Origin of the sequence: Acinetobacter sp. YH12064 (assembly GCF_013419735.1) — a bacterium.
GTDB classification, from domain to species: Bacteria; Pseudomonadota; Gammaproteobacteria; order Pseudomonadales; family Moraxellaceae; genus Acinetobacter; species Acinetobacter amyesii.
The window spans coordinates 1-57,671 of the sequence record NZ_VOZP01000002.1; the positions used below are offsets into that span (position 1 = coordinate 1).

57 protein-coding genes, 6 tRNA genes, 1 other RNA gene, 1 pseudogene and 1 riboswitch (1 of these 66 running past the window's edge) are annotated in these 57,671 nt (G+C 40.5%); of the genes and pseudogenes, 39 read left to right on the forward strand and 26 right to left on the reverse strand.

All coding sequences use genetic code 11. From position 1 onward, the window contains the following. Positions 1 to 980, reverse strand: a 980-nt coding sequence (locus FTU13_RS01630; RefSeq protein WP_218955867.1) for an MBL fold metallo-hydrolase, incomplete at its 3' end; no start/stop codon positions are given. A 261-nt stretch (positions 981 to 1,241) separates the two neighbouring features. Between FTU13_RS01630 and FTU13_RS01635 the strand changes: the two genes are divergently transcribed. After that, positions 1,242 to 1,616 (forward strand): diacylglycerol kinase, encoded by a 375-nt coding sequence (locus FTU13_RS01635; RefSeq protein ID WP_078192151.1) that lies wholly within the window; start codon positions 1,242 to 1,244, stop codon positions 1,614 to 1,616. Positions 1,617 to 1,755: 139 nt separating this feature from the next. Here the strand turns inward: FTU13_RS01635 and FTU13_RS01640 are convergent, their stop codons facing one another. Next, on the reverse strand, positions 1,756 to 3,360 hold the full coding sequence (locus tag FTU13_RS01640) for an isocitrate lyase (RefSeq protein WP_078192152.1): 1,605 nt from the start codon (positions 3,358 to 3,360) through the stop codon (positions 1,756 to 1,758). 684 nt (positions 3,361 to 4,044) lie between these two features. On the opposite strand from FTU13_RS01640, the gene FTU13_RS01645 reads away from it, so the two are divergent. The 4 genes from FTU13_RS01645 to FTU13_RS01660 all read left to right on the forward strand — a co-directional run bounded on the left by FTU13_RS01645 (position 4,045) and on the right by FTU13_RS01660 (position 8,436). Continuing rightward, the gene (locus FTU13_RS01645) at positions 4,045 to 5,037 is read left to right on the forward strand and encodes a LysR family transcriptional regulator (RefSeq protein ID WP_078191331.1); all 993 of its coding nucleotides are present in this window, start codon (positions 4,045 to 4,047) and stop codon (positions 5,035 to 5,037) included. Positions 5,038 to 5,166: 129 nt separating this feature from the next. Then, entirely contained in the window at positions 5,167 to 6,495 is a 1,329-nt protein-coding gene (locus FTU13_RS01650) for a hemolysin family protein (RefSeq protein WP_180023248.1), read from the forward strand. A gap of 54 nt (positions 6,496 to 6,549) precedes the next feature. Beyond that, the gene (locus FTU13_RS01655) at positions 6,550 to 6,828 is read left to right on the forward strand and encodes a hypothetical protein (RefSeq protein WP_180126338.1); all 279 of its coding nucleotides are present in this window, start codon (positions 6,550 to 6,552) and stop codon (positions 6,826 to 6,828) included. Between the two features lie 267 nt (positions 6,829 to 7,095). Then, entirely contained in the window at positions 7,096 to 8,436 is a 1,341-nt protein-coding gene (locus FTU13_RS01660) for a CitMHS family transporter (RefSeq protein WP_180126335.1), read from the forward strand. A gap of 98 nt (positions 8,437 to 8,534) precedes the next feature. On the opposite strand, the gene FTU13_RS01665 is transcribed toward FTU13_RS01660, so the two are convergent. Continuing rightward, the gene (locus FTU13_RS01665) at positions 8,535 to 9,041 is read right to left on the reverse strand and encodes a hypothetical protein (RefSeq protein ID WP_078191335.1); all 507 of its coding nucleotides are present in this window, start codon (positions 9,039 to 9,041) and stop codon (positions 8,535 to 8,537) included. A 195-nt stretch (positions 9,042 to 9,236) separates the two neighbouring features. Here FTU13_RS01665 and FTU13_RS01670 point away from each other — a divergent pair, with 195 nt between their 5' ends. The 3 genes from FTU13_RS01670 (at position 9,237) to FTU13_RS01680 (ending at position 10,983) form a co-directional block, all read left to right on the forward strand. Next, the gene (locus tag FTU13_RS01670) at positions 9,237 to 9,971 is read left to right on the forward strand and encodes a hypothetical protein (RefSeq protein WP_180126333.1); all 735 of its coding nucleotides are present in this window, start codon (positions 9,237 to 9,239) and stop codon (positions 9,969 to 9,971) included. Between the two features lie 169 nt (positions 9,972 to 10,140). Continuing rightward, positions 10,141 to 10,226, forward strand: a tRNA-Leu gene (locus FTU13_RS01675). Positions 10,227 to 10,314: 88 nt separating this feature from the next. Further along, entirely contained in the window at positions 10,315 to 10,983 is a 669-nt protein-coding gene (locus FTU13_RS01680; protein WP_180126331.1) for a hypothetical protein, read from the forward strand. A 60-nt stretch (positions 10,984 to 11,043) separates the two neighbouring features. Here the strand turns inward: FTU13_RS01680 and FTU13_RS01685 are convergent, their stop codons facing one another. The 4 genes from FTU13_RS01685 to rlmE all read right to left on the reverse strand — a co-directional run bounded on the left by FTU13_RS01685 (position 11,044) and on the right by rlmE (position 15,098). Beyond that, positions 11,044 to 11,358 carry a DUF5713 family protein gene (locus FTU13_RS01685; protein WP_078191338.1) on the reverse strand — a complete coding sequence of 105 codons (315 nt, stop codon included), beginning with the start codon at positions 11,356 to 11,358 and terminating at the stop codon, positions 11,044 to 11,046. 87 nt (positions 11,359 to 11,445) lie between these two features. After that, entirely contained in the window at positions 11,446 to 12,300 is an 855-nt protein-coding gene (gene folP, locus FTU13_RS01690; RefSeq protein ID WP_218955104.1) for a dihydropteroate synthase, read from the reverse strand. Between the two features lie 112 nt (positions 12,301 to 12,412). Beyond that, a complete protein-coding gene (ftsH, locus tag FTU13_RS01695) occupies positions 12,413 to 14,311 on the reverse strand; it encodes an ATP-dependent zinc metalloprotease FtsH (RefSeq protein WP_078191443.1) in 1,899 nt (632 codons plus the stop codon). A gap of 136 nt (positions 14,312 to 14,447) precedes the next feature. Beyond that, positions 14,448 to 15,098, reverse strand: coding sequence for a 23S rRNA (uridine(2552)-2'-O)-methyltransferase RlmE (rlmE, locus tag FTU13_RS01700; protein ID WP_078192159.1), 651 nt, complete (start codon positions 15,096 to 15,098; stop codon positions 14,448 to 14,450). 195 nt (positions 15,099 to 15,293) lie between these two features. On the opposite strand from rlmE, the gene FTU13_RS01705 reads away from it, so the two are divergent. Beyond that, a complete protein-coding gene (locus FTU13_RS01705; protein ID WP_078191340.1) occupies positions 15,294 to 15,617 on the forward strand; it encodes a YhbY family RNA-binding protein in 324 nt (107 codons plus the stop codon). A 6-nt stretch (positions 15,618 to 15,623) separates the two neighbouring features. Further along, complete coding sequence (locus FTU13_RS01710) at positions 15,624 to 16,163, forward strand: DOMON-like domain-containing protein (RefSeq protein WP_180083791.1); 540 nt, start codon at positions 15,624 to 15,626, stop codon at positions 16,161 to 16,163. Between the two features lie 239 nt (positions 16,164 to 16,402). Here FTU13_RS01710 and FTU13_RS01715 read toward each other — a convergent pair whose 3' ends face one another. Beyond that, on the reverse strand, positions 16,403 to 16,888 hold the full coding sequence (locus FTU13_RS01715) for a hypothetical protein (RefSeq protein ID WP_180126329.1): 486 nt from the start codon (positions 16,886 to 16,888) through the stop codon (positions 16,403 to 16,405). Positions 16,889 to 17,197: 309 nt separating this feature from the next. Here FTU13_RS01715 and carA point away from each other — a divergent pair, with 309 nt between their 5' ends. The 5 genes from carA to FTU13_RS01740 all read left to right on the forward strand — a co-directional run bounded on the left by carA (position 17,198) and on the right by FTU13_RS01740 (position 23,963). After that, on the forward strand, positions 17,198 to 18,340 hold the full coding sequence (gene carA, locus FTU13_RS01720; protein WP_078192162.1) for a glutamine-hydrolyzing carbamoyl-phosphate synthase small subunit: 1,143 nt from the start codon (positions 17,198 to 17,200) through the stop codon (positions 18,338 to 18,340). 13 nt (positions 18,341 to 18,353) lie between these two features. Continuing rightward, complete coding sequence (gene carB / locus FTU13_RS01725; RefSeq protein ID WP_180126327.1) at positions 18,354 to 21,584, forward strand: carbamoyl-phosphate synthase large subunit; 3,231 nt, start codon at positions 18,354 to 18,356, stop codon at positions 21,582 to 21,584. A gap of 107 nt (positions 21,585 to 21,691) precedes the next feature. After that, positions 21,692 to 22,168 (forward strand): transcription elongation factor GreA, encoded by a 477-nt coding sequence (greA, locus tag FTU13_RS01730; protein WP_078192164.1) that lies wholly within the window; start codon positions 21,692 to 21,694, stop codon positions 22,166 to 22,168. Between the two features lie 191 nt (positions 22,169 to 22,359). Further along, the gene (locus FTU13_RS01735; RefSeq protein ID WP_180126325.1) at positions 22,360 to 23,232 is read left to right on the forward strand and encodes a class I SAM-dependent methyltransferase; all 873 of its coding nucleotides are present in this window, start codon (positions 22,360 to 22,362) and stop codon (positions 23,230 to 23,232) included. A 74-nt stretch (positions 23,233 to 23,306) separates the two neighbouring features. Continuing rightward, the gene (locus FTU13_RS01740; RefSeq protein ID WP_180126323.1) at positions 23,307 to 23,963 is read left to right on the forward strand and encodes a CatB-related O-acetyltransferase; all 657 of its coding nucleotides are present in this window, start codon (positions 23,307 to 23,309) and stop codon (positions 23,961 to 23,963) included. Between the two features lie 19 nt (positions 23,964 to 23,982). Here FTU13_RS01740 and FTU13_RS01745 read toward each other — a convergent pair whose 3' ends face one another. The 3 genes from FTU13_RS01745 to FTU13_RS01755 form a co-directional block, all read right to left on the reverse strand. Beyond that, the gene (locus tag FTU13_RS01745) at positions 23,983 to 25,473 is read right to left on the reverse strand and encodes an NAD(P)/FAD-dependent oxidoreductase (RefSeq protein ID WP_180126356.1); all 1,491 of its coding nucleotides are present in this window, start codon (positions 25,471 to 25,473) and stop codon (positions 23,983 to 23,985) included. A 65-nt stretch (positions 25,474 to 25,538) separates the two neighbouring features. Continuing rightward, complete coding sequence (locus FTU13_RS01750; protein ID WP_373423826.1) at positions 25,539 to 26,963, reverse strand: hypothetical protein; 1,425 nt, start codon at positions 26,961 to 26,963, stop codon at positions 25,539 to 25,541. 38 nt (positions 26,964 to 27,001) lie between these two features. Then, positions 27,002 to 27,622, reverse strand: a complete 621-nt coding sequence (locus FTU13_RS01755; RefSeq protein WP_180126319.1) for a TetR/AcrR family transcriptional regulator — start codon at positions 27,620 to 27,622, stop codon at positions 27,002 to 27,004. Between the two features lie 191 nt (positions 27,623 to 27,813). Between FTU13_RS01755 and FTU13_RS17410 the strand changes: the two are divergent. After that, positions 27,814 to 27,882 (forward strand): annotated as a pseudogene (locus FTU13_RS17410) (antibiotic acetyltransferase); the annotation flags it as partial. Between the two features lie 242 nt (positions 27,883 to 28,124). Then, positions 28,125 to 28,529: a hypothetical protein gene (locus FTU13_RS01760; protein WP_180126317.1), complete on the forward strand. Its 405-nt coding sequence runs from the start codon at positions 28,125 to 28,127 to the stop codon at positions 28,527 to 28,529. Between the two features lie 433 nt (positions 28,530 to 28,962). Here the strand turns inward: FTU13_RS01760 and FTU13_RS01765 are convergent. From FTU13_RS01765 to coaD, 4 genes are all read right to left on the reverse strand, one after another. Then, positions 28,963 to 29,039 (reverse strand) — tRNA-Met (locus FTU13_RS01765). A 73-nt stretch (positions 29,040 to 29,112) separates the two neighbouring features. Continuing rightward, positions 29,113 to 29,492, reverse strand: an RNA gene (gene rnpB / locus FTU13_RS01770) — RNase P RNA component class A. 26 nt (positions 29,493 to 29,518) lie between these two features. Then, positions 29,519 to 29,782 (reverse strand): YfhL family 4Fe-4S dicluster ferredoxin, encoded by a 264-nt coding sequence (locus FTU13_RS01775; protein WP_078191349.1) that lies wholly within the window; start codon positions 29,780 to 29,782, stop codon positions 29,519 to 29,521. Between the two features lies 1 nt (position 29,783). Then, positions 29,784 to 30,275, reverse strand: coding sequence for a pantetheine-phosphate adenylyltransferase (gene coaD, locus FTU13_RS01780; protein WP_078191350.1), 492 nt, complete (start codon positions 30,273 to 30,275; stop codon positions 29,784 to 29,786). Positions 30,276 to 30,412: 137 nt separating this feature from the next. Between coaD and smpB the strand changes: the two genes are divergently transcribed. Then, the gene (gene smpB, locus FTU13_RS01785) at positions 30,413 to 30,886 is read left to right on the forward strand and encodes an SsrA-binding protein SmpB (protein WP_078191351.1); all 474 of its coding nucleotides are present in this window, start codon (positions 30,413 to 30,415) and stop codon (positions 30,884 to 30,886) included. 54 nt (positions 30,887 to 30,940) lie between these two features. On the opposite strand, the gene FTU13_RS01790 is transcribed toward smpB, so the two are convergent. From FTU13_RS01790 to rluD, 4 genes are all read right to left on the reverse strand, one after another. After that, positions 30,941 to 32,290, reverse strand: a complete 1,350-nt coding sequence (locus FTU13_RS01790; protein WP_078192170.1) for a hypothetical protein — start codon at positions 32,288 to 32,290, stop codon at positions 30,941 to 30,943. 229 nt (positions 32,291 to 32,519) lie between these two features. Next, the gene (locus tag FTU13_RS01795) at positions 32,520 to 33,071 is read right to left on the reverse strand and encodes a flavodoxin family protein (RefSeq protein ID WP_078192171.1); all 552 of its coding nucleotides are present in this window, start codon (positions 33,069 to 33,071) and stop codon (positions 32,520 to 32,522) included. 40 nt (positions 33,072 to 33,111) lie between these two features. Continuing rightward, a complete protein-coding gene (gene pgeF / locus FTU13_RS01800) occupies positions 33,112 to 33,852 on the reverse strand; it encodes a peptidoglycan editing factor PgeF (RefSeq protein ID WP_180126315.1) in 741 nt (246 codons plus the stop codon). Positions 33,853 to 33,897: 45 nt separating this feature from the next. Further along, a complete protein-coding gene (gene rluD / locus FTU13_RS01805) occupies positions 33,898 to 34,950 on the reverse strand; it encodes a 23S rRNA pseudouridine(1911/1915/1917) synthase RluD (protein WP_078191355.1) in 1,053 nt (350 codons plus the stop codon). A 71-nt stretch (positions 34,951 to 35,021) separates the two neighbouring features. Between rluD and FTU13_RS01810 the strand changes: the two genes are divergently transcribed. Then, entirely contained in the window at positions 35,022 to 35,993 is a 972-nt protein-coding gene (locus FTU13_RS01810) for an outer membrane protein assembly factor BamD (RefSeq protein WP_078192174.1), read from the forward strand. A gap of 233 nt (positions 35,994 to 36,226) precedes the next feature. After that, a complete protein-coding gene (locus FTU13_RS01815; protein ID WP_180126313.1) occupies positions 36,227 to 38,155 on the forward strand; it encodes a DNA primase in 1,929 nt (642 codons plus the stop codon). Positions 38,156 to 38,209: 54 nt separating this feature from the next. On the opposite strand, the gene hemA is transcribed toward FTU13_RS01815, so the two are convergent. Next, on the reverse strand, positions 38,210 to 39,493 hold the full coding sequence (hemA, locus tag FTU13_RS01820) for a glutamyl-tRNA reductase (RefSeq protein ID WP_180023232.1): 1,284 nt from the start codon (positions 39,491 to 39,493) through the stop codon (positions 38,210 to 38,212). Between the two features lie 78 nt (positions 39,494 to 39,571). Between hemA and FTU13_RS01825 the strand changes: the two genes are divergently transcribed. The 11 genes from FTU13_RS01825 to panD all read left to right on the forward strand — a co-directional run bounded on the left by FTU13_RS01825 (position 39,572) and on the right by panD (position 45,713). Continuing rightward, positions 39,572 to 41,284 carry a hypothetical protein gene (locus FTU13_RS01825; RefSeq protein WP_180005451.1) on the forward strand — a complete coding sequence of 571 codons (1,713 nt, stop codon included), beginning with the start codon at positions 39,572 to 39,574 and terminating at the stop codon, positions 41,282 to 41,284. 9 nt (positions 41,285 to 41,293) lie between these two features. Next, the gene (lolB, locus tag FTU13_RS01830; RefSeq protein WP_180126312.1) at positions 41,294 to 41,872 is read left to right on the forward strand and encodes a lipoprotein insertase outer membrane protein LolB; all 579 of its coding nucleotides are present in this window, start codon (positions 41,294 to 41,296) and stop codon (positions 41,870 to 41,872) included. 28 nt (positions 41,873 to 41,900) lie between these two features. Continuing rightward, positions 41,901 to 42,740 carry a 4-(cytidine 5'-diphospho)-2-C-methyl-D-erythritol kinase gene (ispE, locus tag FTU13_RS01835; RefSeq protein ID WP_111885317.1) on the forward strand — a complete coding sequence of 280 codons (840 nt, stop codon included), beginning with the start codon at positions 41,901 to 41,903 and terminating at the stop codon, positions 42,738 to 42,740. 3 nt (positions 42,741 to 42,743) lie between these two features. Beyond that, positions 42,744 to 42,818 (forward strand) — tRNA-Gln (locus FTU13_RS01840). 38 nt (positions 42,819 to 42,856) lie between these two features. Next, positions 42,857 to 42,931 (forward strand) — tRNA-Gln (locus FTU13_RS01845). Between the two features lie 28 nt (positions 42,932 to 42,959). Further along, positions 42,960 to 43,034: transfer RNA gene (locus FTU13_RS01850), tRNA-Gln, on the forward strand. Positions 43,035 to 43,125: 91 nt separating this feature from the next. Next, positions 43,126 to 43,200, forward strand: a tRNA-Gln gene (locus FTU13_RS01855). Positions 43,201 to 43,237: 37 nt separating this feature from the next. Continuing rightward, positions 43,238 to 44,191, forward strand: a complete 954-nt coding sequence (locus FTU13_RS01860) for a ribose-phosphate pyrophosphokinase (RefSeq protein WP_078191360.1) — start codon at positions 43,238 to 43,240, stop codon at positions 44,189 to 44,191. Between the two features lie 98 nt (positions 44,192 to 44,289). Continuing rightward, the gene (rplY, locus tag FTU13_RS01865) at positions 44,290 to 44,586 is read left to right on the forward strand and encodes a 50S ribosomal protein L25 (protein WP_078192179.1); all 297 of its coding nucleotides are present in this window, start codon (positions 44,290 to 44,292) and stop codon (positions 44,584 to 44,586) included. 20 nt (positions 44,587 to 44,606) lie between these two features. Beyond that, a complete protein-coding gene (gene pth / locus FTU13_RS01870) occupies positions 44,607 to 45,182 on the forward strand; it encodes an aminoacyl-tRNA hydrolase (protein ID WP_168378106.1) in 576 nt (191 codons plus the stop codon). Between the two features lie 150 nt (positions 45,183 to 45,332). Then, positions 45,333 to 45,713 carry an aspartate 1-decarboxylase gene (gene panD / locus FTU13_RS01875; protein WP_078192181.1) on the forward strand — a complete coding sequence of 127 codons (381 nt, stop codon included), beginning with the start codon at positions 45,333 to 45,335 and terminating at the stop codon, positions 45,711 to 45,713. Between the two features lie 122 nt (positions 45,714 to 45,835). On the opposite strand, the gene FTU13_RS01880 is transcribed toward panD, so the two are convergent. Then, positions 45,836 to 46,456: a GDYXXLXY domain-containing protein gene (locus FTU13_RS01880; protein WP_180126310.1), complete on the reverse strand. Its 621-nt coding sequence runs from the start codon at positions 46,454 to 46,456 to the stop codon at positions 45,836 to 45,838. After that, a complete protein-coding gene (locus FTU13_RS01885; RefSeq protein ID WP_180126308.1) occupies positions 46,456 to 48,297 on the reverse strand; it encodes a DUF2157 domain-containing protein in 1,842 nt (613 codons plus the stop codon). Before FTU13_RS01885 ends, FTU13_RS01880 begins: the two co-directional genes overlap by 1 nt. Before the next feature lie 170 nt (positions 48,298 to 48,467). Next, a riboswitch (FMN riboswitch) is annotated at positions 48,468 to 48,621 on the forward strand. Between the two features lie 103 nt (positions 48,622 to 48,724). Between FTU13_RS01885 and ribB the strand changes: the two genes are divergently transcribed. After that, on the forward strand, positions 48,725 to 49,384 hold the full coding sequence (ribB, locus tag FTU13_RS01890) for a 3,4-dihydroxy-2-butanone-4-phosphate synthase (RefSeq protein WP_078191365.1): 660 nt from the start codon (positions 48,725 to 48,727) through the stop codon (positions 49,382 to 49,384). A gap of 86 nt (positions 49,385 to 49,470) precedes the next feature. Here ribB and FTU13_RS01895 read toward each other — a convergent pair whose 3' ends face one another. Together FTU13_RS01895 and FTU13_RS01900 are read right to left on the reverse strand one after the other, a co-directional pair. Continuing rightward, on the reverse strand, positions 49,471 to 50,082 hold the full coding sequence (locus FTU13_RS01895) for a LysE family translocator (protein ID WP_180161091.1): 612 nt from the start codon (positions 50,080 to 50,082) through the stop codon (positions 49,471 to 49,473). A 62-nt stretch (positions 50,083 to 50,144) separates the two neighbouring features. After that, complete coding sequence (locus FTU13_RS01900) at positions 50,145 to 50,633, reverse strand: DUF1289 domain-containing protein (RefSeq protein ID WP_078192401.1); 489 nt, start codon at positions 50,631 to 50,633, stop codon at positions 50,145 to 50,147. Positions 50,634 to 50,821: 188 nt separating this feature from the next. Here FTU13_RS01900 and FTU13_RS01905 point away from each other — a divergent pair, with 188 nt between their 5' ends. From FTU13_RS01905 to FTU13_RS01925, 5 genes are all read left to right on the forward strand, one after another. Continuing rightward, complete coding sequence (locus FTU13_RS01905) at positions 50,822 to 51,754, forward strand: rhodanese-related sulfurtransferase (protein ID WP_180093757.1); 933 nt, start codon at positions 50,822 to 50,824, stop codon at positions 51,752 to 51,754. A gap of 194 nt (positions 51,755 to 51,948) precedes the next feature. Next, positions 51,949 to 52,245 (forward strand): hypothetical protein, encoded by a 297-nt coding sequence (locus tag FTU13_RS01910; protein WP_078192186.1) that lies wholly within the window; start codon positions 51,949 to 51,951, stop codon positions 52,243 to 52,245. 366 nt (positions 52,246 to 52,611) lie between these two features. Continuing rightward, on the forward strand, positions 52,612 to 53,223 hold the full coding sequence (locus FTU13_RS01915; RefSeq protein WP_180126303.1) for a DedA family protein: 612 nt from the start codon (positions 52,612 to 52,614) through the stop codon (positions 53,221 to 53,223). A gap of 20 nt (positions 53,224 to 53,243) precedes the next feature. After that, entirely contained in the window at positions 53,244 to 53,654 is a 411-nt protein-coding gene (locus FTU13_RS01920) for an ABZJ_00895 family protein (RefSeq protein ID WP_180011536.1), read from the forward strand. Between the two features lie 123 nt (positions 53,655 to 53,777). Continuing rightward, a complete protein-coding gene (locus tag FTU13_RS01925) occupies positions 53,778 to 54,194 on the forward strand; it encodes an ABZJ_00895 family protein (RefSeq protein WP_180126301.1) in 417 nt (138 codons plus the stop codon). A gap of 80 nt (positions 54,195 to 54,274) precedes the next feature. On the opposite strand, the gene FTU13_RS01930 is transcribed toward FTU13_RS01925, so the two are convergent. Then, positions 54,275 to 54,799 (reverse strand): YecA family protein, encoded by a 525-nt coding sequence (locus tag FTU13_RS01930; RefSeq protein WP_180126300.1) that lies wholly within the window; start codon positions 54,797 to 54,799, stop codon positions 54,275 to 54,277. A gap of 67 nt (positions 54,800 to 54,866) precedes the next feature. Then, positions 54,867 to 55,076 carry a PA3496 family putative envelope integrity protein gene (locus tag FTU13_RS01935; protein WP_078191373.1) on the reverse strand — a complete coding sequence of 70 codons (210 nt, stop codon included), beginning with the start codon at positions 55,074 to 55,076 and terminating at the stop codon, positions 54,867 to 54,869. A 399-nt stretch (positions 55,077 to 55,475) separates the two neighbouring features. Here FTU13_RS01935 and rpoD point away from each other — a divergent pair, with 399 nt between their 5' ends. Further along, positions 55,476 to 57,365: an RNA polymerase sigma factor RpoD gene (rpoD, locus tag FTU13_RS01940; RefSeq protein ID WP_078192191.1), complete on the forward strand. Its 1,890-nt coding sequence runs from the start codon at positions 55,476 to 55,478 to the stop codon at positions 57,363 to 57,365. Between the two features lie 127 nt (positions 57,366 to 57,492). Next, on the forward strand, positions 57,493 to 57,671 hold the 5' portion of the coding sequence (locus tag FTU13_RS01945) for a YbeD family protein (protein WP_078191448.1). 109 nt of this gene lie beyond the right edge of the window; only the first 179 of its 288 coding nucleotides appear in the window; it begins with the start codon at positions 57,493 to 57,495; its stop codon lies beyond the right edge, outside the window.

Consider the following 57,671-nt stretch of genomic DNA (forward strand, 5'->3'; position numbering starts at 1 on the left):
GGAGCTAAATTTAGCGGGTTCCAACGGAACTGACCATCATTCATTTCACTAATTTTACCAATACCCGGAAATGGTAAATGTGCAAATGCAACGAAGGTTTGCTCTTGAGCAAAACGTTTAAAAATTGCTAAACGAGTTTCACTGGCTTTGACCGGATCGACATCAAAATCAACAGATAACTTGGGTTGTTCAAACTGTAAATGATACGAATGAACCACATCCCCGAGGATAGCAAAACTTTTAGCTTGCGACTTTAAGATAAAAGAATAATGCCCTGGTGTATGCCCAACACTCGGTAGTACTTCTAAGCCATTAATCACCGAACCAACGCTAAAGGTCTTAAAACTTCGCATAGTTTGATAAGGCGCAATCGCAGCTTTAATTTTTGCAACGGTCGCTAAATAACCTTCACGTTTTTCAGCAGCCAAAGTGTCGACGGTATTTTCACTTAACCAATACTGACTTTCTTGCTCATTGACGTAGACCGTTGCATTTGGAAACACGGCCTTGCCTTGTTTCGCAATGCCACATGCATGATCTGGATGTAAATGGGTTAAGAAAACACTGCGTACACGATTAAGCTTATAGCCGGCCGCTTCAATATTTTGTGCAATAGAACCTAAGTTTGGTCCAAAACAACTGGCTGCACCACTATCAACAAGACTGATGCCGCCTTGTCCATCATCAATCAGATAGGCATTGACACTGGTTTGTATGCCTTTGCTCTGATCAACCGCAAGCTTTTGGAATAAAGCACTGACTTCTTCTGGAGTTAAATTTTGTTTAAACAAATCAGGACTTAATTCGAGTGTCCCATCTTTTAAAGCAATGACTTTATATGCACCCACTTGGAAAGGATAAAATCCCATGGGCTGTGTCACATTCGTTTTGATTTCCGTTTGAATAACTGCCGGCTCTGCACTGACAAACTGGCTGGTTAAAAGTGTTGCTGCAAGCACAGCAAAACTAAAATTTTTCATTGTTGACCTATATCACTTTTATTATTTCATACAATGAAGCAAAGGCTTCAAAATTAAAAATTTTAAACGCCTTTATTGTGCCTGAAATTCAGGCAAATTTTAAGTCTCATACTGGATAAACATAGCACTAACTTGATACAGGCACATGTAAATCATCCTAAACTTTTAAGCCTAATAAAATAAAAGCTGAATGCAAGAAAACTTTAAGCTTGGCATGCTATATTTTCGCCAGTTTTTAAATCTATACGTCTGTACAGTACTATGAGTGAAATTTCCCCGTTTAAAGGTAAATCTGGACTTAAACGAATTTTTAATGCAACGCAATATTCCCTCGACGGATTCAAAGCTGCTTATCAAAATGAAGCTGCATTTCGACAAATTGTCTGGATGAATATTGTGCTTATTCCCACCAGTTGCTTACTCGATGTGAGTCGTGTTGAACATGTCCTTATGGTAGTGGTGTGTTTATTTGCCTTAATTGTTGAGTTATTCAATTCTGCTATTGAAGCCGTGGTCGACCGGGTATCTTTAGACAAGCATCCACTTTCTAAAATTGCCAAAGATATGGGAAGTGCAGCTCAATTTGTCGCTTTAGCAATTATTTTTTTTACTTGGTTAATTATCCTTTTGCCTTAAATAAAGGGGGTCTCATTATATTTGCAGGGTTATGCCCTGCTTTTTTATATCGACACACTTCAATAAATGGATTTAAGAAGATTTTAAAGCCATAAAAAAACCCAGCTTTCGCTGGGCTTTTTTCGAATCAGTTCAATGCTTAGTGAGCAGCGAATTGGTTCATTGTGTTTTTCGCATCGTCACCCGCTTTAAGCGCGTTGTCACCAGCGAAGATTTCTTTGTGGTCGTCACCGATGTCAGAACCCGCCATTGCTTGGTGTTTCACACAAGCGATACCGCCACGGATTTCTTTACGTTGTACGCCAGCAACATAAGCCAACATACCTTCAGAACCGAAGTAACCTTGAGCAAGTTCATGCGTAGAAAGTGCAGCTGTGTGGTAAGTCGGAAGTGTAATTAAGTGATGGAACACACCCGCTTCACGAGAAGCATCTGCTTGGAATGTACGAACTTTTTCGTCAGCTTCAGCAGCCAATTCAGAGTTATCGTACTCAGCGCTCATTAATTTAGCGCGGTCGTATGCAGATACGTCTTTACCTTCAGCAACCCAACGATCGTACGCTTGTTGACGGAAGTTTAATGTCCAGTTGAATGATGGAGAGTTGTTATAAACAAGTTTCGCATTTGGAACAACTTCACGTACACGGTTAACCATGTGAGCAATTTCTTCAACGTTTGGAGTCGCAGTTTCGATCCAAAGAAGGTCAGCACCATTTTGAAGGCTAGATACACAGTCAAGTACAACGCGGTCGATTTGCGTGTCTGGACGGAACTGGTACAAGCCAGAAGCAAGACGTTTTGGACGGTGAAGTTTCCCGTTACGCTTGATTAGGATTTCGTCTTCTTGAGCTTCTGAAATGTCAATTTCAGTTGTGTCTAAGTAGCTGATGTATTGAGAAGCGATGTCGCCTGGCTCTTTAACCACTGGGATTTTTTGAGTCAAGTCAGCGCCTTCAGAGTCAGTACGAGCAACGATGATACCGTCATCAAGACCCATTTCTAAGAATGCATAGCGAAGAGCGTGGATTTTCGCGATGAAGTCTTCGTGTGGAACTGTAACTTTACCAGCTTGGTGACCACATTGTTTAGCGTCAGATACTTGGTTTTCGATTTGTAGTGCACAAGCACCCGCTTCGATCATTTTCTTAGCTAGTAAGTAAGTCGCTTCTTCGTTACCGAAACCAGCGTCGATGTCCGCAATAATTGGCACAACGTGAGTTTGGAAGTTGTCGATTTGAGCAGTGATTTCTGCAGCTTTAGCAGTATCACCTGCTTCGTTTGCTTTTTTAAGCGCACGGAATAAGTCGTTTAATTCTTTCGCATCAGCTTGGCGAAGGAAAGTGTAGATTTCTTCGATCAATGCAGGAACTGAAGTTTTTTCGTGCATAGATTGGTCAGGAAGTGGACCAAATTCTGAACGAAGAGCTGCAACCATCCAACCAGAAAGGTAGATATAACGACGTTCAGTTGTACCGAAGTATTTTTTGTTCGCAATCATTTTTTGTTGTGCGATAAAACCGTGCCAGCAACCTAATGATTGAGTGTATTTGCTAGAATCAGCATCATAAGCAGCCATATCACGACGCATAATTGCAGCTGTATATTTCGCAATGTCTAAACCAGTTTTGAAACGGTTTTGCATTTGCATACGTGCAGCATCTTCTGGGCTAATATCGCGCCAAGTGCTTCCGAATTTTGCTTTTAATTCACGGATTGCATCAATCGCTGTTAAGTATGTAGACATGATATGTTCCTGTAATAATATTAGGATTTTTCTGCAACGTAAGGCTAAAATCATACCCTCGAATGATTGTTCAGATTTAGAACACTTCGTTGCGATAGACACAGAGTAGATTGACTAAAAAAATTAATCCAATATTCTGCATTAATTTTCAGTATTTATTTAAAAAATATGTAGATTAAAGTCGTATTATAACAATTAACCAATATTCAGAAGTATTTGTATTTAAATAATTTTATCAATAAATTTGGCTGATTTTTTTGTCTATTTTACAAACACTCTGATGAATTATTCTTCATTAGACTTAAGTCGACTGAGCATTCACTTTTAAAAAAAACAGCATTTTTTACGCCTTTTTTGCCCAAATTTACCGAGCTAAATACTTGGTTATTCTGTCTTCAAATGATCATGCAAATGAGATATTTCATCTAATTTTTTTGTTTTATGAACATCGCATCACATAAACAAAATTGCTCCGTATTTTTATTTCATTCACTTTAAAAATATCGGTCTAAACAGGTAATAAGTATTTAAGAAGTATGTGCTACGACTTCAGCAAATTTGTCTTAAAACTGCTGAATTTTAGTACAAAAGTACACGTCATTTTTTCATCCATTTTTTACACAAGCCTTAGTAGTTATGGCATAATCAGATAAATTTCATGATTTTATTGTCGGTATTTATTTTATGAATCTGGAGCGGGTCGATCTCAATCTATTAATTTATCTTGATGTACTTCTTCGTGAAAAAAATGTGACTCGTGCTGCCGAGCAACTGGGTGTAACTCAGCCTGCGATGAGTAATATTTTACGTCGTCTACGCAACTTATTTAATGATCCACTTCTTATTCGTTCTTCAGAAGGTATGACACCTACAGAACGTGCGCTTGAATTACAGCCACGTATCCGTGATGCACTTTCTGACCTTTCGATGATTTTGGAACCCCGTACCGAGTTCCGCCCTTACACCTCAAATCGTGTCTTCCGCATCATGACTTCAGATTATGCTGAAGCAACACTGGTGCCGCGCCTAGTAAAAGCTTTGCGCTCAGAAGCACCCAATGTGGTTCTCGATTTTTTAACGCCTAGTGATGTGTCTTATCGAGATATGGAACAAGGTAAAGTCGACTTGGCGATTAACCGCTTTAATGAAATTCCGCAAAGTTTCCACCAAGTTTTGGTCTGGCGTGACAGTTTTTCATGCCTTTTAAATGCCAAGCATCCTGCTGCAAATAATTTAAACCTGAAAAGCTATCTGGATGCACAACACATTTGGGTGTCTAAAACAGGTATGGGTGTCGGTTTTGGTGTCAACCCAGAAAAACAAGCGGGTCTAGGTTGGATTGATCAAGCCTTAGAACGTATTGGCCAAAAACGTAAAATTTCAGTTTTCACCCGTCATTATCAAATGCCGGGCTTATTGGCATCGAATGTTGACTTGGTTGCAACTCTGCCAAGCCGCATTGCTCGACTTCAAGCCAAAAGTCAAAACCTGTTACTTCGTGATCCACCATTCTATATTCCTGAATTTGAATTAAAAATGGCTTGGTGTCCATTACTTCATCATCACCCTGCTCATCGCTGGTTACGTCAACTTATCTTGTATGTTGCACGTCAAATGATTGAAGAAGAAAACCGCGAATACTTAATGAATAACTCTCAGTTTTCACAGTATCAGTAATTAATTCTTTAATTCCTTATTAATTCAAACGTATACTGTCACTATATAGGTAGTAGTTAAGACTACTACCTTGCCCATTTTTGTGTTAGAAATACAGAAAAATAGAATGAATCACAAACAGGTGTATTCGTGAGCCTTTTCCAAAATATTGTCATTATTATTCTCCTGATCGTCGGTGCGGGTTTTCTTTCACTAACAGAAATTGCCCTTGCGGGTGCACGAAAAGTAAAACTTAAAATTTTGGCTGAATCTGGAGATTCACGTGCACAACGTGTGCTTGACTTACAAGCCAACTCAGCAGACTTTTTCGCCGCATCACAAATTGGCTTAAATGCCGTGGCAATTCTTGGCGGTATTTTGGGTGAAGGTGCTTTTCGTCCTTATTTCATTAGCTTAGTCACTCGTTTTTATCAGGGCCCGTGGACTGAAACTATCGGTTTCACTCTGTCGTTTACTTTAGTCACATCCTTATTCATTCTATTTGCTGATTTGATGCCAAAACGTTTGGCGATGATTGCACCTGAAAAAATTGCCGTTGCTGTTGTAGACCCGATTCAAATCTTTATTAAGGTGTGTAAGCCAATGGCGTGGGTGATTAATGCCATTGCCAATTTGTTGTTTCGTTTATTCAAAGTGAATACAACACGTGATGACAATATTACCTTTGACGACATTTCAGCCGTGATGGATGCCGGTGCTCAAGCTGGTGTACTTCAAAAGCAAGAACACCACTTTATTGAAAACGTATTTGAGCTGGAAGAACGTAACGTCCCTTCAAGTATGACTACACGTGAAAACGTGGTGTACTTTACCCTAAAAGAATCAGAAGCCAGTATTCGTCAAAAACTCGCTGAATTTCCATATTCGAAGTTTTTGGTCTGTAGTGAAAATATTGATGACGTGATTGGCTATGTAGATGCCAAAGATATTTTGGTTCGTATCCTCAACAATCAGTCACTTTTACAACTCAACGAAAATACTATTCGTAATGTTCTCACGATTCCAGATACCTTAACACTGTCTGAATTACTCGATCGTTTCCGTTCAACCAAAGAAAAATTTGCCGTTGTAATTAACGAATATGCATTGGTTGTTGGCGTTATTACCCTCTCCGACATCATGATTACCGTGATGGGCGACTGGGTAACACCGATTGAAGCAGAACAACAAATTATTAAACGTGATGCAGATTCTTGGCTTATCGATGGCAGTACACCAATTGAAGATTTAAAGCATGCCCTCGCTTTAGATGAAATGCCCGATGAAGAAAACTATGAAACCCTTGCGGGCTTTATGATGTTTAAACTGCGTAAAATTCCACGTCCAGCTGACTTTGTTACTTATCATGGCTACAAATTTGAAGTTGTTGATGTAGACCACTTTAAAATTGACCAATTATTAGTGACCCGCTTACAACAGACTGAAACTGAACTTGATACACCAGAAGAATCGGATTAATTCGATTCTTCTTTTTTCTAAAACAATAAAATATAAATACGATGGAATACGAAGATGTCTTTTTCACTTAAAGCGATTTTGACTTGCTTTAGTTTTTATACTGGGGCTTATCTAATCTATTATTTTTTCAAAGCTCATCCACAACCTTTATTTCTATTGGTCGGTGTTGCACTGATCGTCACTGCTTGGTTTTTAACGCCTTATCCTTATGAACGTGGCAGACAACAATATGACGAAACCATGCGTTTTGGTCTGTTTTTTTATAATCCCTTAATTTTTTGGTTCCGATTTTTTAGTTGGCCGATTCGGACCCTACTGTCTATTTTTGCTTAAGTGCAATTATTGTGATCAAACTGGATCTACACCGCACTTACAGTTCTCTACAGATGTTGAATATATGTAAACAGACCACTTTTTTTGAATAAAAATTAAAATAAATCGAAAAACCGGCCTTCCTTAATATCTTCATTATTAATGACTATTTTTCATCAAAATAGTGATGTATTTCACATTTTCTCACCTTTGTTTTGACTGATGAAATTTCTCTTTATGCTCTGCCCTTGGATTTAAAAACAGCTTTATATTTCAAAGGAATGAACCATGTTAACCGTACTCGGTTTGGGCATGATCTTGTGTTTTATGTATTTGATCATGTCGAAACGCTTAAGCCCACTTGTCGCACTGACTTTAATTCCCCTACTTTTTGCCTTGATTGCGTGGTTACTTGGTTTTTATTTTGACAGCTTGTCACACATACAAATAAATGAAATTGGCGACATGATGATTGAAGGTGTAAAAAAACTTGCACCGACTGGCATCATGCTGCTTTTTGCGATTCTGTATTTTGCCATCATGATTGATACAGGTTTGTTCGACCCTTCGGTGAAATTTATTTTAAAAATGGTCAAAGGTGATCCCTTAAAAGTCGTTCTTGGAACCATTACCCTGACGTTAATTGTCTCTTTGGATGGAGATGGTTCTACAACATATATGATCTGTGTTGCGGCCATGCTGCCACTCTATATGCGCTTAGGTATGAGCCCACTGATTATGGCATGTTTGATTATGCTCTCTAGCGGCATTATGAACCTTACGCCATGGGGTGGGCCTACAGCCCGCGCCGCCAGCGCACTTCATGTCGACCCAAGTGATGTTTTTGTTCCGATGGTTTTACCGATGTTATTTGCCATCGGCTGGTTGTATTTCTTAGGAACGATGTATGGTCGCATGGAAAGAAAGCGTCTAGGAATTGTCCAATTGGATATCAGCCATGGTGAAAACATTCAAATCTCAGATAATCCAGAAGCCAACCGCGCAGATCTACGTTGGTTTAATGCACTGTTAACCGTCGTTCTGATGATTTTTCTGGTTTTTAGTATTTTACCTATGCCTATTTTATTCATGGTGGCTTTATGTATTGCGCTAGTCGTCAACTACAAAAATGTCGACTTGCAGAAAAAGTTAATCGCACATCATGCAGGTAGTGCTTTAAACGTGGTCGGCATTATTTTTGCTGCAGGTATTTTTACCGGAATTTTAGCTGGAACAGGCATGGTAGAAGCCATGTCCAAACAACTTGTGGCAATTATCCCTGAAAGTATGGGTCCCTATTTAGCACCGATTACCGCTGTCATCAGTATGCCGATGACTTTCTTTATGTCGAATGATGCTTTCTATTTTGGGGTTTTACCAATTCTTTCCGATGCAGCAGCTCATTATGGAATTGCACCTGTAGAAATGGCACGTGCCTCCATCGTAGGGCAACCTGTACACCTACTCTCTCCACTTGTCCCTTCGACCTATTTACTCTGTGGACTTGCGGGTATCGAGTTTGGACAACATCAGAAATTTACCATTATCTGGGCTGTAATCACGTGTTTTGTCATGTTAGCAGCAGGTCTGATCTTTGGAATGTTTCCATTTTATTCGAGCTTAACTTAAAAAGTTAAAGATAAAAAAAGCACCATCAGGTGCTTTTTTTATGCTTAACAATAAATGAACTAGCCAGTGTTTTACACTCACAGGTTCATTTGTAGTGATTAATGCTTTGAAATTAATGCTTCTAGAACTGCTTCATAATGAATACGAATGTCATCTTCTAAAATTTTATAGACATTGTCGAATTGCACCATTGGCCAGCCTTCTTTCCAAAATGGGAAAATATTATGCAGGTCATGAGTCACCGTTGCGTCTTCACGTACAATCGCTTGTGCAACTTGCGACAATACTTGTGCAGTTTCAGCACCATCAATCGCTAAATAATCGATACCACGAACTTTCAAAATACGGATACGATCTTTTTTGTAGCGGATTTTTTTACTTTGGCCTTCATTTAAGCCTAAAGCCAAAGTCACAGCTTCAACAAATTTATCTTCAAATGCTTGATTTAATTTCACCAAAGCTTGTTTGTGTGCTTCTTGACGACCAGCTTTTCCCCCACTACGAATCACTTCATTTGCTTCAGTATTTAAAACATCTGATTTCATCGACTGAAGAATGTCTAGAATTTCGATATCGCTTAATGTTTCAGGAGAGTGATCAGTCATAAACTGCCTATAAAAACTTAATATTCAATAAGTATGTATTTTCGCATAAAAGCAGCATGAAAACTGCGACCTTCGCTATAGAAATTGCGTTTTCTCTTATAATGTTCAGATATACAACATGATTTAGAAAAAAATTATGTCAAAAATATCGAAATCAACTATATTACTTTCACGCTTTAATACTAACGTCACAATATGGCTCAAAAGAAACAGGCTGCACTTTACCTTCAACAACTGAAACAGCAATATCCAGCAGCCTTTAAACATAATTATTTATTTTATAGCCAACTGAAAACTCAAGGCATTTTAGACGAACTCAAAGAACTCATTCCTTGGGTTTTGGCGGCGATGATTTTTATTTCTTTGAGCATGAGTATTGGTCATGCAGTGCAACTGTATTTTCCAGAAATGAGTGAGTTTCGAGCTCATGGTATTGCTGTATTAAGTATTATGCTGTTTTTCATGCTGGTTGTGCCTTTAGTTATCAAGCAAATCAAACACAGTTCGATGTCACTGTATCAAAGTTTGAAGAATACGCCGTTCAGACTTGCGATCGTGATTTTATTACAGTTACTCAATATCGCCTTTTTACAAAGTACCTTCGTTCAATCTGTATTGTTCTTTTTCGCCATGAGTTTCGGCTTTGTGCGTTTTTATAAAGAAAATCTATTCAAAGGTGGAAGTAACACGCAAGAATACTATTTTCTACAAGAGACACGTCGTATTGCTTACTGGTCGTATAAACAAATGCTTAAAGCAAAATTACGTTTGACACTCAGTAATCCAAATCAAGTAAATCATAAACAGTTATCTGAGCGCTTTACCCAGTTCCAAAATTTGCACATACAAATGCTACAACAGGAAAATCAGCTATGTAAAAAGCTAAAGCACCAAAATGTTGAACATTATCTTGATGAGTTAATGAAATAAGTCGACTTTGGTGTAGTGAAAAAAACTTTAATTCACTGCTCAAAATGTCAGTCAATACATCAATATTTTTGAATATTTTCAACTTATATGCATGAATTGATTGATTTTAAAACAAACACCATCAAATACACTTGCCAAGCTCCATTTCGTCCTCTATTATTGCGCACATGCCCGAGTGGTGAAATCGGTAGACACAGGGGATTTAAAATCCCCCGCCCACAAAGCGTGCCAGTTCGAGTCTGGCCTCGGGCACCATTCTTATACTTCTAAGATTGGTGCAATAAAAGATCCAGCAATTTGCTGGTTTTTTTATGCCTAAAATTTATAAATCTATTATTATTCAATGCCAATACCTTCAGATTTTAATCTCCCTGCACTACAACTTAAGCATCCCGATGCCTTTTATCAACGGCTGCTGTTTGCGCATTTTAAAATCATCAATCTCACACCCACTGCACCCATTTTAATCTTTAGCTTTTGCCTGATACTTTTAATCTCTCTTGGCAGCGCTGTACTTGGCCAGATGCTATCAACGGCACTTTCAATACACGACGCCAAAATGGCGTTCAATTTTGGTGTATTGATTATTCTTCCTTTGATCTATTGCTATGTCTGGTATGCACATTATCAAGCACGTTTTAGCAGTAAGTCCGCAGTTCCGCGTCTGCAAATACAACTGTATCTCCTTGGCGGATTCACACTTCTCCTTGCTATAAACTTTAAGTATCTACAAACAGATGTATTAAACCTCATCAGTCTCTGTGGACTTTTTTTCAGTCTGTTTTTATGTGTATTTACTGAATTATTTTATAAACCTGAAAGCAGCGCCATTGAACGAGTAAAACTACAAAAGCTTCGCCAACTGGCATTTTGGTCTTATCAACAATCTTTAAAACAAAAAGAGCATCAAATGTATTTCTACGCCCTACACTTACAAGCCATACAAGAAGAACAGAAACTATCAGCATCGATCAAATCATCGTTTAAAGATTTTATAGACAAAGCTAAATAATTTTTTAAATCCCTAGACACAAAAAAGCCCTGTCACTACAGGGCTTTTTTTAAAGTTCAATTACCATTCTCGGTTAGCAACTAACTCTTCCATTTCAATATCCATATGGCCTTCGTCTTGCAGCACCATCATCATGGCTTCTGCAATATAATCTGCAGCCGTATCATCCAAAGACGAATCTAAATCTTCAAATTGAGGTTTCATCTTATTGAGCTGTGCAACCGTTTCATTGGCAAAATGGTAGATATCAGTTGAACTTAAATCTGCTTTTGCAATTTTCTTCGCAAATTGAACAACCAATAACTTCACCTCTGCAACCAACACATCTGGGTAATATTCATCATCAAACATGGGTAGCAGTAAATCTGCAAACATACGAAACTCTATCACAAAACATTCAGGGCGCTTATATAACACAAATACTACAATTCACCAAATTTATTGGGATTCAGTATTTTCAAATCAGTCTGCATTCTGCATGGCTTGCCAAACACGTATCGCATCTACCGTCGCTTTGACGTCATGTGCGCGAACCATACATGCACCTTGTTGAATGCTGAGTAGATGCGCTGCAACCGAGCCTACAGCGCGATTTTGTGCATCTGCACCTCCAAGTGCTTCACCGATAAAACGCTTACGTGATAATGCAGACAGGATCGGATAGCCCATGTCATTCAATTGATAGAATTGCTGTAAAAGCTTTAAGTTTTGCTGCGCATTTTTAGCAAAACCAAAACCCGGATCAATCATAATATTTTCTGCACGCACGCCTGCGTCCAATGCATTTTGCACGCGTTGCTTTAATTCATCAATGACATCAGCCACAACATCTTGATACTGATCTAGATTATTCATCGTGGTGGGTTCGCCGCGCATATGCATAATGATCACTGGAATATCCAGTTTTGCAGCGGTTTCTAAGGCATTCGGCCGAGTTAATGCACGTACATCATTCCAGATATGCGCACCTGCCTGAACCGCTGCCTCAATCACCTCAGGTTGTGAGGTATCAATAGAAATCACCACATTGTGTTTGGATAAGGCTTCAACGACGGGTACGACCCGTCGAATTTCCTCTTCAACCTCAACAACAGATGCACCCGGACGTGTTGACTCACCACCGACATCAATCACTGTCGCGCCATCCACTATCATTTGTAAGGCATGTGCTATAGCTTGGTCTTTACCATTATGTTTGCCACCATCACTAAAAGAGTCCGGTGTGACATTTAAAATCCCCATCACATGTGGCTCTGACAAATCTAATTGCAAATTACCACAGTTTAAAATTTTATTAGGCAAAGACACCAACTTCATATTACACATCCAAGATTTTGCTGCGCTTATTTTAACGCTAAGTTTGCTCAGCATTTCGTTCACATGCATTTATTTTCATATAAAAAAACCACCCGAAGGTGGTTTTAAAATTTTATGCTTTTGGCAATGACGGTAATGGTGGTGGAACATCTGGACCATCCGTTGGTGTGACATCAATCACTGGATTTTCAGCGATGTACACTTTTGGTGGTTGAGGTTCACGACCTTCCATAATGTCACGGATTTGATCACGATCAATGGTTTCCCATTCAAGCAATGCTTTCACCATGGCATGTGCAATATCTTTGTTATTTTCAAGAATATCGCGAGCAACTTTATATTGCTCATCTAAAATACGACGAACTTCACGGTCAACTTCAAGCTGCGTTGCTTCAGAAATCACACGACTTCCTAAACCACCCATGAATGACTGCTGTGAATCATCTTCGTAAACCATGACACCCATTTTATCGGACATACCGTATTTAGTAACCATTGCTCGTGCCATTTTCGTTGCACGTTCAAAGTCATTTGAAGCACCAGTCGACATTTGGTTAATGAAGACTTCTTCTGCAATACGACCACCAAACAAAATTGAAAGTTCATTCAACATTTTGTCTTTGTAATGGCTGGTTTGGTCATGTTCAGGCAACTGCCAAGTCACACCCAGTGCCCAACCACGCGGCATGATTGTCACTTTATGCACAGGGTCTGTACCCGGCAATATTTCAGCAACAATTGCATGACCTGCTTCATGATAAGCCGTCGCACGACGTTCTTCTTCACGAATCACCATCGATTTACGTTCAGGACCCATGTAAAGCTTATCTTTTGCATCTTCAAAGTCATGCATATCGACCGTGTTCTTGTTACGACGTGCAGCAAACAGTGCCGCTTCGTTTACAAGGTTAGCCAACTGTGCACCCGAGAAGCCCGGTGTACCACGTGCTAAGACTTTGACATCTACACCAGTCACAGAAGGTAATTTTTTCAAATGTACATTCAGGATTTGCTCACGACCTTTAATATCCGGTAGAGATACCATCACTTGACGGTCAAAACGACCTGGACGAAGTAAAGCTTTATCCAATACGTCAGCACGGTTTGTTGCAGCAATGACGATAATACCTTCGTTGCCTTCAAAGCCATCCATTTCAACCAACATTTGGTTTAATGTTTGCTCACGCTCATCATTACCACCGCCTGTACCTGAACCACGGTGACGACCAACAGCATCGATCTCATCAATGAAAATGATACATGGCGCATGACGCTTTGCTTGTTCAAACATGTCACGGACACGAGACGCACCCACACCCACGAACATTTCAACAAAGTCAGAACCCGAAATACTAAAGAACGGTACTTTCGCTTCACCCGCAATCGCTTTAGCAAGTAAAGTTTTACCTGTACCCGGAGGACCAACCATAAGCACACCTTTCGGAATGCTTGCACCAAGTCGTTTGAACTTAGATGGATCTTTTAGGAAGTCAACGATTTCAACAACTTCTTGTTTAGCTTCATCACAGCCCGCAACATCAGTAAATGTCACTTTGATTTGGTCTTCAGACAGCATTTTTGCTTTTGACTTACCAAAACTCATTGGGCCATTCTTACCACCAGCCCCACCACCCATGTTGCGCATAAAGAACATGAATAACAGAATGATTAAAAGAACAGGGAAACTTGCAATCAGAAGTTGCATCAAAATACTTTGACGCTGTGGCGCTGTACCTTCAACAACAACATTGTTCTTGATTAGGTTCGGCATAAGTTCAGGATCTTGAACCGCAGGACGGATACTTTCAAACTCAGAACCGTTTGATTTTTCGCCACGAATTCTTTCGCCATCAATGGTGACTTGTTTAATCTGACCCGCATTTACGGCTGCCACGAACTCAGAATAGTTCATCGCGGTCGGTTGATTGCGGTCACTGACGTTGCTGAAGATTAAAACCAGCACGCCTAGGATAACCAGCCACAACACGGCATTCTTAAAAAGATCGCTCAAAGCTTTATTCCCATTTCTATCTAATTCGTTCAATCCCATTTACATGGGTGACTCTAATACTTACGCTGCAGAGTAGCTTCGCAATAATTTAAAAACGTACAAAATGCACAATTTTTAACGAGTTGGCAAGTAAACTTTACTTGAAAGCTTTCTTACGTCCCTGCCCGATTAAAAACACTTCTTTAGATCGAGCACGTGAAGCCGCCGGTTTTGCTGTTTTCAGCACATCAAATGTGTCTACAACTTGCTTACGGTATTCATCAAATCCAACACCTTGGAACACTTTAACAACAAATTGTCCATTTGGTCCAAGAACCTTTTGAGCAAAGTCGATTGCTAATTCACAAAGATAAATCTGACGCGGTTGATCTACAGCCTTATTACCTGATGTATTGGGGGCCATATCTGAAATTACAACGTCTACAGTACGTCCATCTAAAATTTTTAACAATTCATCGAACACTTCTTGTTCACGAAAGTCACCTTGCAAGAAGGTCACATCGGGTAAAGCATCCATGGGTAAAATATCAGAAGCAATCACCAAACCTTTGTCGCCAACAAGTTTACCGGCAATTTGCGACCAACTACCTGGTGCAGCACCTAAGTCGACAACGGTCATGCCTGGCTTGATCAATTTGTATTTTTCTTGAATTTCAAGCAATTTATAAGCGGCACGCGCACGATATCCTTCCTTTTGTGCTTTTTTCACAAAGGGGTCATCAAGATGCTCACGCATCCAGTCACGACTACTTTTGGATAATTTCTGGTTAGTAATGCGGGTAGCCATAACTCTCTAAATAAAAAAAACTTCTCAGTCTTGATTGTACGTGAAATTCAGCACTTTTGCAGTAGACATGTGTATCTAAAAAGCATCTTAAATCATGTTTTTTTCAATAATCTTCATCGAGAAAATGCCGATTAAATACAGCGCTTCAACTTTGATTTTGCTATACTAGGTCGTTTTTAAAATTAGGTTATATTTATGGCGGCTTTATCTATTCAAGAACGTAAACGCTTACGTCAAATTGGTCACACCCTAAACCCAGTTGTAATGGTTGCGGACAAAGGCTTATCAGAAAGCGTTGTTGAAGAATTAAACCGTGCGTTAAACGACCATGAGTTAATTAAAGTGAAAGTTGTGGCAGAAGACCGTGAAGCTCGTGCTGCAATGATTACTGAAATTGCGACAGTTTCAGGTTCTGAAGTTGTTCAAACGATTGGTAAGATTGCTTTGATTTACCGCAAAGCGGCAAAACAAAATGCAAAACTGTCTAACCTTGTTCGCTACGCACACCTGTCTAACTAAACATTTATGGCAAGTTTTGAACTCAGCGCTTTTGATCGTCGCTTTCAGGCTGTATCAGTCGTAGGTGCTATCGAACAACAAAGCCCATATACTTTAAATGTGGGTTATTGGATTCGAGACCCAAATCAACTGATTCAATGGCCAGAATTGGTATCAGCTCACCCACGAATCGATTTTTTGTGGGAACAGACCTGCCTAGAAGTTTTTATTGGTGTACGCAACGAAGACTTTTATCGTGAAATCAACCTCTCCCCTTCACAAGCTTGGCAGGTTTACCAGTTTGAAGAATATCGCTATCCAGAAGATATGCCGCCACAAGCTGCTTACGATATCGAACTGAATCAGTTGAAACGGACGCACTATGGCTTAAATGTCAGTCTTGATCTGACAGAATTTATGCTGAAGTACAAACTTAAATGGGAAGATCTCTATATTGGTCTAACTGCAGTACTGAAAACCTCTCAAGGTGAACAGTACTATGCCATGCAGCATAGTAGTCCAAATGCTGACTTTCACAACAAACGTGATTGGCTACATCAGTTCTAAACTTTTTAATGTTTTGATCTTCGATAAAAAGCAAAAGTACGATCTTTTGCTTTTTTATTGCCTGCTTATTTTTAAATAAGTGCTTTGTACTTAAATGTACTATTCACAATAAGGGAGCCATTAATGGCTCCCTTATGCATATATAGCGTTAACTTTAAGTTTAATTCGCTCTCACCCAATCCAGCTCCCTAGAATGACTAGACTTAGCTTAAGCGCTTTAAAATTCATGTCATTCACAATTAACTTTTAAGATTTGTGGTTTGATCCGTAACTTCAGCTTTCACTGGTGAAATTTTTTTCCACGCTTCCAAAGTATGTTCCTTAGAACGCTTAAATGTTTCTGTTAAATGATCTTTGTGCTTTCCTGAAATTTGGGTCACATCTTCTTTCAGCTCTTTTCCAAGTTTTGAAAGATCATCAATAACCGTATTAAACTCAGTTTTCACAAACTCTTTGAGTTCACTAAAATCTTTTTGCGATGAACCAAACTGAACTTTTAACTGATCAAGTTTATTCAATACATCTTGCTTCAAATGACGCAATTGATCTTGCACACTGGCATTCAACTGCTTTGCCTCTGCTCCGATCTTTTCTTTGCTTTCAGTAACCGCTTCTGTGGCTTGAACACTCGCTTCTTTTGTAACTTGTTCAAGCTTTTCAGCACCTTCGATAACGACTTCTTTCAGGGAGGATTTAGCCGCCGTTTGTTTTTGTTGTGTTGCCATGACTTTGTACCTGTAGTTTTTGCTGACCGAACCACATTAGCGCTTTTTGATAAATTTTAATTTATGATTTGTCTGACAATAATTAATTGCTTACATTTTTCTACGATTTTGCAAAACCAAACTTTATTCTAAAATGCAAGCGCTTTATCTGCTTTATTCCTAATATTTACAATGGACTTTCAGTGGCTTTCTGCGTATAATGCCGTGTTAAGTTCAAGCGAGCAGATGTAAGGAGGGTAGGTTTTTAAGCAGCCTTCCTTTTTTTTCGTCTTCTCGCTTTTTTACAGCCTAAATTTCAGGAGCTTTGGTTTGAGCACCCCAGCAATTTTAGCCCTTGCCGATGGTACTATTTTTAAAGGTACTTCAATTGGCGCATCGGGTAGTACGACTGGTGAAGTCGTTTTCAACACTGCCATGACTGGCTATCAAGAAATTTTGACTGACCCAAGTTATGCACAACAACTTGTGACCCTAACTTACCCACATATCGGTAACACAGGTTGTAATGATGAAGACGCTGAGTCAGGTCGAATTCATAAAGTATGGGCCAACGGATTGATCATTCGTGACCTACCTTTATTGCATAGCAACTTCCGTGCTGAGCAATCACTAAGTGATTACCTTAAACAACACAATGTTGTTGCTATCGCAGATATTGATACTCGTAAATTAACGCGTATTCTGCGATCAAAAGGTGCGCAAAACGGTTGTATCCTTGCTGGTGAAAACGCGACTGAAGAAGAAGCGTTAGCTAAAGCACGTGCTTTTGGTGGTCTTAATGGTTTAGACCTTGCAAAAGAATGCTGTGATCCGACCGGTTTCGAGTGGACTGAAGGCTCTTGGGCGCTTGGTAAAGGTTTCGCTCAACCAGAACTTAAATTCCATGTTGTTGCATACGATTACGGTGTCAAAACCAACATCTTACGTATGCTCGCAGACCGCGGTTGTAAATTGACTGTCGTGCCTGCGCAAACTCCTGCTGCTGATGTACTTGCGCTGAATCCAGATGGCGTGTTCTTATCGAACGGCCCCGGCGATCCAGCAGCATGTGATTATGCAATTGAAGCTGTAAAAACAATTGTAGAAGACGCACGTAATGTACCTGTATTCGGTATTTGCTTAGGTCACCAAATTCTTGCACTTGCATCAGGTGCAAAAACTGTGAAAATGCCTCACGGTCACCACGGTGCTAACCATCCTGTACAAAACTTAGAAAATGGTACAGTGATGATTACTTCTCAAAACCACGGCTTCGCAGTGGATGCAGAAACTCTTCCTGCAAACTTGAAAGCTACGCACAAATCGCTGTTCGACCAAACCCTTCAAGGGATTCATCGTACAGACAAACCTGCGTTCAGTTTCCAAGGTCACCCAGAAGCAAGCCCTGGTCCACATGACTGCGCACCACTTTTCGATCATTTCATCGAACTTATCGAAGCATCTAAGAAGTAATTAAGGAAGCATCATGGCTAAACGTACAGACATTAAAAGCATCTTAATTATTGGTGCTGGTCCGATTGTGATTGGTCAGGCGTGTGAGTTTGACTATTCAGGCGCGCAAGCGTGTAAAGCGCTTCGTGAAGAAGGTTACCGAGTTATTCTTGTTAACTCTAACCCTGCAACGATTATGACTGACCCTGCAATGGCAGATGCAACGTATATCGAACCGATTACGTGGCAAACTGTTGCAGCGATCATTGAGAAAGAACGCCCAGATGCAGTTCTTCCAACAATGGGTGGTCAAACTGCATTGAACTGTGCCCTCGCCCTTGATGAGCACGGCATTTTAGAAAAATACAATGTTGAATTGATCGGCGCGACTAAAGAAGCAATTGAAAAAGCCGAAGACCGTAAACTCTTCGACCAAGCAATGCGTAAAATTGGTCTTGAATGTCCAAAAGCTGACATCGCTGAATCAATGGAAGAAGCGTTAGAAATTCAAGCACGCTTCGGTTTCCCTGTGATTATCCGTCCATCATTTACGATGGGTGGTTCAGGCGGTGGTATCGCATACAACAAAGAAGAATTTATCGAGATCTGTGAACGCGGTTTCGACCTTTCTCCTACTCACCAACTTTTAATTGATGAATCATTGATTGGTTGGAAAGAGTACGAAATGGAAGTTGTTCGTGACAAAAACGACAACTGTATCATTGTATGTACCATTGAAAACTTTGACCCAATGGGCGTGCACACAGGTGACTCAATCACTGTTGCCCCTGCACAAACATTAACAGACAAAGAATTCCAACTTTTACGTAATGCCTCTTTAGCAGTACTTCGTGAAATTGGTGTAGAAACGGGTGGTTCGAACGTTCAGTTCGGTATTAACCCGAAAGATGGCCGTATGGTTGTGATCGAGATGAACCCTCGTGTTTCTCGTTCATCTGCTTTGGCATCTAAAGCAACCGGTTTCCCAATTGCAAAAATTGCAGCGAAATTGGCAGTCGGTTATACCCTTGATGAATTGAAAAATGACATCACTGGCGGTACAACTCCTGCATCATTCGAACCTGCGATTGACTATGTTGTGACTAAGATTCCTCGTTTCAACTTCGAGAAATTCCCACAAGCTGATGCAACTTTAACTACACAGATGAAATCTGTGGGTGAAGTCATGGCAATTGGCCGTAACTTCCAAGAGTCAGTACAAAAAGCGCTTCGTGGTCTTGAAGTGGGTGCTGCTGGCTTTGATGAAAAAATCGAAGTGGGTACTGAAGGTGCGAAAGAAAAAATCCTTCAAGAACTTAAAGTGCCTGGTCCTGAGCGTATTTGGTACGTTGGCGATGCATTCCGTCATGGTTTCACGTTAGATGAAGTGTTCGCTGCGACGAATATTGACCGTTGGTTCTTGATCCAAATCGAAGACATCATCAAAACTGAAGAGAAAATCAAATCTTTAGGTTTTGGTGACTTAAACACTGATAACATCCGTTCGTTCAAACGCAAAGGTTTATCTGACCTTCGTATTGCGAAATTGATGGGTATTTCACAAAAACAATTCCGTAAACACCGTTGGAACTTGGGCGTGACCCCTGTTTACAAACGTGTAGATACATGTGCGGCTGAATTCGAATCTGATACAGCTTACATGTACTCAACTTACGATGAAGAATGTGAAGCGAATCCGTCTACTCGCGACAAGATCATGGTCATCGGTGGCGGTCCTAACCGTATTGGTCAAGGTATCGAATTCGATTACTGCTGTGTACACGCTGCCCTTGCAATGCGTGAAGACGGCTATGAAACTATCATGGTGAACTGTAACCCTGAAACGGTTTCTACGGATTACGACACATCAGATCGTTTGTACTTCGAACCAATCACTTTGGAAGATGTACTTGAAATCGTACGTATCGAGAAGCCTAAAGGCATTATCGTTCAGTACGGCGGTCAAACTCCGCTTAAATTGGCTCGTGCTTTAGAAGAAGCTGGTGCGCCAATTATCGGTACATCACCTGACGCGATTGACCGTGCAGAAGACCGTGAACGTTTCCAACAAATGATTCAACGTCTACAACTTCGTCAACCAAACAACAGCATCGTAAAATCTGCTGAAGAAGGTATGGCTGAAGCAGCAAAAGTTGGCTACCCACTTGTGGTACGTCCATCTTATGTCCTTGGTGGCCGTGCGATGGAAATCGTGTACAACGACGAAGAATTGAAACGTTACTTACGTGATGCGGTTCAAGCATCTAACGAAGCGCCAGTACTTCTTGACCACTTCCTTGACGATGCGATTGAAGTTGACGTGGACTGCGTATCTGACGGTAAAGACGTTGTGATCGGCGGTATCATGCAGCATATCGAACAAGCTGGTATTCACTCAGGTGACTCAGCATGTTCTATTCCTCCTTACTCTTTATCTCAAGAAGTACAGGACGAAATGCGTCGTCAAACCATCGCTATGGCAAAAGAGCTTGGCGTAATTGGTTTAATGAACGTACAGTTTGCGGTTAAAGGTACTGACGTATACATTCTAGAAGTGAACCCACGTGCATCACGTACTGTTCCGTTCGTTTCTAAGTGTATCGGTGAATCTTTAGCGAAAGTTGCTGCGCGTTGTATGGCAGGTCAATCTCTAGAATCTCAAGGATTCACTACAGAGATTATTCCTGAACACTTCTCTGTAAAAGAAGCTGTGTTCCCATTCAACAAATTCCCTGGTGTTGACCCAATTCTTGGCCCTGAGATGAAATCTACAGGCGAAGTGATGGGTGTAGGTAAAACATTTGGTGAAGCGTTCTATAAAGCTGTGTTAGGCTCTAATGACCGTTTACCAGGCCTACCAACGGAAGGCGAAGTTAAACATGCATTCTTATCTGTTCGTCATTCTGACAAGCCTCGTGCTGTTGGTATTGCGAAACAGTTGACAGATCTTGGCTTTAAAGTGATCGCTACTGGCGGTACTTATGATGTGATTAAAGATGCTGGTATTGAATGTGAACGTGTGAACAAAGTGACTGAAGGCCGTCCTAATATCGTTGACCGCTTGAAAAATGGCGAAGTTCACCTCATTATCAATACAACTGAAGGCAAACAGGCTCAAGAAGATTCATTCTCGATCCGTCGCTCTGCATTACAAGGTAAAGTGTATTACACAACTACCCTTAACGGTGCTGATGCAGTATGCCAAGCTTTAGCAATCAAATTGCCAATGGATGTATACCGCTTACAAGACCTTACTAAAGGTTAATTAAGTTACCGAGAAGTCCCGCTACCTCTCGGTGGCGGGCTTTTTTTCATTTCTAGGTCAGTAAAAATTTTACTGATTTTTTCTTTTTACAAACATGAGGGACAACAATGCAACGTTATCCTATGACTCCCGAAGGCAAAATTGCCCTAGAGAAAGAATTACAGCAACTTAAAAGTGTTGATCGTCCACGTATTACTGCAGCAATTGCTGAAGCGCGTGAACATGGGGATTTGAAAGAAAACGCTGAATACCACGCTGCTCGCGAGCAACAAGGTTTCTGTGAAGGCCGTATCCAAGATATCGAAGGTAAATTGGGTGCTTGCCAAGTAATTGATGTTAAATCACTTGAGCAAAATGGCCGTGTGGTTTTCGGTGTGACTGTGACCATTGAAAACTTAGATACTGAAGAACAAAAGACTTATAAAATCGTTGGTGATGACGAAGCAGATTTTAAAATCAACAAAATCTCTGTGAATTCACCAATTGCGCGTGGTCTTTTGGGTAAAAACGAAGGCGACGATGTAAAAATCAACACACCACAAGGTGAAGTTGAGTATGAAATTTCTAAAGTTGAATATCTTTAATTCATTAAGATAAGCAATTTTAAGCCCCTCTTTTGAGGGGTTTTTTATTATTGTATGTTTTCCTTAGCCCAATGTATGCTATCGAGTGACCAAAATGTACGTTCAGCAACAATAGTCGACTGAATACGTCATTGTTCAAATGGCTTATTTCATTAAAGTGTTATCTAAAACAAAAAGAGTCATAACACACGATGAAATTTGGACATGCAAGCCGAACGGCACAAGCTGCCGCTGCTATTCGCGCAAATCATTATTTATATGCGAACCAACCTGTTTTTTCCGACCCTTATGCCTTTCATTTCACCAGTCCAATTTGGCGTCGACTGCTTTCAAGTCGTGCATGTATAAAAGCGTTAAATAGTAAAATTCCTAACCAAACATTTGGATTACTCACCGCACAGGTGGTGGCACGTTCACGCTATGCCGAAGATCAATTAGAAAAGGCAGTACAACAAGGGATTAAACAATATGTGCTGATTGGTGCAGGTTTAGATTCTTTTGTCCTCCGTTTAGCTCAGAAATACTCCGATATTAAAATCTTTGAAGTTGATCACCCTGATACTCAGGCATTAAAAATACAAAGTCTACAGAAACTCGGGCATATTCCAGACCATGTTGAGTTTGTTTCGATTGATTTTGAGAAAGAAAATTTAGCGTATGCCTTAAAACGGAGTTCTTATAATACCGAGCAACCCGCTTTCTTTTCTTGGCTTGGAACGACACATTATTTAAAACCAAAAACAACTATGAGCACCTTACAAACCATTGCCGAATTTGCAGCCACAGGTAGCGAATTGGTTTTAGATTATTCTATTCCCTATCAAGATTTAACTGGTATAGAGCGTGTCGGATCATTTGCTGTTTCCAAATTTACCTATTTTTTAAGTGAACCCATTATTGGGACATTTCACAGTAATGAGTTACACCGTGCCGTGACAAATCTGGGTTATGTAGTCTTAGAAGATTTATCTGCACATGACATTACACAGCGTTATTTTGCAAATCGTAAAGATCGAATACGGCATACTCAAGCCACGCATTTGCTGCATTTAAAACGAGCTTAAGCATTTATCTGTGGTCGACATTTATAGTGAGTCAGCTAGAATAGTCACGCGAATCATTATTGCTATTAAACGTTATGTCTGAAAAATTGATTAATTCACCTGTCAATCATTGGTGTGAGTTTGAGTTCATTTCTAAAACAGTGAAGAACCCTAATATTCACATCAAAGGTAATTATTCATATTATTCTGCATATTGGGATCAGGGTTTTGAGCGCTGTGTGGTGCGTTATTTGCACGACAAACCTGCTACCCCAGAGAAGCCGATAGACCAGCTACATATCGGTAATTTTGTCTGCTTTGGCGCAGAATGCGTGATTATGATGGGCGGTAACCAACTCCACCGAACAGACTGGATTTCAGCCTTTCCGTTTGATACACGGAGTTTTGTCCCTGCGGGTGATACAATCATTGGTGATGGCTGCTGGATCGGCTCACGCGCCATGATTATGCAAGGCGTTACACTCGGTGAAGGTGCTGTGGTGGCTACAGGCGCTGTGGTAACTAAAGATGTACCACCTTATGCTGTTGTAGGCGGCGTGCCTGCTCAAATTATTAAATATCGCTTTTCTGAAGAAGATATCAAAAAACTGCTTTCCCTTAAGCTCTATGACTTAGATGAAAAGCAGTTTTTAAAGATGCGAGAGCAGTTGCAGACGGATGATGTCAGCATCATTGCAGACTACAACCGTGAGATCAAACAGATCAACGACCTGTTTGATCTCACTCAATAGTCTTCCAAACATACAACAACTAAGAAATCATTTTCAGTTGTACTTGCTGTGTGGTTTTTTTCGAGAATTTTAAAATCGGATCATCAAACTGTGCCGTTTTTAAAATTTTACGGTCTTTTAAATAATTATGCGTCACGATCCAAGGATAGGTTTTTCCTTGACGTGGAATAATGTCTGCAGCACGTTGGATATAACCCGAACTCATACTGCCAAGTACAGTATCTTCAGCAAGTAAAGATGGATCGGCCTGCGCCACCACTTCATCATAGCCTTTTTCATTCATATACTTTAATAAACGGCAGACATAATCTGCTGCTAGATCAACCTTTAAAGTCCATGATGAGTTGATATAACCAATCATCAGCGCGGCATTTGGTAAGTCATTGGGTAAAACAGCCTTATACAGCATATGTTCTGAAGGCACAAAAGGTTGGTTGTCGAGCTTAACCTGCATTCCACCAAGCATTTGCAATGCCAAACCTGTTGCCGAAACAATAATATCCGCCTCTAAAATCTTGCCTGATTTCAGCAAAATACCTTGTTCAACAAAACGCTCGATATGATCGGTTTCAATACTCGCTTTACCCGATTTAAAGGCTTTGAATAAATCACCATCTGGCACGACACATAAACGCTGATCCCAAGGGTTATAGCTTGGGGTAAAGTGTTTCATATCGACATTTTTACCTACTTGCATCTCAACAGATTTCAATAAAGCAAAACGCATCGCTTTCGGAAAACGTTTCGATAATGCATAAGATGTGCGTTGTAATGCCACATTTTTTAAACGGGTAAATTGATAGGCCGTTTCAAGTGACACATATTGACTGAGCTTTTTATGAATAATGTCGGATGATGGAATTGAGGCAATATACGACGGCGAACGCTGCAACATGGTGACATGCCCTGCACCGCCTTTGACGAGCGATGGCACAAGGGTAATCGCCGTTGCCCCACTGCCAATGACAATGATCTTTTTATTACGATAGTCTAAATCCTCAGGCCAATGCTGCGGATGAATAAACTGACCTTTAAAGACATCTTGATCTTTATACTGCGGTGTATAGCCTTCGCTATAGTTATAGTAACCCGTACAGCCGACAAAGAAACGCGCGGTATAGGTTTGCTGTTTTTCAGTGCTCTTATGTTTGGTGATCACCTTCCACAATTTAGTATTTGAGTCATAATTTGCCTCAAGCACCTCTTGATCAAACTCGATATGATTAGCCAGTTGTTTCTCTGCCACAGTCTCTTGGAGATAGTTACAAATAGATGCCCCATCGGCTAGGACTTTAGACTCTCGCCAAGGCTTAAAATTAAAACCAAAAGTCGACATATCTGAGTCAGAGCGAATCCCTGGGTATTTAAACAAATCCCAAGTGCCACCGATATTGGTACGGCGCTCTATGATTTTAAAACTTGCATTTGGACATTTGTCACGCAGATGTGCTGCCATACCAATACCTGAAATACCAGCACCAATAATTAAGACATCTAAAACTGTTTTCATTGTTATCATTGTTATCATCCTTTTATTTTGAATAGAGGGAGTATCCTCCCTCCTACCCAATACTCTTATTTCTTACCACAACCCAGCGCTTCAAATTCTGCTTTAGTGGTGTATGTAATATCAGGAGCGAAGTCACCCAAAATATCTTTTTCTGTTCCGTTGGTTGTGACATTTTGCAAGCTTTGCTTAAAGTCTGCCGAAGGTAATAAATTACGAACCAGCAATAAACCTAAGTCAGAATGTCCATTATCTTTTGCTGCATCATAATCAGGACTATTTTTAGGTACTGTATAGAAACCATCACCACGTTCGCTTTGTTGTAAATAAGTTATACCACAGCTTTCAATCGCGTTATTTGGTCGATCATCCTTATTTGCAACTACAATGGTATAAAAACCGTCTTTATCAAACTGAGTAATCTCTTCATCGTATAAACAATAATTGGTCGCTGAGGTAAATTGTTCATTTGTACAAATTGACCAATAGCGTAATTGGCTTGCATTCACAACAGCATCACCATGATAAGTCTTGGTGGTGCTTGGTAATTTGCCACGGAGTACCACGACTTCACCCAACTCACGTGAAGTTGCTGCAATCATGTATTCATTATCTGGGGTTGCCCATTGGTTCATAATCGATGGTGGTTGCTGCCCTTCACAGGTTTTAATTTCAGAACCATCAAAAGCGTATAATTGGAACACACACTTAAAGTTATCTACAGCGTTAAACGTTTTGAACCATTTAGGTTCTTGACGTGCAGGATATCCCTTGCCAAAAACAGGACGGTAGGCATTATAAACAGTTTCATAAATATCAAGTGCATTCTGGTTTTTGATCTGACGATCTTTCACTTGCAGCACATTACATACTTCTTCTCCACGTATGACTTTACCGTCTGCAAGCTCAACACGATAACGTGGGAAAGATACACCACCTTTATCATCTAAACCTTTATTTGGCACATACACACGGTAAAGTATTGCAACTTCATTACTGTCGGTTTTTGGTGTATATAAGGTATTTACCTCTGGCTGTGCTGGTAAATCACCGAGTTTAATTTCTGCGGTATAACCACGTTCTTTATTGAGACGTGAATTCCCCACCAAGAAAGGGTTCTCCACACCTTTGTTGGGTTGAATTTCAAAATCGCGCAATGAGTTTACACGCTCGCCGGCACTGGTATAACTCACCAATGAGCTATGACGTGCATACGGGTAGTCACCATCTAAATAGACTTTCGCACCTTCAGGAATGGTAAATTCACTCGACCAATAATTCACGTTGGTATCTGGATAAGCAAAGTTGCGAGGATCTGCACCGGTATTGCTTTTACTGGTTGGACCGTCTTGCCACATACAATCTGTCAAGGTTTCACTCGGTGGCGTTACACCAAGCACCACATCATTATCATCACTATCATTACATGCGGTTAAAAATAAGCTACTCAGCAACATAGTTGCCAGTACTGTTGTACGTTGTTGTAGTTTCATATTCATAGTCCTTTATGTTGAATGTTTGAGTTGCTAACTCATTGTGATCTGTATGAAGCATCTGGCTTATACAAGATGCCGCCCACGATATAATCTCGAATATACAGACCAATTTCTTTGTGATCTTGGACACGTGTTGGCCAAAATCGTTCCAAACCACCGTCACTCATAATGTTAATCATCGAGTTAAAGCTAAACAGTACTTTCATACTGATCGCATCATCACTTGATTCTGGCAATGCAATTTTCAGCAAAGCCACAGCTTCATTTGAAATCGGAGTTAAAATTTTGGCAATTAAACGGCGACCACGATCCCCTGCACTGATCATACGCGAGAAAAACTTAAGCATGTAATAGCCATCTTCACTCAGTAAGACTCTGACCATCGGTTTCATCATAGCATCGACCACTTGCTCAACACTGACCTCTGTTGGATCAAGTTTGGCTAAGCGTGCGGTGGCTTCCTCAACATACGCATCCATCACATAGTGGATGGCTGCTTCAGCAAGGCCCCATTTGCTTTCAAAGTGATAATAAATGGCAGATTTATTATTCACTTGTGCCGCTTCATTGATTTTGACAATAGATACACTCTCAATATCATTGAGGGCAAAGAGCATGATGGATGCTTTGATCAGCCGAAGTTTTGTGTCTTGCATTGTGATTGTTATCCAATTAATCCGTTTGGATTAAAAATAGATTAATCCACTTGGATTAATTTTCAATACCGTTTGTCGCAATAATGAAATTTAGGTTAAAAAATTAAATTTATTAATATATTTCAATATCTTATTATTTAAAATTTCATTACTTAAACTGCAATCCTTTGCCAATCATTCTGTTTTTTTCCATAAAAAAACTGCTTTCCCTTAAGCACTATGACTTAGATGAAAAGCAGTTTTTAAAAATGCGTGAGTAATTACAGACGGATGATGTTGATAAAGTAGTTCAATATTTAACAACTTAAGATTATAGATTCATCCCACACTACAATGTTCCAAATCTTTTGATTTATACCATTCACATTAAAATAAAACACTACATATTGTACCTACTCATATCAACAACCACTAAATACAGAATTTATGATAAAAGAATAATAAATAACCCAAAAGAGTATTTCTTAAAGATTTTCACCACAATACTCATAAGGAGTTTCAAATGGATTCAGATGTTCCAAAAATGAAAGGCTTATTCCAAGCTTTTAAGTCATCAATAGCAAAATCAAAAAGGGCAAACCCTCAACCTAAGCAAAATAAAATTAATGGCTTAAAAATACTAAGTGGGCTAGATTATTTATGCAGAGAAGATGCTATCAGCAGGCTTGATATAACATTATCAGCTATCGATTTTCGTGATTTACACATTCAAAATCTAACTACGATTCTGAACAAACACATCCTAATCACACAAGCTTTTTTTGATAAAGTAGTAAATACATATATCTCTTTAAATGCCTTCAGCTTAAGTGGAGTATTAAAACTTACTGCCAGATCTGATGCCTTATCAATATTCAAAAAAATTAAAAGAAATAACCTTAGCGGTGCTTTTTACATCAACACGTAATTTTTCCATTCAAAAAAATCTCTCCATCTCTGCTTAAAGGCAACTCTCAATGACCCAACTGCAAATAAAAACTGCACGATTGGGTAGAATTATTTTTATTTCTCAATCCTGTAGCCACTAATAAACTCTTCATATTAAAGTAGAAATAGCGAATCGAAAAAAGAAGCGAAAGCCAAAAAAAACAGTAATGTGAACAAAAAAAATCAGCAGAAACCATTAATTATTATTCACAAGCAATCTGACAATACAGCCGCTTATATGATATTAATTGCTGAAACCTTAAAGTTCTTAAGTTTGATTTGGACTGAGTTGAAAGAATTTATCATTGAGTTATTCAGTTCAATCTAAATAAACTTTTTAATTGCTATAATCATTTTTATAGTAAATATACATAAAAAAAGACCACTCAATCGGAGTGGTCTTTTTTTGAATATGGTGGCTATGACGAGACTTGAACTTGTGACCCCCGCATTATGAGTGCGGTGCTCTAACCAACTGAGCTACATAGCCTTAAACTGTGCGCGCATTATGGAGGGATATTTAAATATCGTCAAGCCCATAATGCGCGTATTTGATCAAAATTTGTTGAAGTGAACCGATAAGCCGGGTTCTGTCGAGGACGATCATTCCTCTAGGCGTACAATCACTCATACGCTCAAGCGACCTACCCGGATCCAGCATGGGCCATGCCTAAAGGATCCCTATTTGGTCTTGCTTCCGGTGGGGTTTACCATGCCATGAACTGTTACCAGTCATGCGGTGCGCTCTTACCGCACCCTTTCACCCTTACCTCCGATTTTGATTGCTCAAAACCATAATGAAGGCGGTCTACTCTCTGCTGCACTTTCCGTCGACTCACGCCGCCCAGGCGTTACCTGGCACCTTGCCCTATGAAGCCCGGACTTTCCTCCCCTGCTTTAGTCACGGAGACCTATACACAGCAGCGATCGTCTGGTTCACTTCGGGGCGCATTCTAACAAATCTGACAACTAATTGCTTGATGTTTTTTGAGCAGTTAGTTTTTCGTACTTTTGTTGAAGCTGTTCCTGAGTTTCAGGATGTGCCGGATCCAATGGAATACAGTCCACCGGACAGAACAACTGACACTGCGGTTTATCGTGATGCCCAACGCATTCCGTACACAAATCAGGGTTAATCTCATAAATGAGTTCCCCCATGAAAATCGCCTCATTGGGGCATACAGGTTCACAGACATCGCAGTTGATGCATTCATCAGTGATATATAAAGACACTCTACCAACCTTGCTGTTGTTTACGCTTAAAGGCTTCCACAACAGCTTGTGGTACAAACTGAGTGACATCACCATTTAAACGTGCAATTTCACGCACGAGCGTAGATGAAATAAACGAATATTGCTCTGATGGGGTTAAGAACACGGCTTCAAATTTACTGTCCAAACGGCGATTCATATTTGCCAATTGAAATTCATATTCAAAATCTGAAACTGCACGTAAACCACGTAACACGGCTGTTGCTTTTTGCTCGTTAAAGAAGTTGACCAACAGCCCATCAAAACCTACAAACTCAACATTTGACAAATGACTTAAAGACTCTTGCGCTAGTGCAACACGTTCTTCCAGACTAAACACAGGGTTTTTGTGATGTCCAATTGCAATTGCCACGACAACTTCGTCAAACATGCGTGATGCACGTGTCACTAAGTCGATATGACCATTAGTAATTGGATCGAATGTGCCCGGATAAATTACACGAGTTTTAGACATCCAGTTGTACTCTGTTATTTTGTAGACGGGTATTTTAACAAAATCTTGATTTATAGGTGAAGTCAGCTTGTAAATTTAAAAACTTCATCTTATTCAAAGTTCGGGTACAATAGTGCTAAGTTTGGAAGTTTTTGATTATGACGAAAGCAGTAGTTAAAAAAAATAGTAGCAGTACGATTGCCCTAAATAAGCGTGCGCGTCACGATTATTTCATTGAAGAAAAATTTGAAGCGGGTCTTTCATTACAAGGCTGGGAAGTCAAATCAATGCGTGCGGGTCGTATGACTATCGTAGAGAGCTATATTACTTTTAAAAATGGTGAAGCATTTTTATTCGGCGCTCAAGTGCAACCTTTACTGAGTGCTTCGACACATGTAGTGCCTGAAGCAACACGTACTCGTAAATTATTGCTGAACCGCCGTGAAATTGAAAAACTACAAGGTGCAATTAACCAAAAAGGTTATTCATGTGTGCCTTTGGCATGTTACTGGAAAGGTCCTCATGCCAAACTTGAAATTGCCCTAGTAAAAGGTAAACAGCTTCACGACAAGCGTGCAACGGAAAAAGACCGTGATTGGCAACGCGATAAAGCCCGTATTTTTCATAAATAAGTTCATTAAAAAAAACCTCCTTTTTGGAGGTTTTTTTATTTTTAAATTGCAGATTTAGCAGAATTTCAATCCACCAAAACAGTTGGTCCGAACTTCCTGATTCCCCAAGACCTGATTTTTTAAAGTTAAATTGGCCGCACCTGCATTACTGAGGTTAATTGAACCTACATTTTTATAAATTGGCAGACCAAATGCTGCACCAACAGCAGAACCTAAGGGAATATAAATCGGTTCATTAGTTAAAATTTGCGATACTTTTTGAGCAACTTGTGGCAAGACGCCTGAGATATCCACTTCAGATGTTGGATTTAATTTGCCAATATTGATCGGGTCTTTAAATGACATCCACCAACCTGTACGTGCAATATCATCGGCATTGGCATCTGGCCAACTGATATCTTGAGATTGAAGTGATAAATAACCGGCTGTGCCATTTAATGGGATGTTATGAATCATATTTAAGGCTTGCTCAAAGGTAATGTTCATTTTCAAACCATCAATTGATGAGCCAGAATCCATAAAGAACTGTGCCCCTTCTACCCATAACAAATTACGATCAAGTTTGACCTGTAAGCTACCACTATCACGGTTAAGTTGAATCGACGGTACAGTCGCACTGATATTTTTGGCAACGGCTTGAGTTTGTCGTTTTCCGTTGATGGTAATTTCAGGGACGGTAAACGGCACATTCATTGAAGGAATTTTTAAACCCTTACTATTTTCAGGTTGGCTGACAAAGCTACGATCATTGTTCCAAATCGTGTTAATCACCAAGTTTCCCGATAAAGTCTCACTGCTGCTATCCCCAAAGATCGCGGCTTGGGTCTTTGCTGTCCCTGTAGTCGGTGCAATTTTCATATAACCGCTCAGTGACTTAATCCCATCTGTCGGCGCACCCGTGTTTTGAATACCAGTGGTCAATAAACCTGTAATTGATTCAGCACTGACACGGAAGCCTTTAACTTCGCGTAAAGCGGCTTGTTTTGGGTTTTTAATTGCAAATTCAATAAACGGATTTTTCAGTTCGGCACTTGTTGACGCTCGATCACCATTAAAGACGGGATTACCGTTGGCATCGGTCGACGTTGCATTACCACTCAACGCTAGATGACGAATATCAATATCACAGCCATTTGACCCATTTACCCCACCACAGCCGAGTTGCAAACTTTTGACATTGACGTTCAGATCCATGACGGCATCTAAACTGAGTTTGTAGAAACCAATATTTTCATCGACCATTTGTTGGTTGACCAAAATAGGATCGGTATAGGACATATTCATCAATGCAGCACCATTGATGGCAGACAATTCTTCATCGGCTAATCCCACCAATCCTTCTGCTGCAAAAACAACGTCAGAAACACATAAGGTCAATGCCATTGCGACTATTGTTTTTTTCACGATTATTTAATCCTTTTTAATATTCGTCACTCATCCCGAGTGAAATTTATGAGAAGATTAAATCAATAGCGTTGGCGTAAATGAATGGCAATTTGTGACACGCATCACAACTCAATTATACAAAATGCCAATTTTCACGAATTTTAGGCCAATAAAAACCCCAGTAACATTTCCATCACTAGGGTTTTCAAAGATTTATAAATGATAGTTCAAACGAATTATTTACAAATTAATTAACTTTATTTAACAACAGTCCCAGATATTCACCAAACCAAATAGCGGTTTCTAAGTCACCCGCAGGTGGCGTGACTTCAACAGGCGCATTATCCGATTGTGTCATTAAACCTAAAAAGCTCGACATCCGATTTAAATCTGTTGTGCTTCGTCCAGTTGGCATCAATGGAAGACCGCTCCACAACATGCCGTGCTGCATGGCGAATAAATTGATTTGCTGCAATACTGCCAATTTATCTCCACTTAAGCCGCCACCATTGGTAAAACCAGCGGCTAACTTGCCTTGCCATGTCCGTGCTAACCAGCGTTTAGATGATTGCTCCATGAATAATTTCATTGCCGCACTCATACTGCCCATATAGGTTGGGCATCCAAAAACGATGGCATCTGCACTGTCCAATTCATCCCAATCCACATGCTCTACATTCATGAGATGGACTTTTACACCGGCTTTTTCTGCACCTTGTACAATGAAATTCGCCACTTTGGCAGTGTGCCCATAGGGACTGTGGTAAACAACAGCAAGAGATTTAGCAGTCAAAGACATAACATTTAAAAGTCGATAGATTCAGTCAAGTTTAGCATTTTCAAAGCATAAAGACGAATGTTGCCATACGTCCTGTTTTCGCTTCTCGGCGATAAGAAAAATATTCATCAGCTTGCAAAAAGGTACATTGGTCGCCACCGGTTACAACTTTAACCCCATGTAATGCAAGAATATAACGCGCTATCGCATAAAGATCAGCATAATATTTGCCTTCCTTTACACCAGCTTTAAATGCACTTTCAAGTTCTGGATATTTGGAACAAAAGGCAGCTTTGACTTCTGCGCCAATTTCAAAACTCTCTTGACAAATGGCTGCCCCCAACCAAGCCCATGTTGGCTGAGTGTGCATGGCTGCAATGGTGTTTTCCACAATACCATTAGCCAAGCCCTTCCAACCTGCATGCAGATTGGCAACTTCTGTCCCGTCAGCATTACCCAAAACCACGGGTAAGCAGTCTGCGGTCATCATCATCAGGGCATGATGTTTAGACTGCGTGACCATACCATCGCCTTCGGGTGCAACAAAGTTGATCTGTTCATCAATGCGATGGCATAGCGTACTGTGCGTTTGGTTCATCCAGCTGATTTTATTCACGCCATATTTAGCAAAGTCTTTGAGCAATTGCATCCGGTGCTTTTGCACACGCGCTGCATCATCTCCTACATGCAATGCCAGATTAAATCCTGCCAGTTCAGGTTGTTCAGCGGGTTGCGTCTGATCATGATGAACTCGAGTTTGTCCCACAAAAACACCCTGTGGAAGTCCCTGAACAAATTGCATGTTGCCGTCCTTTTATATCTATGGCGTGTAAATCAGTTTTAAAACTTAATACGCTTTGTTTTCGCTACGTAAAACTTCAACCAATTGGTTAAAGTCTTCAGGCCATGGTGCTTCAAACATCATGTCTTCACCTGTACGTGGATGAACGAGACCCAATTTAACCGCATGTAAGGCTTGACGTTTAAAGCCACGTAAAGTGTCATCTAATAACATCGACGCGCCTGCAGGCATACGTACACGTGGTACATACACTTGATCGCCCACAAGACCATGACCGATATAAGTAAAATGCACACGAATTTGATGGGTACGACCCGTTTCTAGACGTGCTTGAACGCGGGTAAAGTTTTGGAAACGTTCTTTCACATTATAGTGAGTCACTGCATCTTTACCGCCCGGCAAGACAGCCATTTTAATGCGATCGACAGGATGACGTTTAATTGGTTCATCGACTGTACCGCCGGCAATAATGTTGCCATATACGATCAAATCGTAAATACGGTAAACCGATTTCTTCGCCAATTGTTTACTTAAAGAAAATTGGGATTCGAGGTTTTTCGCAACCACCAACAGACCTGAGGTGTCTTTATCGATACGATGCACCAAACCTGCACGGGTCAACTCTGAAGATTTTGGGTAGTGATGCAAAATTGCATTCACCAATGTGCCTGTACTGTTTCCAGCGCCTGGATGAACAACCATACCGACAGGTTTATTAATCACCATAATATCGTCATCTTCATAGACAATATTAAGTGGAATATCTTCAGGTAAGCTACGGGTTTGTGCTTCTAACTCGACGTCTAAAGTCAGTAACTCTGTGCCTTCGCATTTGTACTTTGGTTTCACAGTGTTACCATTGACCAACAAATGGCCCTCTTTGAGCCACTGTTTTAGCTTTTCACGAGAAAAATCAGTCCAAACCAGTGCTGAAACCTGATCAATACGTTGTCCTAAATAGCTTTCATCCAATTGAAATTGCAACGATAAACGTGTTGCAGTTGAGTCTGAAGTATGGTTATCTGCATCCTCAGAATCTTCAAGTAAATTGAAATCAGTTTCAGGGAAATTAGAATTGGAAGATTGTGCTTGACTCATTTGCTCATTCAGACAAAAGTGGTTTAATAGTTCAATTGTAGCTCATTGCCCGTATTAACAGAGGAATTTTTATGTCGCTACCAAAATATAAAATGACAATGCTTGCTCTAACAATAGGCATTGCATCGGCAATGGTAGGCTGTAGCAGTAATCCAAAGAAAGAAGTGGTCGACACAGGTCCACAATCAAGCGAACAGATTTATATCGAAAAAGCACAAAAAGCGCTTGAACGTAACCAATATACAGATGCAGCAAAACACCTTGAAGCTCTAGAGACCTACTACCCTACAGGTAACTATGCGCAGCAAGCACAACTTGAACTATTGTATGTAAAGTTTCAGCAAAAAGACTATGAAGGTGCGATTGCACTTGCAGACCGTTTTATTCGTATGAACCCACAACATCCGCAAGTTGATTATGCGTACTACGTGCGTGGTGTTTCAAACATGGAGCAAAACTACAACGGTTTGCTTCGCTATACTTCTTTAAAGCAATCGCATCGTGATGTGAGCTATCTCAAAGTGGCTTATCAAAACTTTGTCGACTTTATCCGTCGCTACCCATCGAGCGAATATGCAGTCGATGCCGCACAACGTATGAAGTTCATCAGTCAAGAATTGGCTGAAAGCGAAATGAATGCGGCGCGTTTTAATGTGAAGCGTAAAGCATGGTTAGCTGCTGTTGAACGTTCACTTTGGGTGATCGAACATTATCCGCAAGCACCGCAAGTTCCAGAAGCTCTAGCGACTGTAGCCTATGGTTACGACAAACTTGGTGATAAAACCACGTCTCAGCAATACATTGAAGTACTTAAACTGAACTATCCAAAACTTGTGAAGTCAGACGGTACGGTCAATATGCGTGCTGCACGTAGTGAAGGCAGCTTCCTTAACCGTGCAACTTTGGGTATTTTCGGTAAAGAAGCACAGACGATGTCTGAGCAAACCTCTACAGACGCGGTTGAAACTGATGAAGAAAAACGCAGTTTAACCAATCGTTTAAGCTTTGGCTTATTGGATCGTCCTCATAGCGAAAAAAACTGAGTCGTCAGAATCAGCTGAATAATATAGTCGCAACGAAGGTCGATTTTTCACAAAGGGCAAGTTAGAATACTTGCCCTTTTATCTTTTCAGGATCTACAGATTCGGTTAGATTAAAAGGTATACAATAGTTCGATGGACGATGCTGTACTGCATCCCCACTGAACTTACAGCATTGCTGATTTCAACATATTTCACGAACTGCCCAAATTCAATAGATAGACAGATAAAACAGCATGGCCATTCCTCAACATACAATTGATCAAATTTTAGATCGCACCGATATTGTCGATGTGATTGGTCAATTTGTGAAATTGAAAAAGACTGGACGCACCTACTCAGGATGCTGCCCATTCCATCAGGAAAAATCGCCATCTTTCCATGTCTATCGTGATAAACAATATTTTCACTGCTTTGGTTGTCAGGCCAATGGTAATGCCATCCGTTTTTTAATGGATATTGGTAGCCGTAACTTCATCGAAGTAATGAAGGATTTATCAAGCCAAACGGGTATTGAGCTACCGAAAGACAATAACGATTCCAATAAACTTAAATATAAACGCGAATCTAAACCCAAACCTGTACAAAAACCTCCAATCGAAGCAAAAGCTCTGCCACCCAAAACAGGCGAAACCGACACAAATCCTGCTGCAGTAAATTTCAAACACGACCCATTTGCTGAGTTTCAAAATAACGAAGATGCCTTTTATGGGAACGATCCCTTTGCTCACTTTGACCAAGTTACCAATGGATTTGAAGATGTGCCGCAAGACGGAAACTTATATGACTTGCTGGAAAATGTCGCACAGTTTTATGAGCAACAACTTCCGCTCAGTCCAATTGGGCAAGCTTATTTTAAACAACGGGGTCTCAGTGCAGACACCATCGCCTATTGGCGTTTAGGCTATGCCCCCGAAGATTGGCAACATCTGGAAAAAGCCTTTCCACAAGATATCGAAGGACTCAAACTCCTCGGTTTGATTCGCACCAGTGATAGTGGTCGTGACTTTGACCTACTGCGCGAGCGGGTGATTTTCCCGATTCGAGATGCGAAAGGTCGTGTGGTCGGTTTTGGTGGTCGTGCCCTAAATGATGAAATCAAACCGAAGTACATCAACTCCCCAGACTCTGAAGTTTTCCATAAAAACCAGTTACTTTATGGTTTATATGAAGGCCGTAAACAAAAAGCCCAAGATTGGTTAATGGTCGAAGGTTATATGGATGTCATTGCCCTACAGCAATATGGCATTCATGGCGCTGTAGCGACTTTAGGGACTGCCAGTAATACTGAACATTTAAACATTTTATTTAAGCAAAATAGCCGTATTACCATTGCATTTGATGGAGATGCCGCTGGTCAAAAAGCAGCTCGACGTACGCTCGAAATTGCACTGCCATTACTGAATGATGGACGTGAACTTAAATTCTTTGTATTGCCGAATGACCATGACCCAGATTCATTGATCCGTCGTGAAGGTATTGAAAATTTTCGACGGTTACTGCACACCTCACCGCTTCTTTCTGAATTTGTTTTTGCACATTTAACGCAAAATCATAATGTTGCTTCGCCTGAAGGTAAAAGTCAGGTGATGGGTGAACTCAGACAGCTCACTGAACTGTTGCCGAAAGGTGGTTCATATCGTTATTTGCTACAACAATATTTCCGTGAAAAATTAGGGTTCAGCCGAAAGTGGCAGCCTCAAGTCAATAATGATGCGTCTCTGAGCTTTAGTACAAAAATTGATGCTGAAGAATATGTGATTGCGATTTTGATCAATCATCCTTATCTTTACATTCATTTTGAGCCTTTACGCGCTTTAGTTTCACAAGATTTATTGCTTTATCATGTTTTAAATATTTTCAATGTGATTTTTGATGAATTGCCTGATGACCCAGAGTTATCAACCTATTATGTACTCGGTGCTTGTGCAGCACATCATCATGAATTACAACATATTTTAGAGCATGCCAATATCAGCGATTATACGTCATCACCTGAACAAGCAGATAAACTTGCGGCAGATTTATCGACAAAATTGCAATATCAATTCTTACAACTCAAGATCAAGTCGAATAAGTTTTCTAGCCTTGCTGAAATGCGTAATTTAAAACAACGTATTTATGATATTGATAAAAAAAGATCGCTCACCCTCCTTGAAGATTAATTTTTAACTTCAAGTTCAAACTGTGAATGACCGTTATTCAATGAATAGCTTTATTTATTTCTTTGGTTTACGGCGATTTTCAGCCACATTAACTAAATTTTGTTCTAACATTTCAAAATAAGCAGGATCTTCCGCCATCGCAGCATTGCGCAGCACGATAGAGGTTGGATGCAACAGCTTTTGGGTTAAACGATGCGACATTTCTTGCATAATCTTCGCAGCATCTTCGCCCTTTTGTAGACGATTCAGGGCTAAAGCCAGTTCTTCTTGACGCAATGACTCACCATGTTCACGGTATGCATGAATCGTCGAGCCAGCCAAATTCACTTTTTGCTGTGTAATTAAATCTGTCGCAAGCTGATTGACCATCACTTCGGCTTCAACTGCCGCCTGACGACGCTGAGCCAAGTTTTCTTCTATGACTGTTTGCAGATCATCTACACCATATAAATAAACACCATCTAAACTTTCAACTTTGGCTTCAATATCACGGGGTACCGCCAAATCGACCAACAACATTTGTTTATAACGGCGTTTTTTCAATGCTGCTTTGACATCCGCAAAATAAATCACTTGATGCAAGCTTCCAGTACAACTTGAAATTACATCTGCGCGATGTAAATTGTCTGCCAAATCTGCAAAATCAATTATTTCAACTTCTACACGATGAGCAATCTCTTGGGATAAAGCTTCAGCACGGGCACGTGTACGGTTACAGATAATAATTCTACCCACACCCATTTCGGCCAAATGCTTCGCAACCAAGCTATTCATTTCACCAGCAGCAACAATCATGACCGTCAATTTTTCAGGCTGACTAAAAACCTGTAAAGCTAGCTGAGCAACGGCATAGCCCATCGACACCGCATGACTTCCTACCGCTGTTTCAGAACGCACTCGTTTTGCCGCATAAAAGGCATATTCAAAAATACGGTTTAAATTTGGGGAGACAGTTTCGGCATCTTTGGCTAAGGACAAAGCCGTTTTAACTTGACCTAAGATTTGAGGCTCACCAAGCATGAGCGAATCCAAGCCGCTAGCCACACGCATAAGGTGTGTCACCGCCTGTGCATTTTCATAACGATACACATGATTTGACAATTGCTTTACATCAATACCATTTGATTGGGCAAGCCAATTCAATACCATGTCTGCATTTTCAGACATCGCATAGACTTCAGTACGATTACATGTAGATACCACCACCATGTCATTAAGTTCAGGTGCATGGCTTTGCTGTTCAAGCAGCGCTGTTAACTTTTCAGGGTTAAATGCAATCTGTTCGCGCAGTTCTACAGAGGCGGTTTGATGGTTGACACCCAATGCAAAGAAAGACATATCAGATCATCATTTCGCTAAATTTATGCTATTGTGCATTATCGGCGTCATAAAAAGCATTACTTGGATCAAGAAAAATTGCGTCTAACAAATAGCCGACTGAACGGCCAGACAATAAAGCAGTATTCTACCACATTCTTACTTGTTGGTAGCATGGCTTCTACTGCCCCAATTCGGGCCGTGGGAGAAGTTTACCATGCAAATTCAGGATATGATGCAATTAAACAAAGTATGATTGCAGAATTTGCCTTAGCTTATAACGACATCCCAACCGCGCTTCATAATTACACCGTGCTTGCAATCAAAAGTAAATCCACCATGGTCAAACAGCGTGCTTTAAACGTTGCTATTGAGCAAAATGATTTACAAGCAGCCTTAGATATTGCTACACATTGGGTTGTGCAAGAACCTGAAGATGTACCAGCATTATTTTATTTATCACATATTGCTTTGAAAGCCCATGAATATGAGCTTGCCGCCGAAACACTTGATAAAATTTTAACCATTGACCCAAATGCAGATTTAGAACAAATTTTGGCGGGTATTTCCCCTGAATCAGAGGAAGATCGCGCCTATCTGATTCAAGCACTGACCGCTAGCAAGGAAAAAACCAACCCTTCTATTTTGGTCTTAGTCGCAGGTTTACAAGCTCAAAATGGTGCCTTTGCTGATGCCTTAGACACCATTAATTTAGCACTGAAAAAACGCCCGAAAGTGACTGGCTATATCTTAATGAAAGCCAATTTACTTATGTCATTAGGTGATGAAGAAGAAACCTTAAAATGGTTCGAAAAATCCAGCCGTAAACACCGCAACAATATGGAAGTTCGCTTAGCAGAAGCAAAATATTTAATTAAAATCAATCAGTCAGAATTAGGTCTAGAAAAACTCGAAGATATACTAAAGAAATGGCCATCTGCTGAAGAACCGCTATTTATGGCAGGTTTGACCAGTATTGACTTAGAGCTTTATGAAAAAGCCGAAAAGTATTTGGTGGAGTTACGTTATTCGAGCAAATACCAAAATGAAGCGTATTACTATCTCGCAGTAAATGCTGAACGCAAACAGCATTATGAAACGGCAAAAGCCTATTATCGCCTTGTTGATGGCAGTCTTTATACAGTTTCACGGCGCAATATGATCAGCATTTTTAGCCAGCAAAATAAGCTGCATGATGCACTGCGCTTTTTAACCCAAGAGCGGGTTAATTATCCTCAACATGCCAGTTTCTTATATCTTGCTCAGGCGGATATTTTAAAACGCATGAACAATAAAAAAGCAGCAGTCCGTTTGCTTGATGAAGCGGTAAAAAACTTGCCCGAAGATCCTGAGCTCATTTATGCCGAAGTTCTACTGCTCGACGCCCATCAAGATAAAGACAGACTCGACCAATTACTAAAACAATTACTCGAAATTGAACCCAATAGTCCGACCTATTTAAATGCATATGCCTATACATTGGCGGTACAAAATAGACGCTTAGATGAAGCCCGAAAATACGTCGAACATGCCTTAGAATATGCTCCTGAGCAAGCCTCAATTTTAGATACGTTCGGTTATATTTGTTATTTGCAAAATGATTTTAGTACATCTGCATCTGTTTTGGCCAAAGCATATGAACTGAGTAATAGTTTAAAAATTGGCATTCGCTACGCACGATCAGTCTTCATGCAAGGTGATATGAATAAATTTGACGCGTTGTTACAACAACTCCAACAAAAACATCCGAATGATCCGCAATTAGAGCAACTACATTCGTTATTGTTACCCCAACCCATGAAAAAGAGTTAAAAAGACTTTATGCAAGTATCTTCAAAATTTGGGGTATCTGCCCTGACCTGCTGCGCTTTATTTTTTACCGGTTGTCAGCAATATGTTAAAACACCCGATCAACCCAGCCCTGAAGAAGTCGCTGCAAATCAATTCAACTTACAAGGTAAGATTGGTGTGCGCACGCCACAACAGTCAGGAAGTGCTTTTTTTACTTGGGTTCAAGACCGCAATGAATATGATATCGAACTGAGTGGCATATTAGGTGTTGGAAAAACTCAAATCAGCGGTAAACCCGGTCAAGTTCAACTCAATAGTGCAAAAACCGGTTTGATTGAAGCAGCAACACCAGAAGAATTACTCGAACGTGCTACCGGTTGGCAAGCTCCCATTACCCACCTCATCGACTGGGTACAGGCGCGCCCTGCAACCACACAAGCTAAAATTCAACGCGATACTGCGCAGCGCCCACAACAGATTATTGAAGATGGTTGGACCGTTGACCTCAGTTATAACGAGACTGCGACGGTACCGAACAAGTTAATTTTAAAGCAAGCACTTGAATCCGGTCAGGAAAACCGTATTACAATGGTGATTCAAAATCGTTAATTTGCCTAAAAGCTGAACTATGACTTCCATGATTCGTGTACCTTCTCCTGCAAAACTCAATTTGTTTTTGCACATTACTGGCCGACGTCCAAATGGATATCACGAATTACAGACGATTTTTCAGCTCATCGATTTATCTGATTGGATGGAATTTCACCCACTTGCAAATTCTGCTGATGAATATTTTATTCAAATTGAGGGCTTAAACAGCGTCAATCTAGAGCAAAATTTAATTTATCGTGCTGCTCAAATACTCAAACCGTTTGCTAAAGCACTGACTGCACAAAAAATCCACATTGAAAAAAATATTCCGATGGGTGCAGGGCTCGGTGGTGGTTCATCCAATGCAGCCACCACCCTAATCGTGCTCAATCAACTATGGAAATGTGGTCTAAATACCGAACAACTTGCAGAACTCGGATTACAACTTGGGGCAGATGTTCCCGTGTTTGTACATGGTCTAAATGCATGGGCAGAAGGCATCGGTGAACACTTAACATTCATAGATTTAGCTCAAAAACAGTACATTGTGTTAAAACCTGACTGTTTTATCAGCACTCAACTGCTTTTTTCACAAAAAACGTTGACAAGAGACTCAAAGCCCACTAAATTTTGCGGCTATCAGGAAACGCCATCTGATTTTGGAAATAACTTTGAGCCTGTGGCACGAAGCTTATATCCCGAAGTCGATGAAGCAATGCGGTACTTAGATCAGTTCGGTACAGCAAAGCTTACAGGTACAGGTGCTTGTGTATTTACTGAAGTGACTGAAAATATGAATATTGATGACATATTGAAAAATGCACCATGTAAATCTTACTTGGTTCGCAGTTTGCAAGAATCACCATTACGTCATTTTGAAGTTTGATATAGGGGCGTCGCCAAGTGGTAAGGCACCGGGTTTTGATCTCGGCATCCGTTGGTTCGAATCCAGCCGCCCCTGCCATCATTTTTCACCTGTAGATGTAATTGCTGTAAAGTATTAGGGGCGTCGCCAAGTGGTAAGGCACCGGGTTTTGATCTCGGCATCCGTTGGTTCGAATCCAGCCGCCCCTGCCATTTACTTTATTCGCTATTTCATCAATTTAGGGGCGTCGCCAAGTGGTAAGGCACCGGGTTTTGATCTCGGCATCCGTTGGTTCGAATCCAGCCGCCCCTGCCATTTACTTCAAAAAAGACAGAGCATAATTTGCAGTATCTTTGTTGTTTCAACTTGACAAAATACTGTAAAAATATTAAAGTTCTGCCGCATTAGGGGCGTCGCCAAGTGGTAAGGCACCGGGTTTTGATCTCGGCATCCGTTGGTTCGAATCCAGCCGCCCCTGCCATCTAATTCTCCAATTTGCCAACCGCCAAGGGTGCTTCATGCCCAATCTTGTCGTTTTTAGTGGATCTGCACATCCACAATTCGCCCAAAAAGTCGTTAGCCACCTTCACATCCCTCTAGGTGCTGCATCTGTAGGTCAATTTTCTGACGGTGAAATCGCTGTCGAAATTACTGAAAATGTTCGTGGTAAAGACGTATTCATCGTACAACCAACTTGTGCTCCAACTAACGATAACCTTATGGAAATCTTAGTTATGGCTGATGCTTTGCGTCGAGCAAGTGCTGGTCGTATCACTGCTGTCATTCCTTATTTTGGTTATGCTCGTCAAGACCGTCGTCCACGTTCAAGCCGTGTGCCAATTACAGCAAAAGTTGTTGCAGATATGCTCACAACTGTTGGTATTGACCGCGTTGTCATGATCGACCTTCATGCTGACCAAATCCAAGGTTTCTTCGATATTCCTGTAGACAACATCTACGGTACTCCTGCACTTTTAGCAGATCTTCGTCAACAGTCACACGACAACTTAATGGTTGTTTCTCCTGACGTTGGTGGTGTAGTACGTGCGCGTGCTGTAGCTAAGCAAATGGGTGATATCGATCTTGCGATCATCGACAAACGCCGTCAAAAAGCGAATGAATCTCAAGTAATGCACTTGATCGGTGACGTTAAAGGCCGTGACTGTGTCATCGTTGATGATATGGTGGATACAGCAGGTACATTGTGTAAAGCTGCTGACGCACTAAAAACTTTTGGTGCTCGCAAAGTTGTTGCTTACGCAACTCACCCTGTACTTTCTGGTAAAGCTTTAGAAAACTTGAAAAACTCTGTGATTGACGAATTGGTTGTAACAGACACTATTCCGCTTTCAGAAGAAGCTCAAGCTCTTGGTAAGATTCGCCAAGTTTCAGTTGCAAGTATGGTTGCTGAAACAATTCGTCGTATTAACAACGAAGAATCTATTAGCGCAATGTTCGATTCTTATCTATAATATAGCGCTAAATTTAAAAGCCCTGCCTTTTGGTGGGGCTTTCTATCACTAGACTGGTCGAAGGTCTAGTTAATTAAACTTAAATAGGAATGTCTATCATGGCAAACTTCGTATTAAATGCAGTAGCACGTGAAGAAGCAGTACAAGGGAAAGGTTCGAGCCGCCGCCTTCGTCTTCAAAATAAAGTACCAGCAATCATCTACGGTGGTGCAGCTGAACCTGTAGCAGTTACTTTGGAACTTCGCGAACTTGTTAAAGCTTTAGAAAACAACGCATTCTTTGAAGAAGTTGTTGAAATCAACATTGACGGTAAAGCTGAAAGCGTTAAAATCCAAGCTTTACAACGTCACCCAGCTAAAAACACTCCTATGCACGCTGACTTTAAACGCGCATAAGTGTAAAATGGTGTAAATGAGTGAGTAAACTTTCACTGATTGTTGGTTTGGGTAACCCAGGTTCTGAGTATGCCCAAACCCGCCATAATGCAGGCTTCTGGTTCGTAGAACGCCTTGCAGAACAATATGGTATCCAACTCAAAGCTGATCCTAAATATAAAGGCATCAGTGGTCGTGGTAATATCGAAGGTCAAGACGTTCGTCTGCTGTTACCTACAACCTTTATGAACCTCTCTGGTCAAAGTGTTGTTCCCTTCGCCAAATTCTATCAAATTGCTCCCGAAGCAATGCTTATCGCACACGATGAACTTGATATGAACCCTGGTGTCATTCGCCTGAAAACTGGCGGTGGTCATGGTGGCCATAATGGTTTACGCGATATCGTCCCGCATATTGGTCCAAATTTCCATCGTTTACGTATTGGTATTGGTCACCCTGGTTCTAAAGAACGTGTCTCAGGCCATGTCTTAGGTAAAGCACCAAGTAGTGAACAAGGCTTAATGGATGATGCTATTGCACATGCCTTATCACGTACTAAATTGTTGGTAAGTGGTGAGATTCAGCAAGCCATGAACCAGATCAACGCTTACAAATAGAACTGACAATTCCACAAATTGTTGAACAATACTTATTGCCATCTGAATGATTTCAGAGCAAAATGCGCTTGCATTTGACTGCTCACCCAGCATTCAAGAGATTGTTCCACCATAAGATACGATCTTAGGTCTACCAAGGAGACGCTAGCCATGCTATCTCGTTTATTAAAAGCTAAAATCCACCGTTGCGTCGTTACACAAGCAGAATTACACTATGAAGGTTCTTGTGCAATTGACGGTATTCTTCTAGATTTAGCCGGTATCCGTGAATATGAAGAAATTCATATGTGGAACGTGACTAATGGTAAGCGTTTTACCACTTATGCCATTCGTGGTGAAGAAGGTTCTGGCATTATCTCTGTAAATGGCGGTGCTGCTCACCAAGCAGATATTGGCGACTTGATGATTATCGCAACTTTTGGCGATTTCACAGAAGCTGAAGCAAATGCACATAAGCCACGTTTAGTCTATGCGAACCCAAACAACACTGTGAACCACACAGCGAACTGTATTCCAGTTCAAGTTGCTTAATTCAAGAATTTAAAGATTCTAAAAAGCCCGCAAAATTTGCGGGCTTTTTTATGGCTGAACTATGCATTATTGACTGCAAAAATTCAGTATTAGACGCATATCACTACATACAACTCAACAGCTCAACTTATCTCCCCTGCTCTCGGGCCCTTCCACCATGCTTGGTTTTGTTTACAATCAAAGGGATGTAAATGCTCTCCGACCAAACCCACCAACAAAGGCTGACCATTTTCTTGTACCTTTAGCTCTGCATATTGCGCATCGCGATAGCACGACTCCAAGCCTTCAGCAAATAAAAAGCTGCTCGCAGCGGGATATAAACCCTCAAATCTATTGTCAGAATTTTTGAGCACCAGTTTTGTGGATGAGCTTGGATACTGCGCTAACAACTCTGGGTTGAAACTGGTTCGAATCACCCTACGCTGTGCATCAAGCTGCACATAACTCACAATACTTTTTTGATCGACAAAATAGTCACGGTGTACATTTTCTTCTGTGTTCGCTTTGGCTGTCTGCCCATTGGCAGATTGCTCTTTTGATGGCTGACCACCAAAATAGAGCTGATAATTCAAGGCCATATAATCACCTTGAATCAAAGAGCGTGGATCGACAGGCTGCAGCTTTACATAAATACTCTGACTGTTTGCCAGATGCCATTCATGACGTGCAATCATCAGCACAAATAAAAGAATACTGAGTACAGCCAAACCAATAGGAAGCATTTTTTTATTGAGTATGGTCATCACACATCTCCCCCTTGTTTATACTGTATCGTAGATAACATCTTGGTAATGCCAAGTAGCAAAAGGCCAGAAATCAAAATCGTTAAACTTTTCAATAAAAAACTCAGACCCAAATTGTAATACAGCATCCATAAGCTAAAAATGATCAACACGATGCTCAGGGCTTTAACCAAAGATTGCTGATAGACCTGCGCCCATGCCAATAAAACCAATAACAAGAAAATTCCAAAATAGCCCATCGCAATCAGCACAAGACCCAATAGCAATAACGGCCATTTTTCGCTCCCCACCTGTTTTTGCTGATTTGCGATGTAAAGGCCAAGCCAAACCACAGGCAGCAGGTAACCGACAAACAGGTCAAGAACACCATTTGGGGTCTGTTCAAACTGTAGAATGTTATTTGACAACGTCTGCAACACCACACCCGCCAATACGATGCATAACATCCATAACACAATGCTTTTTCGATACATCGAGTGCAACCAAGCTGTTGCACTCCCGAGCAAGAAAATCAGTAGAATATAATTCAATCCAGTCACAGCTAAGATGACATGTTCATCGCTCATAAAAAGATCGGCATCAAATAGTGTGGCCACTGCAAGGCTATATCCTGCAATAAGTTGAATAAAAACAATAAACCAATGCATTCGACTAAATAAACAGAGCAAGATAACGCCAATTTGCAACACTAAAATAAACGAAATGCTATTGGTTAAGCTCTCTGTATGAATGAAGACCGCAGATTGGCCACATACCCATAAGCAGTAAGCAAATTGGCGACTAAAGATACTTTTAGCTCGTCGAATCAACCACCAAGCCACAGCTACAAAAACTAAGCCCATGACGATCGAAAACGCCTTCCAATAGGTCAGCAATAAGCTCGATAAAATAATGCCTGCCAACCATGCCCCAATCGCTAAAGGAATAACCGCAAATTTAGTCTGTGGCAGAAATTTCATCAGTGCCCAACTGATCACCGCAAACCAAGCAAATATCAGCAAGGCAAAAACCAACAATCCTGCACTCGAGTCAGATAAAATATGTTCTGCCCATTGGAAAATCAAAATACTGAAACTCGCGGCAAGACCCGCGGCTTGTAAACTGGTTTCTAATGCACGCTGTTGTCGATAAAAATAGATAATCAGATAAATTGGAAGCAACAAGGCAAAAATTAAATATTGCCATTGATACTGCTCTACCCCATTTCCACAGTATAAAAACATGCAATACATCGACATTAGTGTAATGAATGCAATAAATACAAAGCGCAGCGCAGCATAATATTTCAAACAAAACGTCACACAAATTGCCGTCAATATATTCATGCAAAGTAAATACCACCATGAATGATCAACGATTAAATAGCTTTGTTTAAAATATAAAAATAATGCCAATTGACTGATCAAACACAGTAACGCAAAGACTCCGATATTCGATCGATATAACCAAGGTAAAAGCAGCAAAGCCCAGACTAAAAATAACAGATAACTGTCTGCACCTGTTTGATAGACCTGCCCAATCACAGCCAAACTCAATCCAAGCAACAAACCGCTTAAAGTATCTAAACTTTGCTGAATCCAAACACGACTTGCAACATATACACTCGTCACAGCACTCAGCAGCAACAGCAACATTGGAATTGCCAATTGGATGAATTTTGGCAACATCAACCAGTTTGCCGCGATCAAATACACGAAACTGGCTGCTATCAGTGCAACACCGATTACTTGCAGATACCGAATAACCTGTACATCTTGGAACAGATCTGTTGAAAACTCTTGATCTAACTGTGAATGATGCAGCTTTATATTCTGCTGCTGAGAATGCTGAGGAGCGGTCATTTTTTATCATTATGCAATCATGGTTGATTTATCGGCACGATAGCATGCTTTGACACACTTTATATAAATGCTTACAAATCCAATCTTATAACTTTACTTATCTAAAATTTTGCAAATGATTCTAAGCAATAATCCCCCATCATCACTCAAACAGGTCTATACTCAAGACACATCGCTTCAGGGCGGGGTGAAATTCCCCACCGGTGGTAAATTTGCTGGGTTGAAAGCCCTGCAAAAAGCCCACGAGCCAATCGTTTAAACGCGATTCGCAGATCAGGTGCAATACCTGAGCCGACGGTATAGTCCGGATGAAAGAAGACGACGTCACATCTCTATATCATTGATCATTTTCAATATATATCGTAACGCCACTATTTCACATGTCCTGAAATGTTCAACCGTATCTAAAATTTACGCGAGCGTTTCAATGTCTAGTTTAATTCAACCCGAAATTTTCTTTTCTGCCCTTCCACCTGCAGAACAGCGCATGCTGCAAGCCTTAGAAGACATTCGTCAAGGCAAGCCTGTTTTAGTCATGGACGATTTTGACCGTGAAAATGAAGCCGACCTGATTGTTGCTGCAGAAACACTCACTGTAGAAACCATGGCACGTATGATTCGTGACGGTTCAGGAATTGTCTGCCTGTGTTTAACCGATGCTCAAGCCAATCATTTAGAACTTCCACCCATGGTGTCTGATAACTCTAGCCATTTTAAAACTGCCTTTACTGTCACCATTGAAGCTGCGGAAGGTGTTACTACTGGCGTTTCAGCAAAAGACCGAACAACTACAGTCAAAGCCGCAATTAAAGATGGTGCTGTGGCTAGTGACTTAAACCGTCCGGGTCATGTTTTTCCTTTACGTGCGCGTGAAGGCGGCGTATTGACCCGTCGTGGACATACTGAAGGGACTATTGATTTGGCACGTCTGGCCGGTTTAAAACCCGCAGGTGTTTTGTGTGAATTAACCAACCCAGACGGCACAATGGCCAATGGCGTACAAGTTTTAGCGTATGCACAAACCCATCATTTGACTGTACTCACCATTGAAGAAATTGTGCAATACCGTTTACAGCACAATCTCTAGTGCGAATTAATTAAAGCTCTACACGTTCATAAAAAGGCTGACTGAATCAGCCTTTTTATTTTTTACTGCACATTTCAAGTTAAGAATTAAACCGTGAATATGCTATAGATCCCGTAGATGGCAACTACCACTAAAATCAGCCCACACAGTGCCAACAATTTTTTATACCAGCGTGATTTCGACAATCGATGAAAAGACAAATACACCAAAGACAAGGTTGCGAAATCTAAAACGATCCAACTCAGGGCCAACACAATTAAACTCAGATTAAGATGATGAGTAATTCCTACAAACTGCGAAAAAAATGACGCGAAGAAAATAATATCCTTAGGATTTGAAATCCCCACAATTAGTCCTTGCTTAAAACCCCCTTGTGCTGCTTTTAACTGCAGAGATTGTGCAGTGGGCTGTATAGTTACTTCTTTTAAAATATCAAAACCAATATAAGCAATATATAAACAACCCAGTATTTTGATGCCATCGAGCCAATGCGCATTAACATTTAAAATGCCTTTTAAAATACACACTGAAAGCACAATCAAAATCAGTGACGCAAAATTTGTCCCCACAATGGTTTGAAATGCCTTTTTATATCCGCCTTGTAAACCTGAACTTGCGACCAACAGCATGACAGGTCCAGGCGTTGCAATCATCACAATGACTGCCACACAATATAAAAAGTACTCCGAATAATTCACGCTGAGATTCCTTCACTTATTTTTTTACATCACGATAAATTTCATAAATAAAAAAAGAGGACTTAGTCCTCTTCATCCATGTTTTGCAATAAATGCAAGCGAATGGCATCTGCTCTTAAAAATGCCAAATCATAGCTGGCTGTGGCGAGTGCTAAAACACGACGCTCAAATTCATCCCACAACGGTCGCACCTGTTTGTAATGTATCCCGAGTCCACTTTCATCTGTGAAATGACGGTTTTTTTCGCAGAGCTTGAGTGCGTGATACAGTTTGCGGCCTTTGCTTGCATCTGGACGTAAGCGAACTCGCTTAGACAAGACAAAGGCTTCGACATGGATGATATCTGCTTGCGGCAACATCGGTATTAAAATTTGATCTAATTGTGCATCTAAACGACACCAAATGGCCGTGTGTTGCTCTGCTGTATAGGTATTCCATTTTATGACTTCATGGTTAAAGCGGCGGCAACCACGACAGACTGAATCACCAAATACCGTAGAACAACGCCCTGCACATGGGGTTAACGAGGCAATTCGACGATCAGTACTCAAAACCGGCTCCATTCAATCAATATTTATGGGATAAAAACAACTCGGCATGACTATACACGCTAAAACTACTGAAATGAAGCTATGATCAAATGTGTGGTTAAATGCCACCGCTTTACTCGCTTATTCATCCAAATCACGGTAGAATGTGCGCCTTAATTTTTATCCTGTTTATTCATTTGGAGTACTCCATGAACGCTACTGTAGAACAGCTTGCACCTGTAGAACAGCAAGCGACCTCTGGTTGGGTTGTTGCCGCACTTTATCAATTCAAAGAAGTTCAAGATCCTGCCGATCTTCAACAACGTCTTTTAGACTTGGTAAAAACCATCAACCTTTGCGGTACTCTAATTGTGGCAGGTGAAGGTATTAACGGTACTGTTGCCGGTGACCGTAAATCTGTAGATATCATCCATCAATTCCTTCTCAATGAAGGCTTTAATGCGATGGAATACAAAGAATCGCATAGTACGGATAAACCATTCCGTAAAATGAAGATCAAACTGAAAAAAGAAATCGTGACTTTAGGTGTGGAAGTGAAACCACGTGATTTAGTCGGTCACTATCTTGATCCTAAAGAATGGAATGAACTAATTGCACGTGATGACGTAATCCTAATTGATACACGTAACGACTATGAATACAAAGCAGGTACATTTAAGGGTGCGATTGACCCGAAAACTGAGACTTTCCGTGAATTCCCTGAATACGTGAAAAAAGAGCTTGAGCAGCATAAAGATAAGAAAATTGCCATGTTCTGTACAGGCGGTATTCGCTGTGAAAAATCAACCTCACTTTTACTTCAAGAAGGCTTTAATGAGGTTTATCACCTTAAAGGCGGTATCTTAAAATATTTAGAAGAAACCCCTGTTGAAGAAAGCATGTGGGAAGGTGAATGTTTCGTATTTGACGGTCGTACTGCTGTCACTCACGGTATGGAAGAAGGCGAAAATATCAAATGTCACGCATGCGGTTGGCCACTGGCTCCTGCTGAAGTTGAACTTCCGAGTTACGAACACGGCGTATCATGCAAATACTGTATCGACAAAACTACTGAACAGCAAAAAGCAGGCTTCCGTATGCGTCAATCACAAATTGTGGCAGCAAAACGTAAGCGTCTCTAAGGAAAATTTGTTGTAACGATATATAAATAAAAGCCCTATTTTTAGGGCTTTTTTTACGCATTCTCAACAGTGACTTAATTTTTTTGACAAAATAACTATATCTGGTTATTTACGAGAATCAGTTCGCGCATTTATGCTTATTCTGATCAATTGATCCGAGAAAATCATTATAGATAATTGAAAAGGAAAGCATTATGCCAAAATTAATCAACTCTCCAATTGCAACCTCAAGGCGCCTTGCTTTACCCGCTCCCCGTGTAAAAGAAAGTGTAGGAGAATTAAAACACCTCCTTAACCAACAGTCGCATATTTTGATAGTCAGTATTGCTACATGCATTGGTGCAATTTTTGCCTTATTTATTGCCTATACATTGCACTTACAACCCACTATGCTCAACATTCTTGGACTGTGTGTTATTCCATTTGCTTTATCTCTAAGCTTACGCCAAGTCTATATTCACACACTGTTAAATATGGAACATGATGATTAATTTACGCACCTTACAACGTCACTTATTGCAACCTAGTCCTACGCTGTTCAGTATATAAAACGATTTTTAAAGCTGCTAAAGCGCCAAAAATCAAAAATAAAATCCAAACTGAGCAGCGTACACTCAGTACTTTAAAAACTATGATCTAAGCCTTTCAATTATTCAGCCTTATATCATTCAGCATTGCTTAATGCCCTCACACATTAATACATTTTCCTTCTAATTCAGCCTACATGCTACTTAATACAAGATGAACTCAATATTTGTTGTTTTTGCTTAGGTGGTTTCAGGAATATTTAAAACGGAACTTTACCCACTGCGCTTTTCAACATAGGATAAATACACCTTTTCTCTGCCTTAGCTACCATGACTTTAACTGAATGGATCATTTCAATCATGGAACAATTGGGTTATCTCGGTATTGCCCTACTCATGTTTCTTGACAATGTCTTCCCCCCAATCCCCTCAGAAATCATTATGCCCTCGGCTGGCTATTCTGCCTCCCAAGGTCAACTACTGCTCATTGGTGTCATTATTTCAGGTTGTGTCGGCTCTTTACTGGCGGCTGCATTGCTATATTGGATTGGTTATAAATTTAAGCATGAATCCATCTTTCACTTCGTCGATCGCTATGGAAAGTATTTATTTATCAAATCGACAGATGTAAAAAAATCTCTAGCATGGTTTGAGCAATACGGTCACCGCATTGTATTTTTCGGCCGGATGATTCCAGCTGTGCGTTCTCTCATTAGTATTCCTGCTGGAATGAGCCGCATGCCATTTTGGAAGTTTATGTTTTATAGTGGTTTAGGTACGATTATTTGGACCACTTTTTTAGCTTGTATGGGTTTTTATTTAGGTGAAAATCAGCAGTTAATGCAGCAAATATTTAGTAAAGTTGGCCATGTGATTATTCTGATCACAGTCATCATTATTAGTTGGATTTTGTACCGTCGACATCAACGTCGACCTCGTTAATTTTTTGTTTTGGGGCTTAAATGAAACACTATCTCCTACACTTTGCTGCTGTTTATAGCATCGCCTTGGTGCTTTTGATTACCGTATTAATTTTTGGATTAAATCTTGGTGGTATTACATTAATTCCTACATTGGTGGCATGTGCATTAATCAGCGTTGGGCATTTTGTAAAGAAAGAACAACGTGTGCCTAGCAACCATGAAAAGATCCAACTGGTTTGGGGCTCCAGTGCTGTTGCGATCATCATTGGTAGTTTTTTTGTGCTGTTCTTGGTGCTGATGAATCCCAATGCCGAAAGCATTATGAAGTCTGTAGATCATGCAGGCATTGGGCTAACTGCTGTAATTATGCTCTGCATGGTCGCCATTCATGGCACGATATTTCATATTGCCTACGGTTGGTATGCAGACTACTGCGCTAAAAAATTATAAATTTTTTTAACTTATTCCGTTAGAATTTGAATCAATACCCTTCACTGAAACTTAAAATTCAGTGAAGAAACTTCGGGCAAGCTATACTCGCTCTTTATAAAACGAAAACATGAACATTAAATAATGAAAAAATACATCATCACATTTAGCATTGCTTATGCCCTCGCCATGGTCGCTGTCGCAGCCATAGAGTCTTTCTTTGATTTACCCGGTGGTTCATCCATTATCTGTCTCATCGTGGGCGGTTTTGCTGCGGCATCCAGCTTTGTTAAAGACCATCAGCGAGTGCCAAATAAGTTAGAAAAGCGAACTTTGATTTGGAGCTGTATTTTAGCTTCGGTTCTCATCAGTGTCGTTGCTACAGTCATTTGTCTCTTGATCTTCCCTGAAACCCAAGCCTTTATTCAAATGGCGCTAACGCAATTACCCGCTTGGGTCTGGCTGCTTGCTATCAGCTTTACCTTATTCATCCATTATCTCATGTTGGCTTTATCTTTTGGATGGATGGCAAAGAGCTTCTTAAAAGCCAAACGTAGTTAAGCCTTTAGACTAACTTTGAATTGAAAAGGTATAGCGCTAAAAAAAGCACCCCAAGGTGCTTTTTTTAAATTTCGTCGAAATTAATTTGGTGTGTGATACATCAAATATAATTCGTTCAAATTGGTTGGGATTTCTTCTGCAAGTTCATCCATCAACTGACCATTACGACGGAAAGATTCCATTTGTGGATCTTCTTCATCAATGCCACTGAACACCATGATTGGCAAAGTTAAATCTACTAATTGTTCTTCAAACTCGTCGGTGAACCATGCATCTTCGTTTAGGAACATGGCATCAACGAAGCCAACACTCCAGTCACCAAGACTTGATTCAACATCGGCTTCTTCAATTTCAAATGGAAATTCAATACCATCTTCATTGGCAAGATTCTGACGAATCGATTCGAGCCATGCTTTTACTTGTACAATAATTTCAGCAGGTACTTTTTTCTGATTGTTATCAAAAAGTTCGTCTAGCCATTTATCAAAAGCTGGGCCTACTGCAATTGCACATAAAAAACCATGAGTCGCTGCAAAATCTAGACCATGCTCGTTGTCATCGCCGTCTAAATAGTCACTCAAAAGGTCTAAATCTAAAGCACTCATTTCAAATCCAGAGTTAGAAACTTAATGCGTAAGCATAGCATTTTCAAGCGCTATGCTAAATCGCTATTTAGTCTTCTTCGTCATCAAAATCATCGTCATCGTCGATGTCGTAATCAAAATCTTTAAGCTCACGTTCAAGACGGCGCTGAGCCAGAAGGTCATCAATAAGTCGGCGCTTTTCTAACGATTCTTTCGCGCTAGTTTTTGCACTGGCCTCATCGAAATTCACATCATCATCACCGTAGTTATCATCTAGTTCAAAATCTGTAGAAGACACCAAAACTACCTCATAATGAAAAAAATTGAAGGGGTCTAGCCGCTATTTATATGGGATATAAAATATTGTCAAGTTTTATTTGTTTTTTTAACAACTAAACTTTAAAAATAGGTCTTTTTTTCTTACCAAAACCTGTGGCATGATATAATCCACCCTGCGTCCTTCATTTTTATGACAGTCAAAGATGACTCGTAAAATAATCGATGCATGGGATGAACTTGAAAACAACAATTTCAGCCCCACCTAAATTACTGAATTTAAATTTTTAATATCTCATTGGACAGCTTGATGCTGTACCGTCCTAATGGGATAAGCCAGCTATTAACAAGATTTAATGAGACGATCGTGCTAAAATGCACGGTTTTTTACTGCCACAGATTCAACGAAGAGTAAGCAAAGATGAGCGATATGACTTCCCCTACTTCTCAAGTAGCGGCTCTGATTAGCCGAGGCAAAGAGCAAGGTTACCTAACTTTCGCCGAGGTTAACGATCATCTCCCGGACTCAATCACTGAAAGTGAACAGATTGAAGACATCATTCAGATGTTGAATGACGTGGGTATTCCGGTACATGATCGTGCACCAGAAACTGACGATACAATGTTTGAAGGTGGCAGCGAAGCGACTGACGAAGTTGCTGAAGAAGAAGCCGCTGCTGTACTTGCATCTGTTGAAAATGAACCCGGTCGTACCACTGACCCTGTGCGTATGTATATGCGCGAAATGGGTACAGTTGAGCTTTTGACACGTGAAGGCGAAATTAGCATTGCAAAACGCATCGAAGAAGGTATTCGTGACGTTTTACATTCTATTGCTTATTGGCCAAATGCAGTCGAAGTTGTACTGCAAGAATACAAAGATTATGAAGCGGGTGAACGCCGTCTAGCGGATATTCTTTCTGGTTATTTAGATCCAGAATCTGACGAAGCCATCCCAGAAGTGATCGATGAAGATGATTCTGAGATCGATGAAGATGAAGCGTCAACCAACAAGCCAACTAAAGATGTCAAACTTGATGATGACGATGAAGAAGAAGAGTCTGAAGGTGATGATGATTCTGAAGGCGAATCTGGTCCAGATCCTGAAATTGCTAAAGCACGTTTCACCGAGCTTGAACAAGCATGGTTAGTCACTAAAGCCGCAATTGAAAAACATGGTCGTAACAGTAAAGAAGCTGCTGCTGCACTTGAAGCACTTGCAACTGTGTTCATGATGTTCAAATTCACACCACGTTTATTCGACATCATCTCTGATTTGATTCGTAATACCCATGACCAAATCCGTACTTCTGAACGTGAAGTTATGCGCTATGCAGTACGTCGTGGTCGTATGGACCGTACTCAATTCCGTACGTCATTCCCAGGCCAAGAATCTAACTTTGCTTGGTTAGATGAACAAATTGCTAAAGCACCTGCAGAAATGAAAGGCTATCTTGAAAAAGTCCGCCCTGACGTTCTGGCATTCCAACAAAAAATCGCTGACATCGAGAAAGAACTTGGTTTAGATGTTAAAGGCATCAAAGACATTTCTAAACGTATGTCGATTGGTGAAGCGAAAGCTCGCCGTGCGAAAAAGGAAATGGTTGAAGCGAACTTACGTTTGGTAATTTCGATTGCGAAAAAATACACCAACCGTGGTTTGCAATTCCTCGACTTGATCCAAGAAGGTAACATCGGCTTGATGAAAGCGGTGGATAAATTCGAATATCGTCGTGGTTATAAGTTCTCGACTTATGCAACATGGTGGATTCGTCAGGCGATTACGCGTTCGATTGCCGACCAAGCACGTACCATTCGTATTCCAGTACACATGATCGAAACCATTAACAAGATCAACCGTGTATCTCGCCAACTTCTTCAAGAAATGGGTCGTGAACCTACACCAGAAGAATTAGGTGAACGTCTAGAAATGGACGAAGTGAAAGTTCGTAAAGTGCTTAAAATCGCGAAAGAACCAATTTCAATGGAAACACCAATTGGTGATGATGAAGATTCGCATCTTGGTGACTTCATTGAAGACGGTAATATCACCTCTCCTATTGACGCTGCAACGTCAGAAGGCTTAAAAGAAGCAACACGTGAAGTTCTTGAAAACTTGACTGAACGTGAAGCGAAAGTCTTGAAAATGCGTTTCGGTATCGATATGCCAACCGACCATACCTTGGAAGAAGTGGGTAAACAGTTTGACGTAACACGTGAACGTATTCGTCAGATTGAAGCGAAAGCATTACGTAAATTACGTCATCCTTCACGCTCAGAACATCTGCGTTCATTCCTTGAGAATGATTAACCTATAACTAGGACAATGCAGGCTTGAATATGGGGTTTTCCGCCCCATATTATGAGCATGTAGCAAATGATTCCAAATACCTGCTCATTGCAGGTATTTTTAAATAATGAGGTGTCCCATGACTGATATGACTAATCGCGCTCCTTCACGTGAATTGCAAGAGCATCTTTGGGTCTTCCCTATGGACTACCCTATTAAATTGATTGGTAATGCAGGTGAAGAACTTCGCCTTGCAGTGAATGAAATTTTTGTTAAACATTTTCCTGATTTTGATGGCAGTAAAATGACTGTGACTCCATCTCGTAC

Coding starts and splice junctions, on each gene's coding strand:
- FTU13_RS01880 (WP_180126310.1), bottom strand. CDS start 46,456: ATGACCATACTCAATAAAAAAATGCTTCCTATTGGTTTGGCTGTACTC.
- coaD (WP_078191350.1), bottom strand. CDS start 30,275: ATGTCTAAAACTCGTGTAATTTATCCGGGCACATTCGATCCAATTACT.
- FTU13_RS01930 (WP_180126300.1), bottom strand. CDS start 54,799: ATGAGTGCTTTAGATTTAGACCTTTTGAGTGACTATTTAGACGGCGAT.
- rplY (WP_078192179.1), top strand. CDS start 44,290: ATGGCAAACTTCGTATTAAATGCAGTAGCACGTGAAGAAGCAGTACAA.
- FTU13_RS01640 (WP_078192152.1), bottom strand. CDS start 3,360: ATGTCTACATACTTAACAGCGATTGATGCAATCCGTGAATTAAAAGCA.
- FTU13_RS01885 (WP_180126308.1), bottom strand. CDS start 48,297: ATGACCGCTCCTCAGCATTCTCAGCAGCAGAATATAAAGCTGCATCAT.
- FTU13_RS01750 (WP_373423826.1), bottom strand. CDS start 26,963: ATGAAACTACAACAACGTACAACAGTACTGGCAACTATGTTGCTGAGT.
- panD (WP_078192181.1), top strand. CDS start 45,333: ATGCTATCTCGTTTATTAAAAGCTAAAATCCACCGTTGCGTCGTTACA.
- FTU13_RS01925 (WP_180126301.1), top strand. CDS start 53,778: ATGAAAAAATACATCATCACATTTAGCATTGCTTATGCCCTCGCCATG.
- rluD (WP_078191355.1), bottom strand. CDS start 34,950: ATGAGTCAAGCACAATCTTCCAATTCTAATTTCCCTGAAACTGATTTC.
- FTU13_RS01910 (WP_078192186.1), top strand. CDS start 51,949: ATGCCAAAATTAATCAACTCTCCAATTGCAACCTCAAGGCGCCTTGCT.
- FTU13_RS01715 (WP_180126329.1), bottom strand. CDS start 16,888: ATGGCAACACAACAAAAACAAACGGCGGCTAAATCCTCCCTGAAAGAA.
- FTU13_RS01860 (WP_078191360.1), top strand. CDS start 43,238: ATGCCCAATCTTGTCGTTTTTAGTGGATCTGCACATCCACAATTCGCC.
- FTU13_RS01670 (WP_180126333.1), top strand. CDS start 9,237: ATGGCTCAAAAGAAACAGGCTGCACTTTACCTTCAACAACTGAAACAG.
- folP (WP_218955104.1), bottom strand. CDS start 12,300: ATGAAGTTGGTGTCTTTGCCTAATAAAATTTTAAACTGTGGTAATTTG.
- FTU13_RS01755 (WP_180126319.1), bottom strand. CDS start 27,622: ATGCAAGACACAAAACTTCGGCTGATCAAAGCATCCATCATGCTCTTT.
- FTU13_RS01905 (WP_180093757.1), top strand. CDS start 50,822: ATGAACGCTACTGTAGAACAGCTTGCACCTGTAGAACAGCAAGCGACC.
- carB (WP_180126327.1), top strand. CDS start 18,354: ATGGCTAAACGTACAGACATTAAAAGCATCTTAATTATTGGTGCTGGT.
- FTU13_RS01740 (WP_180126323.1), top strand. CDS start 23,307: ATGTCTGAAAAATTGATTAATTCACCTGTCAATCATTGGTGTGAGTTT.
- rpoD (WP_078192191.1), top strand. CDS start 55,476: ATGAGCGATATGACTTCCCCTACTTCTCAAGTAGCGGCTCTGATTAGC.
- pgeF (WP_180126315.1), bottom strand. CDS start 33,852: ATGCAATTTGTTCAGGGACTTCCACAGGGTGTTTTTGTGGGACAAACT.
- FTU13_RS01735 (WP_180126325.1), top strand. CDS start 22,360: ATGAAATTTGGACATGCAAGCCGAACGGCACAAGCTGCCGCTGCTATT.
- FTU13_RS01660 (WP_180126335.1), top strand. CDS start 7,096: ATGTTAACCGTACTCGGTTTGGGCATGATCTTGTGTTTTATGTATTTG.
- FTU13_RS01635 (WP_078192151.1), top strand. CDS start 1,242: ATGAGTGAAATTTCCCCGTTTAAAGGTAAATCTGGACTTAAACGAATT.
- rlmE (WP_078192159.1), bottom strand. CDS start 15,098: ATGGCTACCCGCATTACTAACCAGAAATTATCCAAAAGTAGTCGTGAC.
- FTU13_RS01655 (WP_180126338.1), top strand. CDS start 6,550: ATGTCTTTTTCACTTAAAGCGATTTTGACTTGCTTTAGTTTTTATACT.
- FTU13_RS01665 (WP_078191335.1), bottom strand. CDS start 9,041: ATGACTGATCACTCTCCTGAAACATTAAGCGATATCGAAATTCTAGAC.
- ribB (WP_078191365.1), top strand. CDS start 48,725: ATGTCTAGTTTAATTCAACCCGAAATTTTCTTTTCTGCCCTTCCACCT.
- FTU13_RS01815 (WP_180126313.1), top strand. CDS start 36,227: ATGGCCATTCCTCAACATACAATTGATCAAATTTTAGATCGCACCGAT.
- FTU13_RS01745 (WP_180126356.1), bottom strand. CDS start 25,473: ATGAAAACAGTTTTAGATGTCTTAATTATTGGTGCTGGTATTTCAGGT.
- FTU13_RS01680 (WP_180126331.1), top strand. CDS start 10,315: ATGCCAATACCTTCAGATTTTAATCTCCCTGCACTACAACTTAAGCAT.
- FTU13_RS01710 (WP_180083791.1), top strand. CDS start 15,624: ATGGCAAGTTTTGAACTCAGCGCTTTTGATCGTCGCTTTCAGGCTGTA.
- FTU13_RS01920 (WP_180011536.1), top strand. CDS start 53,244: ATGAAACACTATCTCCTACACTTTGCTGCTGTTTATAGCATCGCCTTG.
- FTU13_RS01795 (WP_078192171.1), bottom strand. CDS start 33,071: ATGTCTTTGACTGCTAAATCTCTTGCTGTTGTTTACCACAGTCCCTAT.
- greA (WP_078192164.1), top strand. CDS start 21,692: ATGCAACGTTATCCTATGACTCCCGAAGGCAAAATTGCCCTAGAGAAA.
- FTU13_RS01915 (WP_180126303.1), top strand. CDS start 52,612: ATGACTTTAACTGAATGGATCATTTCAATCATGGAACAATTGGGTTAT.
- FTU13_RS01685 (WP_078191338.1), bottom strand. CDS start 11,358: ATGTTTGCAGATTTACTGCTACCCATGTTTGATGATGAATATTACCCA.
- lolB (WP_180126312.1), top strand. CDS start 41,294: ATGCAAGTATCTTCAAAATTTGGGGTATCTGCCCTGACCTGCTGCGCT.
- FTU13_RS01645 (WP_078191331.1), top strand. CDS start 4,045: ATGAATCTGGAGCGGGTCGATCTCAATCTATTAATTTATCTTGATGTA.
- hemA (WP_180023232.1), bottom strand. CDS start 39,493: ATGTCTTTCTTTGCATTGGGTGTCAACCATCAAACCGCCTCTGTAGAA.
- FTU13_RS01810 (WP_078192174.1), top strand. CDS start 35,022: ATGTCGCTACCAAAATATAAAATGACAATGCTTGCTCTAACAATAGGC.
- smpB (WP_078191351.1), top strand. CDS start 30,413: ATGACGAAAGCAGTAGTTAAAAAAAATAGTAGCAGTACGATTGCCCTA.
- FTU13_RS01705 (WP_078191340.1), top strand. CDS start 15,294: ATGGCGGCTTTATCTATTCAAGAACGTAAACGCTTACGTCAAATTGGT.
- ispE (WP_111885317.1), top strand. CDS start 41,901: ATGATTCGTGTACCTTCTCCTGCAAAACTCAATTTGTTTTTGCACATT.
- FTU13_RS01760 (WP_180126317.1), top strand. CDS start 28,125: ATGGATTCAGATGTTCCAAAAATGAAAGGCTTATTCCAAGCTTTTAAG.